Origin of the sequence: Pseudomonas sp. LjRoot71 (genome assembly GCF_964253255.1) — a bacterium.
Lineage (GTDB): Bacteria > Pseudomonadota > Gammaproteobacteria > Pseudomonadales > Pseudomonadaceae > Aquipseudomonas.
Genome location: NZ_CAXURA020000001.1, coordinates 4,362,218 through 4,416,357 on the forward strand (window position 1 = coordinate 4,362,218; position 54,140 = coordinate 4,416,357).

Consider the following 54,140-nt stretch of genomic DNA (forward strand, 5'->3'; position numbering starts at 1 on the left):
TGAACAATTCCACGGTCTTTCTCTCGGCTAACAGCACGCTTGGCAAGGTGCGGATATTACCAGTTCAAGGGCTGTTAACCGAGTAGTACAGCGGATTGGATACAATTTATGGCTGATTGCGTTCCAGTCGATAGATGCTGACCGTCTCGTAGACCGCTTTTCTCAGGCGATTAATCCCGCCGATCGGCCGGTGTTCGGGCAGCGCATGCCAGGGGTTGAAAGACAGGTTGTCGCAGAACAGGTTCTGTTCACGGCTGTCGAAATCCTGGGCTGGCACCTTGATGGTGGCGACTGTCTCGAAGGGTGAAATGGCTTCGCTCCACTCCACGCTAGGGTCTTCGATGGGCATGTAGTAATCGGCGTTCTGCCGTTGTACCTGCAGGGCAAAGCAGGCAGGCACACGGTCCAGCGACAACTGCTGATACAGCGCATTGCGCAGGAAGTTCGGCAGGTCCTGGTTCTGTTCAGGCAACTGATATTGCGGGCAGGCTTCTGGTTGCGGAATGACCCGGTACTTGATGTTGTGTTCGCCTAACTTGAACGGTGCGATGGAGTTGTAGGTGGTCGCCACCGGAGTTTCCGGAGCTGGAGACAGCGTCTTCAGCGCAATGATCAGGTGGCGGATTTCCCAGGTGCTGGGGTTCCAGCTGGGGAAAAACGCCAAGACCTTCTTGCCGTCAGCCTGGGCAGCGAAATTGCTCTTGTACTCGGCCACATCACGCACGAAAAAGGCCGGGTGGTTGAACATCACGAAGTCCTGCTCAAGGGCATGCTGCGGACTGTGCGTGAGTTTTTCACCGGGCACATCCAGCAGTTTGATCGCCATGCCGCGCGCGTCACGGGCTCGGTCGAACTGCGGGTAGGCATTGCCGTTGGACAGGCGTATCCAGGCTTGCCAGGTCTTGCCCGGCTCGCTGAGCACGCCACGTTGCAGGCTGCTGTCCAGACCGGCGCTGACGGTGACTTCGGCTTTCATGCAGCCATGCGCCTTGGCGTGCGCATCACGCAGTACCCGGGTGTTGTCGCGGTGTTGTTCAACCACGCGGATGGCGTCTTCGATGATGCTTTGAGTCAGTGCGGCTTCATCAGCGGGAATCTGTTCCTCACTGGCTACCGGGCCGGAGAACTTCCAGCCGTAGTAAGCCGAACCGATAGCCCAGCCGCCCAGGCCGATGGCCAGCAAGAGCAACAGCAGTTTGCCAAGTACGCGGCCAAGCCAGAGCCAGAGTCGTTTGAGCATGGGTCAATTCCTTTGAGTGGTTCTTGTTGGGCACGTATTTCAGTTCTGGCACGCAGGACCTGGCGTCCAGGGCTTGGCCTCGACGGGTTGCAGTTGCTCTTCCAGAGCGGGGTTGCCGAGCACCTTGAGGTATTCGATCAACGCCCAGCGTTCTTCCGGCTGCAAGGCACGACCGATTACACCGTCCTCGCGGCAGCCGGCGCGGAATTCGTGGCCACGGTTGCTGTTGCCGGTGACCTGGGTGTCAAACAGAAAGCCGCCGGTGAATTTTTCGCTCTGGTAGCCGATCTGCTTGGGGTTGTACTCGAAGTTGCCCACCCAGAACTGGGACTGGCGCTCCGCTACCGGTGACAGCAACTGGAACAGGGTGGGTACTGAACCGTTGTGCAAGAAGGGCGGGGTAGCCCAAATTCCGTCCAGCGGGCGTGCCTTGTAGCCACGTTTTTCCTGTACACCGATGGGTAGGTTGAAACCATCCATGGTGCCGCGCTCGGGTTGTGTGATGCCGGCATCCTGATACGCGCGGTTCTCCACGTAGGCGGTGACGTAGGCCAGTGCCTTGGCGCTGGAGATGCTGCGCATGTCGATGTCATCCAGCTTGGCGCCAAACAGACGTACATCGAGTTTACTCAGCTCGGCTTTGGTCCAGCCCAGTTTGCTGATATCGAAACGGTGGTCGGCAATATTGTCTGCGGTGGTGGGGTCAGTGCCGACGATCGAGGTGGGCACCACACGCATCCGCCATTCCGGATCGCGTGCAGGGGCATAGCTGTCCTGGGGCGTTTTCGGGTCAGGCGCATGGCAGTAGGCGCAGTTCTCGGCGAACAGCGCACGGCCGCGGCTGGCCAGCGGCAGGTCGACCTTGCCAAACACGGCTTCTGGCCAGGTGGGCGGCTGCAGTTTCTTCAGCGTTTCTTCCAGGGTGAACAGATCACGCAGGCGCACGCTGGAGGCATAGCGCTCGGCTTCCGCCACTGGATGGCCATCAGCCTTGAGCAGGCGCAGGGTCGCACCCACGCCCAGTGCTTCACCCACATTGCGAGCCATGGGCTGCATGGCTGAACCGTTCCACTGCACCCAGTCGAATTTCCAGATATCCCAGACCTGCGGATAGCTCACCGGGGCATTGGCAACGCGGTAGTTGCTCGGGTCGATGGCATCACCAAAGACGCTGTTGGCGATGCGGCCGAAGGCATCGGTGCGGCCGAAGCCTTCTTCGGTGGGGTAGAGACCGCGATGCCAGTCATTGAATGCTGTGCCGAGCAGGCGATCGAGCACCACCTTGAAATCACGACGCAGCTGCGCCTTGTGGCTGGTGTATTCATCGCCCAGTATCTGTTGAGCGAAGCGGCGGAATTTCAGTGGGTTGTAGTAGGTGAAAGCCATACTCATGCCGAGCGCCTGGCCAAAGCTGCCGCCACGTACTGTGGGCACGGTGGAAGCCAGCGAGTGCAGGGCAGCGCCCCCATCGATGCGTACCGCCTGACCTTGATAGCGCAGCTCGCCGGTGTGGCAGGCCGCGCAGCTGATATCCAGGTAGTGCTCGCCGCTCTCGGCATCGGCGTGGCGGGCAAAACCGACGGGCAGGTTGGCAGGGTTCAGCGCTGTCGGTTGCTGTTGTGGCTCAACCAGGAAACCGAACCGCGCCAGGTATTCCGGCGTAGCGAATTTGTTGCTGCTGAACGGTAGTTCCAGGGCGCTGAACCATTCATAGCGCAGGCCTTTCACCTGGGTGCCCTGGGGGGTGTAGTAATAGGTCTGGCGATCTTCGGCCGACCATTGATCAAGGTAATGCAGTTTGTCGGGCTGCTTATAGAGCGGAAGGTTGGGGTTGGCGATGAAGTACAGGGCAATCAGCAGCCCTAAGGCCAGCAACAACAGAAGCCCATACAGGGCCCGACGGAGAATGCGCATCGATACTTCCTTGTGGCGTTTATTATTTGTTCGATTTATGCCAACTGCCGTTGATTATGGCAAGCAGCCATTACTGAACAGTTGCGTGAATTTCCCTTTTACTGCGCCGTAAAGTGCGGTTTATTCAGGCACACCCACTCAGGAGTGAGCGTATGCATCCCTTTGACGCCTCGCAGCCACCCAGGCTGGCCTTACTGCTTGGTTATGCCGGGCTCGTGCCTTTTGTCAGCGCCGCGCTGGCTATCTGGGTGGTGCCGGAGGGCTGGCGACCATTGGTGCTGGCAGCGCTGCTGGATTACGCCGCGGTGATTCTGGCTTTTATGGGGGCGATCCACTGGGGCCTGGCCATGCGTGCTCAGGATGCGGGGCAGCCTGCGCAGTTGCAGCTGGGATTTTCGGTTGTGCCGCCATTGCTGGGCTGGCTGGCGATCAGCGGAGGTATGCCCAGCAGTCTGGCCTTAGCGTTATGTTTAATCGCGTTTGCTGGCCTGTATGGCGCAGATTTGCGTGCAGTCAAACTTGGGCTGGCGCCGCAGTGGTATCCACGCTTGCGGCGTCCACTGACGATTGTGGTGTGCCTGAGCTTATTGCTGGCCTGGGCCAGCGTGCTGATGGGGTGAACCTAACCACTGGGCGACTGTCGTGAGTGTCTGTTCGCGGCGTTCGCGCCAGTCGCCCTTGATGCACTGCAATGGCTGTTGGTGTTGGCGCAACCAGCCTGCGCACTGTTCATAGAAGGCCACACGCTGAGCCAGCTCCGGCTGGCAACGCTGGCCATCATCGACCCAGGGCACGCCGCGAGGATCAAGCAGCAGGTGCAGGTGATAGTCACGTGCCAAGAGCGCCTGTTCGATCCATGCCGGGCAATCCCCAAACAGCGTCTGACTCCAGAGCATGTTGCTGAGCAGGTGGGTATCGAGTATCAGCAGCTCAGGGGCGGCTGCTCGGGCTTGATCTTCCCAGTCCAGTTGCCCCCGGGCGATGCGGCTGATATCGGCATAGCAGGTGTCGCGCTGTTGCTGATCGATAAAGTGGCGCACGTACTCGCCCACCAGTACGCCGCCAAAAGTGCTTTGAATGGCGTCGGCTAGCCAGCTTTTACCGCTGGATTCCGGCCCAGTCAGCACCAGTACTTTCATGCGCTGACCAGCGCGCGGTCGCGCCGCCAGGTCAACCAGCCGTGAAACGCCAGCAGGGTAAACACCCCATACAGCGCTGCTGTGGGGTACAGGCCCTGCTGCAGAAATAGCGCAACAAAGAGTAGATCCAGCGCTACCCACAGCGGCCAGCATTCAAGCCGCTTCTGCGCCATCCACACCTGGGCGACCAGGCTGAAGGCACTCAGGGCTGCATCCTGCCAGGGGGCGGCTGCATCGGTGAAGGTAGCCATCAGGTAACCCAGCGCGATGGCGCCCAGACTGCCCGCCGCGAGGCTGAGCAACAGGCCCTGCGCGCTCAGTCGATTGACCTGCACGCCACTGTGGTTGCTGCCGCCTCGCGTCCACTGCCACCAGCCATAGCCTTGCAGCACGGCGTACACGCCTTGTAGCAGCATGTTCGAATACAGCCTGCCGTCATAGAAAATCCAGGCATACATCAGCACCATCAGCAGACCGAGCGGCCAGCACCAGCGATTCTGTCGTACGGTCAGCCAGACGGCCCATACACCAAGGGCTGAGGCTAGGATTTCCAGGGGTGACATAGAACACCAACAGACGATGGAGGCGGAGGGGCGACGATTGTAACCATTCACCCAACGTTCGTCTTGGCAGGGCAGATGGCCATTCGCTATGGCATTGCCGATATACTCGGCACCCCATCAGGAGAGCAACGTGTGTTGAAGTCGGTTTTGCATTGGGTCAGCGCAGCCTGTTTGCTGACGCTGAGCGTATTAGCCATGGCAGCCCCGGCCGGGCCAACTGCTGCGCGCTCACCGGCTTCAGTGGTGTTTCTCAATCCGGGTTATACCGACGAGCCTTTCTGGGTGGGCTACACCGAATTCATGCAGGCTGCAGCGACTGATCTGGGTATGCAACTCACCGTGATCAATGGTGAGCGCGACCACCGTTTGCTGTTGCAGCGTGCCCGTGAGTTGCTGGAAAAGGGCCCGTTGCCGGACTACCTGCTGTTCGTCAACGAGATGTACACCGCGCCGGAATTGCTAAGGATGTTCGCCAATAGCCCGGTCAAGCTGTTCTCCCTGCACAGCACCCTGACGCCCGAGCAGCAGCAGATTGTCGGTCGTTCGCGCGAGCATTATCGCAACTGGATTGGCAGCTTGATCCCCAACGATGAGCAAGCCGGTTACTGGATGGCGCAGGGGCTTATCGCACGTCTGAAGGGTAAGCCGGGCACGTTGCTGGCGTTTGCGGGCCTGCGCAATACGCCATCATCTTCGCTGCGTGAAGAAGGCTTGCGCCGTGCTCTGGCTGAACACCCGCAAGTTAGGCTGCAAAGCCTGGTGTACGGAGAGTGGAAGCGTAAGCGCGCCTATGAGCAGGCACAGCTGCTGTTACCGCGCTATCCCGAGACTCAACTGATCTGGTCGGCCAATGATGAAATGGCCTTTGGCGTAATGCAGGCGGCGCAGGAAATGGGCCGGCAGCCAAACAAGGACATCTTCCTGTCGGCCCTGAACAACTCCGATGAGGTGTTGCAGGCTCGGATCGACAACCAGTTGTGGGTGCTGGTCGGCGGACATTTCACTTTGGGCGGCTGGGCCATGGTGATGTTGCATGACTACCATGCCGGACTGGACTTTGCCGAGCGCGGCGGTAAGGACCGCGTCGATAAGCTGTTCACCCCGTTGGATGCCAGACAGGCCGCCTACCTGAAAAAACGCCTCAAGGTTGAGGGCTTCGGCCTGGATTTCCGCCAGTTCAGCGCCGTCTATCATCCAGAGATACGCGACTATGGTTTCTCAGTAGCGCCTCTGCTGCAGTGAGTCAGACACCGGCCAGGTGCAGCACCAGTTTGACCACGCCAAAGATCGTCAACACAAACACCGCCGTAAACAGCACGCCCAGAATGATGAAGTGACTGGGCTTGCCTCGCGAAAAATCACGTGCCCGATTTTTCCCACTCTGCACACCCAGTGCCGCGCTCAGCACGCTTTGCAGCATTTCCCAGAGCGTCAGCGGTTTGTTTTCTTCATCGTTCATCGAGCTCTCCTGTTATGGCGTCCACAGCCAGCCTGTCTGCTTAGTAAAGCTCAAGCAGCAGGCAGTTGTTTGCCTTGGAAACGACTCCTGCTGAAACCGCGCGAGCGCCACACCCGAGGCTGGGGCTTCATCTACTTAACGGGGCATTTGTGTTTACCGCGATATTCACTGAACCCAAGACCCTCTGCAGCGCTTCTATTTCGCTTCGGTAACGATGCGTCGTGGTCGTTGCAGCAATTCTCCGCTGCAGTTCGGGCAACGCCCGTGCAATGTGTTGTCGACGCAGTCGCGGCAAAAGGTGCACTCGTATGAGCAGATAAATGCGTCTTGGCTGTCGGCCGGCAGGCCTCGATTACAGCATTCGCACTGGGGACGTAATTCCAGCATGTCTTGGCTCCTTGGTTGGGCGGATTAAGCAAAACGCTCGACATATTCCTGAGGGCTGACGCCCAAGTGTTTGTGAAAGCTGCGGCGCAGGTTCTCCGGGTGGTTAAAGCCGCTTAAACGCGCCACCGTGCTGATTGAGGCCTGCGCGTTCTGCAGCAGGCTGCGCGCCGCTTCCAGGCGTACGATTTCCACATAGCGACCCGGGCCCATACCCAGCTCCTGATTAAAGGTTCTCGATAACGTGCGCGGCGTCATGTTGGCTTGCGCCGCCAGCACCGCCAGCGACAGGTCTTCATGCAGGTGCAGTGGTATCCATTCCAGCAGGTTGGCCAGGCGCGGCACTCGACTCGGCTCCGGGGTCAGCAGGGCACTGAACTGCGCTTGCCCGCCAGGGCGACGCAGAAACAGCACCAGGCGTTTGGCCACGGCCAAGGCAAGCGGGCGACCGAGGTCGGCCTCAACCAATGCCAGTGCCAGATCAATCCCGGCTGTAACCCCTGCCGAGGTGAAGATATGGCCATTACCGCCTGGGTCTTGCGCGTCGTAGGTGTGCAGGCAATCAGCGCTGATTTCTACCTGCGGATATTCCAGGCGCAGACAGTCGAGGTCCGCCCAGTGAGTGGTGGCGCGCCGCCCATCGAGCAGGCCGGCGGCCGCGAGAATCAGCGCGCCTGAACAGATTGAGCCCACGCGCCTGATCTGCGGCGCTGCGCTGCGTAACCAGGCCAGCAATTCAAGGTTGTGGCACTGCACCTTGTCACCTTGGCCGCCAGGGATCAGCAACGTATCGATATGCGCAGTATCTACGTCGCTCCAGGCCTGTTCGGCAACCAGCTGAAAACCGGCGGAGGTGGGCATTGCCACCGCCTGTTGGCCGAGCACCAGCAGACGATAAGCGGCGGGCAGGCCCTGGCGCTGGCGTTCGTCATTGGCAGAGGCGAACACCTGCAATGGACCGGTCAGGTCCAAACTCATGACATGCGGATAAAGCAGGCAGGCGATGGTTCGTGGAGCATCCATGGCGGCGTCTCGATAAACGATGGATGCAGTCTGCGCTTAACGAGTAATTGGCAACAAGGACAATAAACCCACAGATATTGCCAGTGTGGCGGCGGGGCGGGAAAGCAGGGCTCTGACAAGAGGGGCCAATCGGCAGCTCAGAGCCCTTGTTGCAGCAGCCGATTACTCCGGCATGCTCCATGGTTCCAGGGTGAAACCTTGCTGACTGAGTTGTTCACGGGACTGTTTGAGCAGGTCGGCAAATTGCACCGGATCGCTGTAGATGGTGCTGGACAGTTGTGTGCGACCGAGCAGGCGAGTGCTGGTGCGGTCGATCACACTGAGGCTAAGGTTGCCAGTGCCATCTTGCGGGGCCCAGGCGACGCATTGAAAAGGTTGAAAGGCGCGGTCAGCAATCAGCAGGGCTTCGTTAAAACGCAGCGGTGCGTTCATGGGGTCGGTTTCTCCGAGGTGATCCCAAATACACAAGGGCAAACGGTTAACTCACGCTTGCCAGTCATAGCTGTTGATGAGCGAAGCTGACCGTTAAGTCACATGAAGGCCGAAAAATGTAAAAAAATGTCCGTTAAATCACTGTTTTATTGATGCAAACAGAGAAACAGGGCGAGGTGAGGGCGTTTAGCTGCGTTCACGCCCTTTGCAGACGCTCAGCAATTGCTGCAAGTAAGCGGCGACATAGCGCTGGAAGCCGCGATCATCCCAGTAACCCAGATGGCTCAATGGTGTATGTCGCTTGTACCAGGGGCCAACGGGCATGGCGCGATCCTCAGCCACAACAGCGGCGTAATTGGGCAGTGGCCGTAGTGGGTAACCGAGTGGATCAGCAGGAGCATAGAGGTTGAGCCAACGCGCCTGCTCGGTGACGGCCAGGGGCAGGCACTGGCCGGGAAAACGGATGGGCACCACAGGGTCATAGGCGAAGGTGAAGAGCGGGATGTTGCAGCCAAAGGTAATCAGCCCACTGAGGGTTTCCAAGGCCAGAAAGGGGTCGAGTGGGCAGCTTTCGACTTGATTGATGCGCTGTTGATCCCAGACGAAGTTGGAAAAGATATGCCCGCCCAGCGAATGGGCTAGCACCACCAGCGGCGTGTCGGCATCGACCTTGGCACGCAGGGCGTTGAGGCCGCTGCGCAGGGATTGATGCACTTCTTCGTAAGTGGTGTCGTAAGCCTGACTGACTTTGCGGTAGCCGCTGGCATCCCCAAGAAACAGCGTGACGATGCGCCGTAACCAGCGCCAGCGCACGGGCTGATCGCGCAACTTCTCCAGGAAGGCCAGTTGGCGCTTGTCCAGCACGCTGGCCCAGTACAGTGACTGAAAGGCAACCTGGTCGGCATCTGCCCCAAGGCGTTGGCGTAAACCCGCGATCAGGCTCTGGGCAAAACTGTGTTGCCCTTCGGCGTCGCGGCTGTCCGGTTGTGTACCGATGCCGTGGATGATGGCGACTGCAAGTTTCATTCTGCCGATCCCTGGTTATTGCGCTGTGGCCACTACCTTCTGGCCCGTCCTGTTCAAAGTGCTTGCATGTGCTCGTGCAGGCGGCCGCTGTCCACCAGTTCGAGAAACTCGTCGCCCAGACGCTGGCTTTCGCTCATAGCAGTGCGCCAGTAGCGCTCACGGCCGGCATCATCGCCCAGGTAACGGCTGAAGTCCTTGCGATCCGGCAGTTTGCCATGGGGCAGACGCGCCAGGTACTCACGCGAGGGTGCCAGCAGTAGAACATCCTGCAACCGACCGCTGTCGCCACGCCGCCAGGGCATACCCTTGTCGAACCAGCCGGGGATGACCTTATCGGTAAAGTGTGGGTAGAGCACGATATCGCTACCGCTGTACGGCAGGTCGAGGTGGTAGTCGAGCAGGCCGCCATCGCGGTAGGTGCCGGGGCCCGCACCAGGGATATCGCGCACACCTTGCATGATCATCGGAATCGAGCCCGAGGCCAGCAAGGCATGACGCAGATTGCCGCTGTCGAGTTGCAGGTAGCGCGAGGGAAAATCGCTGAGCGTTCCCAAGGGCGGTGCCAGGCGGGCATCATGCAGAATCACCCGTTCGAAGTGCTTGGCTAAACGCAGGCGGCCCAGCAGGTTGCTGCCGATCACTGAAGACAGGCCCAAACCGAGTGCGCCGCGATGGTCGTGCTGCAGCAGACCATGGCTTTTCACCACGACGATATTCAAGCGGTAATGCGGGTTACTGAGGATATTGGCGTCGTCGTTGCCCAGCAGCTGTTCCAGCATCAGGCTGCAGCTACTCGACACCTGCGCCATGCTTACGCCTTTGGCAAAGCGCTGCGAGGTATACAGCTCGCCGAGCCGGCGAATGCCGGCCGCTGCATCCGGTAAACAGGCGCTGGCAAACCGCCAGGAACCGATCGACGCACCGATCAGCGAACGCTCGCGAGGCGCACGTTGTAGCCAGTCGCCGAACAGGGCCAGATCCAACCCTTGAATCCCCAGCGCCTTCGGCCCACCCGCAGCGCCTGGCAGGATGCCGACATCGGCTGGCTGCAGGCCTTGCTCGCGAATCCTCGCGAAGGCGCGTCTACCGGCTTTTATTGTCAGAGCAGGGGACTTGATTAATATCGCACTCATGCTGGCCTCCATCGCGCAAGCCAGCGATTATAGAGCCCTGAATGGGCAGGCCAAGTGACTTCAGCGTGTGAATGATGGGGGGCATGGATCGGGATAAATCAGCTTTTGTGCAATGCCTTAAGCAAATTCAGCTTGAGTTAAGTCGTGTGCAGTAATTTGGGCTCCGTCGAAAGCCAACTCCATAAGGAAATTGAACATGAAAACACTGACTGCTGTATTTGCCGCTGCTGCCCTGACCCTGACTGCCGGTCTGGCCCAAGCCCGTGACCTGGGCCCGGATGAGGCGCTCAAACTGCGTGACGCCGGCACCATCCAGTCCTTCGAAAAACTCAACGCAGCTGCTCTGGCGCTGCACCCGGGTGGCAAGACTGAAGACACCGAGCTGGAAGAAGAGTACGGCCGCTACATCTATCAGGTTGAAATCCGTGACGCCCAGGGCGTGCAGTGGGATGTCGAACTGGATGCCACTAACGCACAAGTCCTGAAGAACCAACGAGACGATTGATGAACAACACGGCCCGGGCCATACGTCCACTCCTGATCGGCCTGCTGCTGACCCTCGCGTTCAGCAGCAGCGCCCGCGACCTGGATCAGGATGAAGCATTACGCTTGCGGCGCGAGGGGCTGATTCTGCCCCTCGAACAGCTGATGCAGGTGGCGTTGCAGCGTCATCCCGGTGCCGTGCTGCTGGAAGTCGAACTTGAGGAAGAAGACGGTGTGCTGGTCTACGAAGTTGAACTGGTGACTGCGCAAGGCATTGTGCGCGAGCTGGAGTTGCACGCCAGCACCGGTGAAGTGCTCAAGGACGAGGTGGAAGACTGATGCGCCTGCTGCTGGTGGAAGACCATGTGCCCCTGGCCGATGAGCTGCTGGCCGGTTTGACCCGTCAAGGCTATGCCGTTGACTGGTTGGCCGACGGTCGTGACGCAGCCTACCAGGGCGCGACCGAACCCTATGACCTGATCATTCTCGACCTCGGCTTGCCTGGCAAACCGGGGCTGGAGGTGTTGCAGGAATGGCGTGCAGGCGGCCTCAGTACAACGGTATTGATTCTTACGGCGCGGGGCTCCTGGGCCGAGCGCATTGAAGGCCTCAAGGCCGGTGCGGATGACTACCTGAGCAAGCCGTTTCACCCGGAAGAACTGCAACTGCGCATCCAGTCACTGCTGCGCCGCGCCCGTGGGCTGGCCAACCAGCCACTATTGGAAGCGGCGGGCCTGCAGTTGGACGAAAGTCGACAAACCGTCAGCCGTAACGACCAGGAAGTGCAACTGACCGCCGCGGAGTTTCGCCTGCTGCGTTATTTCATGCTGCATGCCGGGCAACTGCTGTCGAAGAGTCATTTGGCCGAGCACCTGTATGACGGTGAAAGCGAGCGCGATTCGAACGTCATCGAAGTGCACGTCAATCACCTGCGCCGAAAGCTGGGGCGCGAAATCATCGAGACCCGCCGTGGCCAAGGCTACCGCTTCAGCGGGGATGCTGTTTGAAATCGATCCAGCGGCGCCTGAGCCTGGGCCTGGTCAGCGCACTGCTGGTCATCGGCCTGTTACTGGCACAGAGCAGCCTTTGGCTGTTTGATCGCAGCCTGCGCAGCTATATCCAAACCACTCTGCAGGATGAAGCACAGACCCTGTTGGGCGCTTTTGTGCGCGGGCCCAAGGGCTTGCAGCTGGATGATCGGCGCCTGAGCGCAGCGTACAAGCGGCCATATTCAGGGCTGTATTTTCGCATCGACTTTGCCGAGCAGACCTGGCGCTCACGATCATTGTGGGATCGCGACCTGCAACGTGTTGAACAACCGGGTTTGCAGGCTGATTTAGGTGACGGGCCGCAGGGCCAGCTGTGGTTGATCTACCGCGCCGACTATCAGCGGTTTGGCCAGCAGATCGTGATTCAGGTGGCGCGCGATTACACCCCGATCCTCAACAGTTTCAACCAGGTGCAGAAGGTCATTCTCGGCCTGGGCATCAGCGCGCTGATTCTGATTCTGCTGCTGCAACGCCTGATTGTCGGCCGCGCCCTGCGCCCGCTGGAGCGAACGCGGCAACAGATCATGCAGTTGCAGCAAGGTCAGCGCAGCCAGCTGGATCAGCAGGTACCGCTGGAGCTGGAGCCGCTGGTGGCACAGATCAACCACCTGCTGAGCCATACCGAAGACACCCTGAAACGCTCACGCAATGCGTTGGGTAACCTGGGGCATGCACTGAAAACCCCATTGGCGGTGCTGGTCAGTCTTGCCGGTCGGGAAGAACTCAAGCAGTTGCCCGAGTTGCGCGAGAGCCTTAACGGCCAGCTGCAACAGATTGAGCAACGCATCGCCCGTGAACTGGGCCGCGCACGTCTGGCCGGTGAAGCGCTGCCGGGCGCGCATTTCGATTGTGCCAGCGAGCTGCCGGAGCTGTTTTCCACATTGGCGATGATTCACGGCAACCACCTGCAACTGGACTGGCAGGCCGCTCCGGGTCTGCGTTTGCCCTGGGACCGTGAGGACTTGCTTGAGCTGCTGGGCAATCTGCTGGATAACGCCTGCAAATGGGCTGACAGCCAAGTGCAACTGCACGTCAGCCGCGCGGGCGAGGTGTATCAGCTGAGCATTAAGGATGACGGGCCGGGCATTGAGGCGGCGCAGCGCGAGGAGGTTCTCAGTCGTGGCAGTCGTCTGGATGAGCAGGTGGCCGGACATGGCTTGGGCCTGGGCATCGTGCGCGATATCGTCGATGCCTGGGGTGGTCAGCTGCAGCTGGGGGACAGTGAGTTAGGTGGCTTGCGCGTTAGCGTGACGCTGCCGGCCAAGCGTGCCTGAAAGGCTCAGGCACGTCGTGTGGCGCACTTACATGCCGTTGGCAAAAGCCGGATTGCTCATGTCGATGCTGGCCCGCACCGGGCGCAGTGCCTCGGCGTACTTGACCAGAATATCCAGCTCATAATCGATGCGTGCATGCAGACGCTGGTCGTCTTCGCTGCTGGGCTCTGGCGTGTTCAGCACTTTCTCGACCCCCCGTACTAGCAGGTGCTCGGGCAGGTAGCACAGGCGGCAGTTCTTGTAGCTGGACGCGCGCAGCTCGCTGATCGGATAAGCCCCACCCACGCCCGAGGAGACGCCAACCAGCAGGCCCGGTTTGTGCGCCAGCTCAGCTTTGCTGGCGTAGATAAAGAAGTTTTTGATGGCTGGGCAAGCCATGCCATTCCACTCCGGGGAAATGATCACCACGGCGTCAGCGGCGGCCAGTTGCTTGCTGTAAAGCCCCCAGGGGCCGGTGTCATCAGCAGGCCACAAGGGCAGGGGAGCCAGGCCCAGATCGATCACGTTGCTCTGGGCGTCATCGATATGGCCCAACTGAATCAGGCGCTGACGCAAGAAGCGGGCAACCTTGCCCGATTGACTGTTGCTGCGGCTGGAGCCCGCGATCAGAGCGATATTGAGCATCGTGCACCTCATGCAAAGAAAAAACGCAGACTAGCGATCGCTGGTCTGCGCTACAAGGAAACAGCCGCCAGCCTGGCAGGCAAATCGTGCCAGGCGGCAATTTAGACGCGGAACTGATCCATCAGCCCTTGCTGATGATTGGCCAGTTTGTTCAGCCCCTGGCTGATCTTTGCCGACTCATCGGCCTGGCCGGAGATCGCTTCGGTGACATCACGGATCGAGGCCACGTTGCGGTTGATCTCCTCGGCCACCGAGCTCTGTTCTTCTGCGGCACTGGCGATCTGCAGGTTCATGTCGGTAATCACGCTGACGGCCTGGCTGATGCGTTGCAAGGCGGCAACGGCTTGTTCCACCTGCTCGACACTGCCCTGGGCCTGGCGATGGCTACTGTGCATGGTGCTGACCACTTCCTTGGTACCGTTTTGCAGGCCTTCGATTACCTGGCGGATTTCCTCCACCGAGTCCTGGGTGCGTTTGGCCAGGTTGCGCACTTCATCGGCTACCACGGCAAAGCCGCGGCCGGCGTCGCCTGCGCGCGCCGCTTCAATGGCGGCGTTGAGCGCCAGCAGGTTGGTCTGTTCGGCAATCGAGCGGATCACTTCAAGCACTGAGCCGATCTTCTCGCTGCTATTGGCCAGGCCTTCGACTTCCTGCATGGCCACATTCATTTCGTTGGCCAACAACTCGATAGTCGAGGTAGTCCGGCCAATCACGCTCATGCCTTCACGGCTGGCCTGGTCGGCTGTGCGTGCAGCTTCGGCGGCCTGCGCGGCGTTGTGCGCAACATCTTGCGCCGTGGCGCTCATTTCCTGGAAGGCGGTGGCTACCTGATCGACTTCGCGGTACTGCTGCTGCATGCCATCGCTGGTCTGGCTGGCAATCAGTGCCGATTGATCGGCGGTGCTACGGGCATCCTGCACGCTGCGTTTCACATCGGCGATGATCGGTTGCAGCTTATCGAGAAAGCGATTGAACCAACTGGCCAGTTCGCCCAGTTCATCCTGCTTGGCGTACTCCAGGCGGCGGGTCAGGTCACCTTCACCGCTGGCGATGTTCTTCAGCATGGCGGCTACGCCGAGAATCGGCCGGGTTACACCCAGAGCGGTCAGCCAGATCAACAGGATGCCCACAACGCCGGCGGCCAGGCCCAGGCCGAGGGAGATCGCGGTGTTGCGCGTGCCCACTTCATCCATCTGTGCTTCCAGGCGGGTGGCCGGCTCAAGCAGTACCTTCTCCGGGACTTCCAGCAAAACGCCCCAAGGCTTGGCATCCGGGATCGGCAGCAGCGGTTGCAGCACTTGCAATGCGCCGTCGTGGTGCATGACTTCGGGGCGGTTACCGGCCAGCAGGCGGATCATTTCGCTGTGCTGGTCACTGAAGGCGGCGTCCAGTTTGCCGCCCAGCAGGCTGCTGTCACGGCTGTGTCCGGCGAGCAGACCGGCAGGGCTGATGATGCTGATATGCCCGGCACCGTCAAACAGGCTCTTGTGTGCGCTGGTGCTGAGTTCTTGCAAGCTGGCCAGGCTGATGTCCACACCCAGCACGCCGATCACCTTGTCGTTCTGAATCAGCGGGAAGGCAATGCTGGTCATGAGGATTTTTACGCCAGCGGTATCGTCGATATAGGGGTCGAGCAGGCACGCCCGTTTGCTTTCACGTGGGCAGGTGTACCAGGCGTTGTAAGGGGTTCCGCTGATGCCAGGGGTTGAGTCATTGAGGCTTTCTTCCTTCATGGCCTCTGCGCTTAACTCACCTTTGTCATCCTGGGACCAGTAGATCGAGAAGCGCCCCGTGTCATTGCTGCCGAGGCTTTCCTGATCAATAAAAAGTTCATCCTTGCCGTCCAGCGCGTTGGGTTCGAACACCGCGTAAACACCCAGCAGGCTGCGGTTGGCTTCCAGTGAGCTGCGGATTTGGCGGCTGAGGTCTTCGCGTAGGTCGAAGGCGTCAAGAAAACGCTTTTCCGCCTGTTCGCGGATAAACAGCACCTGGCTGGCGGCGCCACGTCCGTACTGATAAGCGTCCATAAAGTAGCGCTGCATCTGCAGGGCCTGAGCTTCGCCGCGCGCCTCCATGCGCAGCTGTGCCGATTCCTCCAGCATTTTTGAACTGGCCTGCTTGACCAGGCTGGCACTGCGCGACGCCTGGATCATCGAGGCCGATACCAGCACTGCGACAATGGCCAGCAGGCACAAACCTGCCAACAGGGTGATTTTCAGTTGGATGGAGAGTCGGCTGAACAGCATTTTCAGGACCTTCTTTATTGCAGAGGCTTAGAGCGCCTATCGGCGGTTATGTGCATTTCTTGAAGCATTAGGTGCAGTGATAACCAGCAAATTACAGGCCATTACGGGCCAATATTTCGCAGCCTATACGAAATTATTAACGCTTTGTAGAAAATAATTTACGGCTTTTTGACAGGTCAGTCAGCATTGTGCAGAGTACGCGCCCTTCGCCGAACCGGCGCAGCATCCAGAGAAGGTCGAAACCTTCGCGGACCTCTTTATTAGCGGGAGTAAATCGATGAACGCAGTCGTTGCGGCAGTGGGGATCATGTTGATCCTCAGCTTGTGCCGTGTACATGTGGTGGTGGCCTTGATTGTCGGCGCGCTGGCCGGCGGCCTGCTCGGCGGCCTGGGTATTGAAGGTTCGCTGGCGGCCTTCAATAAAGGCCTGGGCGGTGGTGCTACTGTGGCGCTGTCCTACGCCTTGCTGGGCGCCTTTGCCGTGGCGATTGCCAAGTCCGGGCTGGCCCACGCGCTGGCGGACAAGGCCCTGGCCATGGTGGGTAAACAGGACGCCAAAGGTGCTGGCCTGCTCAAGTGGCTGCTGATTGGTCTGTTGCTGGTTGTGGCGATTTCTTCGCAGAACATCCTGCCGATCCACATTGCCTTTATTCCGCTGCTGGTGCCGCCGCTGCTGTATGTGCTGAGCAAGCTGCAACTGGACCGTCGCCTGATAGCCTGTGTGCTGACCTTCGGCCTGATTACCCCGTATATGTTCCTGCCGGTGGGTTTTGGCGGGATATTTCTGAATGACATTCTGTTGGCCAACGTCGCCAGTGCCGGTGTGGATACCGCAGGCCTGGATGTGACCAAGGCCATGACCATTCCTGCACTGGGCATGCTGTTCGGTTTAGTGGTGGCGCTGTTCAGCTACCGCAAAAAGCGTACATATGACCTGAGCAAGATCGAGCAGGTGGAGCGCGTCGACGTTGCCTACAACCCGTTGAGCCTGTTGGTGGCCGGTGTGGCGATTGTCGCGGCGTTTGTCGTGCAGCTGTGGCTGGACTCGATGATTATCGGTGCCCTGGTTGGCTTCATCATCTTCTCGGTGTCCGGTGTGGTGCGCTGGAAAGAGGCTGACGGCCTGTTCACCGAAGGCATGAAGATGATGGCCATGATCGGCTTTATCATGCTGGCCGCCGCCGGTTTTGCCGAAGTGATGAAGGCCACCGGTGAGGTTAAAAGCCTGGTCGACAGCTCTGCGGCCCTGATCGGCAATAACAAGGCGCTTGGCGCACTGCTGATGCTGCTGGTTGGTCTGCTGGTGACCATGGGCATTGGCTCGTCGTTCTCGACCGTACCGATCATCGCTGCGATCTTCGTACCGCTGGGCATGCAACTGGGTTTCAGCCCGTTGGCCATTCTGTCGATCGTCGGCACTGCCGGTGCCCTCGGCGATGCGGGCTCACCTGCCTCCGATTCGACTCTGGGGCCTACTGCTGGCCTCAACGTCGATGGTCAGCACAACCATATCTGGGACAGCGTGGTGCCGACCTTCCTGCACTACAACCTGCCACTGCTGGTATTCGGTTGGGCAGCAGCTATGGTGATCTGACCGCCGCAGTGGGTGCCTGACGACAGATTCGTACAGGTGCTCAACCTTTTAGCGGGGCTGCCGATCAACGGTTAGCCCCGTTTTTATTCCGCACTATCGCTGAGCAAGGATTGGCATGATGCGTCTTACATTAAAAGCAAAAGTCGTGTTGTTGGCACTGATTCCCGTGGTGTTGTTTGCGGTGGTCCTCAGTGGCGCCGCCGCCAGGGTGCTGCAGAACCTGGCAGCCCAGGAAGTCGAGGAAACCCGCGAGCGGCTGCTGCAGGAAAGCCGTAACGAGCTGCAGCATTACGTGCAGATCGCCCTAGGTTCGGTGCAGTCCTTGTATGACGCTGCCGGGCAAGGCGATATGGCCAGCCGTGAGCAGGCCATCGCCATTCTGTCGAAAATCAAATTCGGCAAGGACGGTTACTTCTTTGGCCACGATTCAAATGTGGTGCGGCTGTTCCGCGGCGACAGCCCGGTGGATGTGGGCAAGAGCCTGGCCGATCGTCGTGACCCGAACGGTGTGTACATCAACCGTGAACTGGTGAATGTCGCCAAGAACAACAGCTACTACCTGAACTACAGCTCGCCATTGCCCACGGATGATTCGGTGTTGGTGCCGAAAATGGCTTACAGCTATTACCTGCCGAAATGGGACATGGCGCTGGGCACGGCCATCAATCTGGATGGCATCGAAGCGCAGATCGTCCAGGTACAGAGTGAGATCGACAAACGCATCAGCACCATCATCACCAGCATCATGGTGGTGGCAGTCGTACTGCTGGTAATTTTCGGCGTCGCTGGGGTTGTGCTGAGCAACACCTTCCTGCGCCCGTTGCAGCAGATCAAGGACAACCTGGACGATATTGCTGCGGGTGAAGGCGACCTGACCCGCCGTCTGCCGATCAATGGCGATGACGAACTGGGCCAGTTGGCCGGCTCGTTCAACCGCTTTGTCGAGAAGATTCACGGCCTGGTGCGGCAGATCGTTGATATGACCGGCCAACTGACCGAACTGGTCAATCAGGTGTCCGCCCAGGCGCAGCGCTCGGAGCAGGCCATGGAGCGTCAGCGCCACGAGACGGATCAGGTCGCAACCGCTATCAACGAGATGTCGGCTGCCGCCCATGAAGTGGCGCAAAGCGCCCAGGGCGCAGCAGAGGCCGCGCAGAAGACCGACACCGAAGGGCAGGCGGCGAAGCAGGTGGTCGATGGCAGCATTGCGCGCATTCACACCCTGGTGCAGGACATTCGCGACAGCGGTCTGTCCCTCGATACCCTGCAAAAGGACGTGTCGTCGATTGTCAGTGTGCTGGATGTAATCCGCTCAATTGCCGAGCAGACCAACCTGCTGGCCCTCAACGCGGCTATCGAAGCGGCGCGTGCCGGTGAGGCCGGACGCGGTTTTGCCGTGGTCGCTGATGAGGTTCGTGCCCTGGCCAGCCGCACGCAACAAAGTACCCAGGAAATTCAGGGGATGATCGACCGTCTGCAAAAAGGCACTCAGGATGCGGTGACCTCGATGCGCCGTTCCAGTGATGCCGGTGATGTCACCAGTGAACAGGCCAACCGTGCTGGTACGTCGTTGGATGCGATTGCCCAGCTGATCGGCACCATCAACGCGATGAACGCGCAGATCGCCAGCGCGGCCGAAGAGCAGACCGCAGTAGCCGAAGAGATCAACCGCAGCGTGCACAAGATTGCCGTAGTGGTGGACAGCGTGGCGGATGAAACCCAGCAAGGGGCTCAGACCGCGCGCAACCTGGCTGGGCTGGGGGAACGTCTGGGGGCTCTGGTGCGTCAGTTCCGCATCTAGCACTTGCCGCTGCAACATCGAAAGGGAAGCCTGGCTTCCCTTTTTTATTGCCCAAACATCGCTCGTGCGGCGCATGACAAGCGTTGTGCAGGTATGCCCGCAGCTGTGCGTTGACGCTGTGCTGCAGATAACGGCAACAACTTAAAACCTACTGCGCTATATCCAATAAGTATTTAGTGCTGTGGTTGCTGGGAGTTTCTTGTACTAGCGTGCATGAATCGCCAGGCCAGCCTGTTGCTGCTGCCAGGGCGACAGCTTTGGGTACGCGCAGTTACTGCTGCTACGGCGGTGTGTATGAGCAGTCTCCAGTGGGTGGTGGAAGGTTTCTGGGTACAACTGGAGGTGATTCGTACAGCGGCTCGGGTATGCGGCCCCATCGATAACAACAAGATGAGGGACTCAACATGTCTGTAGCGATCGCATTTCGGCGCTGTGTTGCGCCGCTGCTGGTTTCAGCCTTGGTCATGTCTGTGCAGGCCGAGGAGGGTGATTACAATTTTTGGCAAACCCTGAGCAATCTGGTGTCGGCACCTGCGGCTGACAACAAGGTGACGCCGGCACAACGGGTTGGCCCGTACCCACTGCTGGCCAACCCGTCAGGGTTCAACAGCGGCTTCAAACCGGCCAACTACTACGCCTGGCAAACGGTGCGGATGGCTCCGCAGACCGGAGCCGTGTGCGGCAACGGCTCTCCTTACAAGTTCTTCATCAACCGGGTTCCCAACACCCGCAACACCATCATTTACCTGGAGGGTGGCGGCGCCTGCTGGGATTACGCCAGTTGCACCGGGCAGAGCGGCATTCGTGGCGCACGTAACCCGGCCGGGATTCCCAACGATTACATGAGCCTGCTCAATCCCGGTGCCAGTCTGGTCAGCCCGTTTGTAGTGCGTCTGCACCCCTGGACGCGGGTGAAAACCCAGAGCTGGAACATGGTTTACGTCCCGTACTGCACGGGTGATATCTATTCCGGCGACAAGGTGGCGGTCTATCAGGATCCGCAGAACCAGCAGCAGCCGCTGATCTGGCATCACAATGGCCTGCGCAACATGCGTGCGGTGGTTGGCTGGCTCAAGGACAACCTGCCGCGGCCTACGCAGATGCTGACCACTGGATGCAGCGCTGGCGGTGCCGGCAGCCTGACCAACTATGCCCCGACGCGTCAGGACATCGCGCCGACGCGCAGCTTCCTGATCAATGACTCGGGCCCGGTCTTCTCGGCCATCAGTGGCGCGGGCAATGAGACCTATCCGTCCTTGCCGTTGCAGAGCTTTATCCGCAATGCCTGGGGCCTGGATGCCGGGCCATTGCCGTACCTGCAAGCGCGGCTGCCAGGGCTCAATCTGAATAACCTCGGGACTCTCTACCCGGCGCTGTCGAGCAACCTGGTGGGCGACCGCATGGGCCACACGCACTTCTGGAAGGACCTCAACTATTCGTCCTATTCCTACGAGCGCTTCTATCCGGAGATCATCAATGCACCGAACCAGGCCGCCAAGGAGGCGCTGATTCAGGCCAAGTGGGCGGTGGATACCGGGCGGCTGCGCAATGAGTTGGCCAATCTGCCAAATGTGGGCGGTTACTTTCCGCAGTACCGCGCGGTCAATGAAAGCCATTGCACCAGCATTATCGAGTTTGCCAATGCAGATATTCAGGAGCAGAACCTGCAGCTGGATGACTTCGTTAACAACGTGATGAATGGCAGTGGCCCGGTGCTCGATGCGTCCGAGCTGAGCGACACCGCCGACCGCAACAAACCCTTCAACCTGCTGTACTACGCGCTCGACCAACTGCTGTAATGCCGAGCCCGACCTGAGCAGCTAGCTCAGGTCGGGCTATTGATAGTGCTGCTCACGTGCCTGTTGCAGGCGTTGGCGCAGGTATTCGTCACGGCTCAGGCCATCGGGGATGCTGTCCATGCTCAGGACCTCCTCGACGATGCGTTTTTCATCGACTTTATAACGCTGAAATTCGGCGCTGGGTGTCGCGGACTTGGCTTCGCGCTCGGCGCTTATTGCCTTGTAGCGGGCGACCAGGGCCGTGGCCTGATCTTTCTGCGCCTGTTCATCGTCGGTGGTCAGCTGAATCAGCCCCAGCTGTAGCAACAGCGATTCGCTCATGGCCAGTTCACTGCGTTGTTCGTAAGTCTCGATCTGCTCACGCAAGGCCTGCGCCTGGCTTTCACGCTGTGCGGGCGATAACTCGGCGGCGCCGCTCACAAAGCTGCGGTAGGCCTGATGAAATGCCAGGCGTTGCTCCTGATTTTTTACCGCAGGGTTTTGCAATAGCGCTTGCAACTGCGCCTCAGTGGGGATCGACGTGACGGGGCTATCACCCGCAACCACGTCTGCTGGGCTATCGGCCTGACTGGTTGGCGCAATCATTTGCGGCTCGTTCTGTAGACGCCAGTAGAGCGTGCCAAACACTGCAATCAGCACGAGCCCGCCGCCAATTAAAAGAGGTTTTCCCTGCACCGGCTTCTCCTGAATGACGCCGCAGCGTGCGGCGTTTTCAGCTTAGTCCAGACTGCACTTAGCGCTTTTTGCTGACCCAGGCCCAGAGCATTTCGCACTGGATCGGCTGAATGCCGACTTCGTCAGTCACCGTCACTGCGACCAACACTTCGCCTTTGTCCTGGGTATGAATCGCGTTTATCTGCTCGGGCGTCAGACTGGCTTCGGCACGCAGGCTGCCGGTGGCGCGCTTCAAGTAGTCGACCTTGAGGCTTTTGATCAGCGGCAGTTTGTCGTCCGGCACGTTCATCCCGACCAGAAAGCCCGTAGCAGACTCGGCCAGCAATGCCATGGCGGCGGCATGCACGCCTTTGATGTGGTTCTGCACCTTGCGCTTGTTGGCGATGCTCATCACCGCGCGCTGCTCGGTCAGCGTATGCACGCGCACCTTGGCGGTGCCGGCGAACTTCACCTGGGAACCAAACAACAGCGACATGGCTGGGCTGTGCAAGGCGTTGGGCAGTGTGTGGATCTTGCTGACGATGCGGCTTAAGCGGTTACTGGGCATGGCGATCTCCGGTAGGCAGAGCAGGGCGGTTGATTAGAGACTAAGACCGTTATAAAGGGGAGGCATAAAAAAACCCCAGCATTTCTGCTGGGGTTTTCTCAACACCCTCGACCTTGATCGTGGCCTCGGTCGAGTGAGCCGGTTCTTAGTGGAACTGGTTCATGGTGTTGTCTTTACCGCCGGCTTTCAGGGCTGCTTCACCAGCGAAGTACTCTTTGTGAGCGTCGCCGATGTCGGAACCGGACATGTTCTGGTGCTTAACGCAGGCGATACCTTGACGGATTTCCTGACGCTGAACGCCTTTCACGTAAGCCAGCATGCCTTGGTCTGCGAAGTAACCTTTGGCCAGGTTGTCGGTGGACAGCGCGGCGGTGTGGTAAGTCGGCAGAGTGATCAGGTGGTGGAAGATACCTGCCTGAGCAGAACCGTCACGTTGGAAGGTGCGGATACGCTCGTCAGCAACCTGAGCCAGTTCGGTTTCGTCGTACTCGACGCTCATCAGTTGGGCGCGGTCGTAGGCGGAAACGTCCTTGCCTTCGGCTACGAATGCATCGTAAGCCTGCTGACGGAAGTTCAGGGTCCAGTTGAACGATGGGCTGTTGTTGTAAACCAGCTTGGCGTTCGGGATGACCTTACGGATTTCATCAACCATGCCTTTGATCTGGCCGACGTGTGGCTTCTCGGTTTCGATCCACAGCATGTCAGCGCCGTTCTGCAGCGAAGTGATGCTGTCCAGTACGCAGCGTGCTTCACCGGTGCCAGCGCGGAACTGGAACAGGTTGGACGGCAGACGCTTAGGACGCAGCAGCTTGCCTTCACGCTTGATTACTACATCGCCGTTGCCCAGTTCGGCTTCGGAGATTTCTTCACAATCCAGGAAGGAGTTGTACAGATCGCCCAGGTCGCCCGGCTCTTTGGTCACGGCGATTTGCTTGGTCAGGCCAGCACCCAGGGAGTCGGTACGCGCAACGATTACGCCGTTGTCGATACCCAGCTCGAGGAATGCGTAGCGAACAGCGTTGATCTTGGCCAGGAAGTCGGCGTGAGGAACGGTCACTTTACCGTCCTGGTGGCCGCACTGCTTCTCGTCGGAAACCTGGTTTTCGATCTGGATGCAGCAAGCACCCGCTTCGATCATCTTCTTGGCCAGCAGGTAGGTGGCTTCCGGGTTACCGAAACCAGCGTCGATGTCGGCGATGATTGGTACGACGTGAGTTTCGTAGCCGTCGATCTGAGCCTGGATTTCGTCTGCTTTGACTTTGTCGCCAGCAGCGCGGGCAGCGTCCAGAGCGGTGAACAGCAGGTCCAGCTCACGGGCGTCAGCCTGGCGCAGGAAGGTGTACAGCTCTTCGATCAGACCGGAAACCGAGGTTTTCTCGTGCATGGACTGATCCGGCAGCGGACCGAAATCCGAACGCAGAGCAGCAACCATCCAGCCCGACAGGTAGAGGTAGCGCTTGTTGGTGGTCTTCAGGTGCTTCTTGATCGAAATCAGCTTCTGCTGACCGATGAAACCATGCCAGCAGCCCAGAGACTGGGTGTAGACGGAGGAGTCAGCATCGTACTCGGCCATGTCTTTGCGCATGATGTCGGCAGTGTACTGAGCGATTTCCAGACCGGTTTTGAAGCGGTTCTGGGCGCGCATGCGGGCCACGGACTCAGGGTCAATAGCGCTCCAGCTGCTGCCAGCGGCGGCTTTAAGGGCGGCTACGGCTTTGATGTCGTTTTGATAAGCTGACATGGTCAATCCTTCAAAGTATGTGTTTGGTTGAGCACCGACTTCCCCACTGAACACCTGTGTTGCCGGAGGTTGTTGTAGCTCACTGCAGAACGTCGAGAAGTCGACTTGAGACGGAGTTGATCCGGGAGGAGGGTGACGAGCTCAACAGGTCGCGGCTGCAGGGGTTGCAAATGATCGGGTCATTTGGCGTTTACCGGCTCAAAAGTGCCGTTGGACGACTCAACCTGCTGTGGCGTGATGCGCACTGTTGCTAAACGCTTCCCCGTCCCTCAGGACAACTTCGTTCCAGTCGCAATCTCATCGAACGGCCTTGTGGGCTTTACAACGCAAATCGGCTCTGACGGTAAGTTGGAGCGCGATTCGGAGGGCTTTTCAGACCTCTGATTAGCGGGAGCGGGGCCATGATGCCTTCGCCAAAAGTGTTCGTCAATTATTTTGTAGTGCTTTTTGAATGACTACTACATAAGTTGTAAAGCGACCAATGAGTCAGGCTGCGTGGCTCTATCCGGCGGATTGCGGCGGCGCTGGCGGTTTCTCTGTTGCGGTTTAGGCACTACCTGGCAGGTACAAGGCGATGAGCGGTTACCTGGCGCTGCCTGCAAAACCCCTACGGCAGCGCCAGGTGCTGGAAGTGGCTTACTGCACCACGTCGACCTTGACCCGCATGCTCATGTCTTCACGGCCTTGGGTCGAGCGGTGCTGGAGGAAGTCGCCTTGCTCGCCCTGGCTCTGTTCGCTGACCCCGCCGATGCTGATCCATTCACCGACCCGGCCGCTGACTCGGGTATCGGTACTCTGCACGTCAATGGCGCCAGGCTGGGTCTGGCTGAGGCGGTCGCGGTTGCTGCTGATGTTGATGTGCACCATCTCCCCGCTGAGGCTGGCGGTCACATAGAACCCACGCGTGACGTTGCGGTATTGGGTGTTGCTGTAGGGCTGGCCGTAGACATCCCGGCCACGTGTCGTCAGGGGTACGCTCTGGCCCACCTGAATCAGTGCTGGATAGCCTTCGGTGGCCTGCACCTGTTGGGTGCCGCCGCTGCGACTATCGGTGCTGCGACGGATGATGCGCACCTGATCGCGTCCATTGATTTCGCCTTGGCCGATCTGGATTTCGCCATTGCCGGCACTGATGCTGCCATCGGCGCGATAGCCCCGGTCGGTCTGATAACCCGACTCGTTGGTGTCGACGCTGATCAGCAGGCGGCGCGGCATGGTGTCCAGTTGTTGCAGCAGGGTGCGCACTTCCTGGATCTTGGCCGGGTCAGCATTGACGATCAATTGATTGCCATAGGCATTCACGCGGCCTTCGTGGCCCAGTACGGATTGCACCACTGACAGCACTTCATCCGCTGTGCGGTAGTTGAGGGGAATCACCTCGGTGGCTGCGCCAGCTGACAGGCTGAAACTGAACAGGGCGGCGGCGAGCAGGGCGCGAACCTTCATAGCAAAAAACTCCGTAAGTCAGCGTCGGTGATGCTGGTGTCCCAGGCCTGGTCGAACTGTACGCGGCGCTGACGGTTGCGACCGGGGTCTTGGTACAGGGCATAACCACTGGCTTGGCCAAGCTCGGGCAACAGCAGCAAACCACGGTCATCGGCCAGCAGAAACGCCAGTTCTTCATTAGGGTAGTCCGGGTGCAGCTTGCGAATCTGCATATTGCTCGACAGGCGGCGCGACAGGCCGAGCAGGCGGTGACCTTCCTTGACCGCACGGGCGGGGTCGCGCAGCAGGATACGCAGCTGGTTACGGGGGTTGGCCAACAGAAAACGGGTGCAGGCGTCCTGCACGCTGCTGTGGTGATAGAGCCAGGGCTCCAGGTCATGGCTGTAGATGCACAGGCTGCGCTGGGCCTGTTGCAGCAGCGCCAGTGCATGAGCGCGGGCCTGTTCCGGTTGGCTGAAGCGCTCCAGTGCGGCATGAGCACCCAGAACATACGGTGCCGGTTCGGCCTGCGGACTGTCCGGTGTCAGGCTTTGCGGGTTGTGCACAGCAAAACGCCCCGGTGACTCGAACTCGATGGCAGGAAGCTCAATGGGCTTCTGTTGCTCGGGCAGGTCATTCGGGGCGTTTTCGTCGTTCATCCTGGCCTCTAGGCGCTATGTCGCACCATGTCTACGTGAGGGATGCCGGCGTCGAGGTATTCACCACTAACGATGGCAAACCCGAGCTTTTCATAGAAGGCCGTGGCGTGCACCTGGGCACTGAGCATTTGTTGCGTCAGGCCGCGTTTTTCCGCTTCCGCAATCACCGCCTGGATCAACGCGACGCCCACATTCAGGCCGCGCCAGTCCTTGAGCACGGAAACCCGGCCAATATGCCCATCCGGCAGCAGGCGAGCCGTACCAATCGGGTAATCACCTTCCAGGGCGAGAAAATGCACAGCATCGGCATCTTCGGCATCCCACTCCAGTTCCGGCGGTACGGCCTGTTCAGCGATAAACACGGTTTCGCGAATACGCCGCAGGTCAGCATTGTCCTTCTGCCAGTCGGCCAGGCGAACCTGTATCTCACTCATCAGCAAACTCCAGGCTGCCTTGTTTGACCAGTTCAACCAGCAGGTTACGCCCTTCGTCATCGGCAAGCCATGCGCCGAGGTTTTCGATGTGCAGGGCGTCGGCGGAGCAGACCAGTTTCAGCAGTTCACGCAGGCTGGCCGAAAGCAGGCGGCTTTGCCCACTGGCGAACAGCACCAGGTCTTCACCAACTTCCGACCAGGCCATGCGCGCGCTGGGGTTGCGGATCAAAATGGCGCCATCTTCGAGGCCGGCGAGGAAGGTTTCTTCGTCGATCTCGATGCCGGCAATCAGCTCCGGGTATTTCGGCTCGGTCATAAACTGGCCGAACCATGTCATCAACAGGCGTTCATCGCTCATGTGCTCGTTGAGCAGCGCCTTGAGGCGATCCAGGGCGTCGCGCTGAATCTGCGTCGGGTCATCGGTCGGTTGCGCGTCAGCGTCGCTGTAGCGCTCTTCGTCAGGCAGGAACTGGCCGAGAAAGTCGGTGAAATGGGTCAGGACTTCAGCGGCGCTTGGCGCACGGAAGCCTACGGAATACGTCATACAGTCATCCTCAGCGGTACCACAGTGGGCCAGGAGCGGCGGCAGATACAGCATGTCGCCGGGTTCCAGAACCCATTCTTCAGTTTTAACGAATTCGGCGAGGATCTTCAGATCCGCGTGTTGCAGCATCGGGCTATCGGTAGTGCACTGCTGGCCGATCTGCCAGCGGCGTTTGCCGTAACCCTGCAGGAGAAAAACATCGTAGTTGTCGTAATGCGGGCCCACACCGCCGCCCGGCACGGCGAAGCTGATCATTACGTCATCGATACGCCACTTGGGCAGGAACTTGAACTCTTCCAGCAGTTCGGCGACTTCTGGGACGAACTGATCGACCGCCTGCACCAGCAGGGTCCAGTCGCGCTCGGGCAGTTCGGCGAACGCGTCTTCGGCGAATGGGCCGCGGCGCAGTTCCCAAGGGTGTGCACCATGTTCGAGAACCAGGCGCGATTCGACTTCTTCTTCAAGCGCCAGACCCGCCAGCTCGTCGGGGGAAATCGGGCTTTCAAAACCAGGAATCGCCTGGCGCACCAGCAGTGGTTTCTTCTGCCAGTAGTCACGCATGAACTCACGGGCTGTCAGGCCACCCAATAGTTGCAGCGGAGTATCAGGATTCATCGCTAAGCCCTTGAAGTCAGTAAATACCCATAAATAAAAACGCCCGGCGCAGCCGGGCGTCTGGGAGGCTGTTGCCGGTTAGATGCGCTTGGCCTGGGCGACCGCGTTGCCGATGTAGCTGGCGGGAGTCAGGAGTTTGAGCTCGGCCTTGGCGGCGGCTGGCATGTCCAGGCCATCGATAAAGCTCAGTAGCGCTTCCGGGCTGATGCCCTTGCCGCGAGTCAGCTCCTTGAGCTTCTCGTAGGGGTTTTCGATAGCGTAACGGCGCATCACGGTCTGGATCGGCTCGGCGAGCACTTCCCAGCAGGCGTCCAGGTCTTCAGCAATACGTTGAGCATTGAGCTCCAACTTGCTGATTCCCTTGAGACTGGCTTCGTAGGCAATAACGCTGTGGGCAAAGCCGACACCGAGGTTGCGCAGCACGGTGGAGTCGGTCAGGTCGCGCTGCCAGCGTGAGATTGGCAGCTTGCTGGCCAAATGCTGGAACAGCGCGTTGGCGATCCCCAGGTTGCCTTCGGAGTTTTCGAAGTCGATCGGGTTGACCTTGTGCGGCATGGTCGAGGAGCCGATTTCACCCGCGATGGTGCGCTGCTTGAAATAGCCCAGGGAGATGTAGCCCCAGATATCACGATCGAAGTCGATCAGGATGGTGTTGAAGCGGGCAATGGCGTCGAACAACTCGGCGATGTAGTCGTGCGGCTCGATCTGCGTGGTGTAGGGGTTGAACTGCAGCCCCAGGTCACCTTCGATAAATTGCTTGGCGTTGGCTTCCCAATCGATCTGCGGGTAGGCCGACAGGTGGGCGTTATAGTTGCCCACTGCGCCATTGATCTTGCCCAGCAGCGGCACCGCAGCAACCTGAGCGATCTGGCGCTCCAGGCGATAAACCACGTTGGCCAGTTCCTTGCCCAGGGTGGTCGGCGATGCCGGCTGACCGTGGGTGCGCGAGAGCATGGGCACGTCGGCGAACTTGATTGCCAGTTCGCGGATCGCTTCGGCGGTTTGGCGCATCAGCGGCAGCAGCACGTCGTCACGGCCGGCGCGCAGCATCAGGGCGTGGGACAGGTTGTTGATGTCTTCACTGGTGCAGGCGAAGTGGATGAACTCGCTGACCTTGTCCAGCTCAGGCAGCTTGGCAGCTTGTTCCTTGAGCAGGTATTCCACGGCTTTGACGTCGTGGTTGGTGGTGCGCTCGATTTCTTTGACGCGCTCGGCGTGCTCGACGGCGAAGTTGTCAGCCAGCTCATTGAGCACGGCATTGGCTTCGGCGGAGAAGGGTGCTACTTCGGCTACGCCTTCATGGGCGGCCAGGCGCTGCAGCCAGCGGACTTCAACCAGAACGCGGAAACGGATCAGGCCGTATTCGCTGAAAATGGGGCGCAGAGCGCTGGTTTTGCCGGCGTAGCGGCCATCAACGGGGGAAACCGCGGTGAGCGAAGAAAGCTGCATGGGAGGCGTTCTCGGACAATCGGGCATTGAAAAGGGCGCGTATCATACATGAAATCGACGCCCGGCCGCGATTGCTTCAGCTGCCTTTGCGACGACTGATCGACAGCAGGCTGGCACTGAAAATCAGTGCGGCGCCCAGTAACGAGGTTAGATCCGGGGTTTCACCCCAGCGCAGCCAGGCAATCAGTCCGGCGAACACAATCGCCAGGTAGGCAAAGGGGCCGATCAGCCCGGGCGGTGCCAGACCGTAAGCCTTGGACATGATGATCTGGCTGGCGGTGGCCAGCAGGCCGATCACCAGCAGCAGGCCCAGCTCATGCTGAGTCATTGGCTGCCAGGCCCAGGTCAGCGGGATGGCCGAGATCAGGGCACTGAACAGGGAAAAGTAGAAGACGATGCGGAATGCCGGTTCGGTGTCGCTCATTTCGCGGATCGAGACAAAGGCGAACGCAGCCAGCACACTGGCTGCGAGGCCGATCAGGGCTTGACTGTCGAGCAATGCAGCCGAGGGTTTGGCCACCAGCAGTACACCAATCAGACCGATGCCGGTGGTCAGCAACATGCGCTTACTGAGCGGCTCCTTGAGCCACCACCAGGCAATCAGAGGGGTGAACACTGGTGCCGAGTAGGTGAACAGCATGGCGTCGGCCAGTGGCAGGTGGGCAATGGCGTAGAAGAAGCAATACATCGCCGCCAGGCCGTAGGTGGTGCGCCACAGGTGGGACTTCAAGCGGGTGGTCTTGAGCGGGCCAACCCCTTTGAGCAAGACCAGTGGCATAAAGAACAGCACACCGACCAGGTTGCGAAAGAACACCACCGACTCGTTGTTGACGCTGACCGACACCTCGCGGATGCCAACACCCATCAGGGAAAACAGCAGGGCAGACAATGCCAGCAGGGCTGCGCCTTGCAGTGGTTTGACCGCGCGGGTGGTCATCTGCTCAGGACCGCAGCAGTGGGTAGAGTTCCTTGAGCAGCTTGCCGCGACTGAACACCATCTGCCAGCGATGACCGCCCAGTTGGCGCCACAGGCGTGCGGAACGGATACCGGCGAGCAGTAGCGCACGGATTTTGGCGGCATTGTTGCTTTGTTGCAGATGGCGCATATCGCCTTGCACCTGGATGCGCTGACGGAAGGTGCTGATGGTGTCCTGGTACAGTCCGCCACAGTTGGCGATTACATTCTCATGGGTGGGGCCAAAGTGCTCGACCTGCTGCTGCACCTGGTCAAGGCGGCTGCCCATCACTTGCAGCATGTCGCCGCGCTTGTCCAGCTGCCGCTCCAGGGCCAGCAGTGCCAGAGCGTAGCGCAGCGGATCACGCTGCAGACTGGCGGGGTCACGCTCCAGTGCGCCAACCAGGGCACGATAGCCATCACGCAGGTTGAGATCATCGCCGCCGTAAACGTCCAGGGTATCTTTAGGATCGCGCACCAGTAGGCTGTTGATCATGCAGGCTACAGCCGCTTCGCTGACCTGACCGGTGCGTGCCAGTTTGTCGACCAGCACGGCCGATTCGAATACGGCGCCAAGGGCGATCAATTGTTCGCGGATTGGATTCACGCCTGCTGCTCCCGGGCAGTCCAGGGCTCGGCGCTTTCAATCACGCCGCCACCCAGGCAGATGTCACCGTCGTAGAACACCACCGACTGGCCTGGCGTTACGGCACGCTGGGGTTCGGCAAAAACGGCGCGATAGCCGCTGGCGGTTTTTTCCAGTGTGCAGGCTTGATCAGTCTGGCGATAACGCACCTTGGCGGTCAAAGCGCGTGGCGTACTCAGATCAATCGGGTTGACCCAGTAGATCTCGGAGGCCAGCAGGGCACGACTGAACAGCCAGGGATGTTCATTACCCTGACCCACCACCAGCACGTTGCGGGTCAGGTCTTTGTGCAGGACGTACCAGGGCTCGTCACTGGCGTCTTTCAAACCGCCGATGCCCAACCCCTGGCGTTGACCAATGGTGTGGTACATCAGGCCGTGATGGCGGCCAATGATTTCACCTTCGGTGGTTTCGATATTGCCGGGCTGTGCGGGCAGGTACTGTTTGAGGAAGTCGCTGAAGCGCCGTTCGCCGATAAAACAGATGCCGGTGGAGTCCTTCTTCTTGGCTGTGGCCAGCTGGTACTTCTCGGCAATTGCGCGTACCGCCGGCTTTTCCAGCTCACCGACCGGGAAAAGGGTCTTGGCAATCTGCTCACCGCCAACCGCATGCAGGAAGTAGCTCTGATCCTTGTTTGGATCGAGGCCCTTTAGCAGCTCGGTGCGCCCGTCGACATCACGCCGACGTACATAATGGCCGGTGGCAATCAGGTCGGCGCCGAGCATCAGGGCGTAGTCGAGAAAGGCTTTGAATTTGATTTCGCGGTTACACAGGATATCTGGATTCGGCGTGCGCCCAGCCTTGTATTCGGCCAGGAAGTGCTCGAACACATTGTCCCAGTATTCGGCGGCAAAATTGGCCGTGTGCAGCTTGATGCCGATCTTGTCGCACACGGCCTGTGCATCGGCCAGATCATCCATGGCGGTGCAGTATTCGGTGCCGTCGTCCTCGTCCCAGTTCTTCATGAACAGGCCTTCGACCTGATAGCCCTGCTCAAGCAACAGAAGGGCGGAAACGGACGAATCTACACCGCCGGACATGCCGACAATAACGCGCTGGGTAGTTGGATCTGACATGGGAATACTGGGCACGGCTTGAAGAAAGGTGGCGATTCTATCAGGCCGTGCGGCCTGGACGTTAATCGCGAATCAGGCTCAGGGCAAAGTGTTGGCCGCTCAGGTAATCATCGATGCAGCGCAATACCAGCTCGCTGCGCCAGCGCTCCGGTTCTGCCGCCAGCTCGTCGCGGGTAAGCCAGCGTGGGCCGATGATGCCCTCATCCAGCGGGTGATCAGGGTGGTGCTGCAGTGCTTTACCGGCGAAACACACGCGCTGGTAGGTGATGCCATTGCTGGGGGCGGTGTACAGGTAGATACCGACTACGCCCGTAAGCTCGATATCCCAGCCGGTTTCTTCGAGGGTTTCGCGCAGTGCAGCCTGTATCAGACTTTCGTCGGCTTCCAAGTGGCCAGCAGGCTGATTAAATACGGCGCGGTTATCGGCCATTTCCTCAACCAGCAGAAACCGTCCCTGGTCCTCGACCACGGTGGCGACTGTAACGTGCGGGGTAAAGCGCATTAGGGAACTCCTTGAGCAGGCGCGTGATCATAGCCGCAGCCGCTGGTTGTGGTGATAGCCGGAGCAATTGGGCAATGAGCTGCTAGGATGAAATCGTCTTGCCGCAAACGTCGTGTAGCGTACTTGTAGTTTGACTACAAAGCCGTTTTGCTGATTAGCCTGGCGCCCGCAAGAACGCGCATGTGCAATGTTTTCAATGGATAAAGTGCGTGACTTTCTGTAGAAAAACTACAAAAATAACTCGCCTTTCCGAGACCCAAAAAGATCTATTCAGCACGTCATCTGCGTGACTGAATGCCAGACCACGAAAACAACGGAGTCCAGCATGGGATACCAAAAGATCCAGGTGCCTGCCACCGGTGACAAAATCACCGTCAATGCCGATACATCCCTGAACGTACCGAACAATCCAATCATCCCCTTTATCGAAGGTGATGGTATCGGTGTCGATATCAGCCCGGTCATGATCAAAGTCGTTGATGCTGCCGTACAGAAAGCCTACGGCGGCGAGCGCAAGATCTCCTGGATGGAAGTTTACGCTGGCGAGAAAGCCACTCAGGTTTACGATCAGGATACCTGGCTGCCTCAGGAAACCCTGGATGCGGTCAAAGACTACGTCGTTTCCATCAAGGGCCCGCTGACCACTCCAGTCGGTGGCGGTATTCGCTCCCTTAACGTAGCTCTGCGTCAGCAGCTTGATCTGTACGTTTGCCTGCGCCCAGTGCGTTGGTTCGAAGGCGTGCCAAGCCCGGTGAAGAAGCCAGGCGATGTCGACATGACTATCTTCCGCGAGAACTCGGAAGACATCTACGCCGGTATCGAGTGGAAAGCCGGCTCGCCAGAAGCGACCAAGGTCATCAAGTTCCTCAAAGAAGAAATGGGTGTTACCAAGATTCGCTTCGACCAGGACTGCGGTATCGGCGTCAAGCCGGTTTCCAAAGAAGGCACCAAGCGCCTGGCACGCAAGGCTCTGCAGTACGTTGTCGATAACGACCGCGACTCGCTGACCATCGTGCACAAAGGCAACATCATGAAGTTCACCGAAGGTGCCTTCAAAGAGTGGGCCTACGAAATTGCCGCTGAAGAGTTCGGCGCGACCCTACTCGATGGCGGTCCTTGGATGCAGTTCAAGAACCCGAAAACCGGCAAGAACGTCATCGTCAAGGACGCCATCGCCGACGCCATGCTGCAGCAGATTCTGCTGCGTCCGGCCGAGTACGACGTGATTGCCACCCTGAACCTCAATGGCGACTACCTGTCCGACGCCCTGGCGGCTGAAGTAGGCGGCATTGGCATCGCACCGGGCGCCAACCTGTCTGACACCGTTGCCATGTTTGAAGCCACCCACGGTACTGCACCGAAGTACGCTGGTAAGGATCAGGTGAACCCAGGTTCGCTGATTCTCTCCGCTGAAATGATGCTGCGCCACATGGGCTGGACCGAGGCGGCCGATCTGATCATCAAGGGCACCAACGGCGCCATCGGTGCCAAGACCGTGACCTATGACTTCGAGCGCCTGATGGACGGTGCCAAGCTGCTGTCCTGCTCGGCATTCGGTGATGCACTGATTTCGCACATGTAAGCCAATCAGCTGCGCATAAAGAAAGGCCGGTCAAATGACCGGCCTTTTTTGTGGGCGATTAACTGCCCAGGCGACTTTAATCAGACTTCAACCGTTACGCCCTGGCTGTGCTTGACTGCGGCAGGCGCTTCACTGGCGGCAGTAGCCGCACTGATGTTTACGGCGTGGAGTCCTTTTGGACCTTGAATAATATCGAAGCTTACCGGCTGGCCAGCCTTCAGCGTTTTATAGCCGTCCATCTGGATAGCCGAGTAGTGGGCGAACAGGTCCTCATCTCGACCATCGGCCAGGATGAACCCATAGCCTTTGGCGTTGTTGAACCACTTGACCTTACCGCTAACCATGCTGATATCCCTCTGCAAAGGACTCCATCACTGGAGTATCATCCACTTCAATTCCACACTCAGTTCGCCAAGGCGGCCTGCGTGTGAAACCCCTTAATACCCACGCTGGGTATTCATTGTTTGTAACACCGTTTTGCCGATAGTCAAGGCAATGCTGTAACTGGCTGAGAAGCCGTTCAAACTCTGTCTAGCACAGACTATTCGCCCATTAAACGAAGCTCTTCAGCATGCATGCACGTAGCCAGATTCGACTAACATTCAATCAGGATCGCCCTGCAGAGCATGAGGACGATTCCTTCGGCCTGGCCGTTCAGGAATCCAAGCCCGCTCTACAGGCTCCCCCCATGTATAAAGTGGTGTTGTTTAACGATGACTACACCCCCATGGATTTCGTGGTCGAGGTGCTCGAGGTGTTCTTTAACCTGAATCGAGAACTGGCGACCAAGATCATGCTGACCGTCCATACAGAGGGGCGGGCAGTGTGTGGCGTGTTTACCCGCGATATTGCTGAAACCAAAGCGACACAGGTGAATCAATATGCGAGAGAGAGCAAGCATCCGCTACTCTGTGAAATAGAGAAAGACGGTTAACGCCGGACACTTGGGCATGAGGTGAAGCTATGTTAAATCGAGAGCTCGAAGTCACCCTCAATCTGGCTTTCAAGGAGGCTCGCACCAAGCGTCATGAATTTATGACGGTTGAGCACTTGCTGCTGGCCCTCCTGGATAACGAGGCTGCCGCCAGCGTACTACGTGCGTGCGGGGCCAACCTGGACAAGCTACGGCATGATCTGCAGGAGTTTATCGACTCCACCACGCCGCTTATTCCACAGCACGACGAAGAACGCGAAACTCAGCCTACGCTGGGATTCCAGCGCGTTTTGCAACGCGCGGTGTTCCATGTACAGAGTTCTGGCAAGCGTGAAGTGACCGGTGCCAACGTGCTGGTGGCGATTTTCAGTGAGCAGGAAAGTCAGGCGGTGTTCCTGCTCAAACAGCAGAGCGTTGCGCGCATTGATGTGGTCAACTTCATTGCCCACGGCATCTCCAAGGTGCCAGGCCATGGTGGTCACCCAGAAACCGAACAGGAAATGCAGGATGAGGAGGGCGGTGAGTCTTCCAGTTCCAGCAATCCGCTGGACGCCTATGCCAGCAACCTGAATGAGCTGGCACGTCAGGGGCGTATCGATCCGCTGGTTGGTCGCGAGCTGGAAGTTGAGCGCGTTGCACAGATTCTGGCGCGTCGCCGCAAGAACAATCCCTTGCTGGTGGGTGAAGCTGGTGTGGGTAAAACCGCAATCGCCGAAGGGCTGGCCAAGCGTATTGTCGATGCTCAGGTGCCAGATTTGCTGGCCGACAGCGTGGTCTACTCACTGGATCTCGGTGCGCTGCTGGCAGGCACCAAATACCGGGGTGATTTCGAGAAGCGCTTGAAAGCGTTGCTCAACGAGCTGCGTAAACGTCCCCATGCAATTCTGTTTATCGATGAAATCCACACCATTATCGGGGCAGGCGCCGCTTCTGGTGGGGTGATGGATGCGTCCAACCTGCTCAAGCCGATGCTGTCTTCAGGGGAAATCCGCTGCATTGGTTCAACCACGTTTCAGGAGTTCCGCGGCATTTTCGAGAAAGACCGTGCTCTGGCGCGGCGCTTCCAGAAAGTCGATGTGGTGGAGCCTTCGGTGGAAGACACCATTGGCATTCTGCGCGGCCTGAAAGGCCGCTTTGAGCAGCACCACAGCATCGAATACAGCGATGAGGCTCTGCGCGCAGCGGCTGAACTGGCGTCGCGCTACATCAATGACCGGCATATGCCGGACAAGGCCATTGATGTCATCGATGAGGCTGGCGCGTACCAGCGCTTGCAGCCGGCAGACAAGCGCTTGACTCGTATCGATGTGGCGCAGGTCGAGGATATCGTGGCGAAGATTGCGCGGATTCCGCCAAAACATGTCAGCAGCTCTGACAAGGAATTGCTGCGTAACCTTGAGCGCGACCTCAAACTCACGGTGTTTGGCCAGGATGCGGCGATTGACTCGCTGTCTACCGCGATCAAACTGTCACGAGCTGGCCTCAAGGCGCCGGACAAGCCAGTAGGTTCATTCCTGTTTGCCGGGCCAACCGGTGTCGGTAAAACCGAAGCGGCGCGGCAGCTGGCCAAGGCGCTGGGCGTTGAGCTGATTCGCTTCGATATGTCCGAGTATATGGAGCGGCATACCGTGTCGCGCCTGATTGGTGCTCCACCTGGCTATGTCGGTTTTGATCAGGGTGGGTTGCTCACTGAGGCTATTACCAAAACGCCACATTGCGTACTGCTGCTCGATGAAATCGAAAAGGCGCATCCGGAAGTCTTCAACCTGCTGCTGCAGGTCATGGACCATGGCACGCTGACCGATAATAACGGGCGCAAGGCAGACTTCCGCAATGTGATCGTGATCATGACCACCAACGCTGGTGCCGAAACGGCTTCCCGGGCATCGATTGGTTTCACCTATCAGGATCACTCATCCGATGCCATGGAAGTGATCAAGAAGAGCTTTACTCCGGAGTTCCGCAACCGCCTGGATACCATTATCCAGTTTGGCCGTCTGAGCCATGAGGTGATCAAAAGCATTGTCGACAAGTTCCTCACCGAGCTGCAGGCGCAGCTGGAGGACAAGCGCGTCATGCTTGAAGTCAGCGATGCCGCACGTAACTGGCTGGCGGAACGTGGTTATGACGTGCAGATGGGCGCTCGGCCAATGGCGCGTTTGATTCAGGACAAGATCAAGCGACCGCTGGCGGAGGAGATTCTGTTTGGCGAGCTGGCTGAGCACGGAGGGGTTGTGCATGTCGATATCGCCGATGGTGAGCTGACCTTCGACTTTGAAACCACTGCTGAGATGGCCTAACGGCCATCGACAGTTTCTCGCGCGCACAAAAACGCCCGGCAATGCCGGGCGTTTTTACTGGAGCGTGGTGTAACAGATACCGGAAAACGGAGTTTTCAGCAGCCTGTTAACGGGCGCGATAGGTAATGCGGCCCTTGCTCAAGTCATAAGGCGTAAGTTCAACGCGAACTTTGTCGCCAGTCAAAATGCGGATGTAATTTTTGCGCATCTTTCCGGAGATGTGCGCAGTAACGACGTGCCCGTTTTCCAACTCCACGCGGAACATGGTGTTGGGCAGGGTGTCGACGACAGTGCCTTCCATTTCGAAGCTGTCTTCTTTCGACATGCAGTAAAGCCCTCGGTATCCAATGAATGGCCCGGTGCAACTGGCGCCAGGCAAAAGCGGCGTGCATTGTGCCCGAAAATTGGGGTTTGCGCCAAGGGCTTCAGTTAAGGCTGACCCAGCGTTGATTGACGAACAGCTCAATCGGGCGGTATTGGGTCTTGTAACTCATCTTGCGGCAGTTCTTGATCCAGTACCCGAGGTACACAGCCTGCAGTCCCAGGCGTGCGGCTTCGGCAATCTGCCAGAGGATGGCAAAGCGCCCAAGGCTGCGCCGCTCCTCGTTCGGCTCATAAAAGGTATATACCGCAGACAGGCCGTTAGGTAGCACATCGGTTACCGCCACGGCCAGCAGGCGATTGTCCTGGCGAAATTCATAGAAGCGAGAAAACGCTAGGTCGCGCACCAGAAAAGTCGAAAATTGCTCGCGATTAGGCGGGAACATATCGCCATCAGCATGCCGCTGTTCTATGTAGCGCACGTACAGTGCGTAATATTCTTCGGTAAATGCCGGGCGTACCTGGCGCACCTGGACATCCTGGTTGCGCTTGAAAATCCGTCGTTGCTGACGGTTGGGGCTGAATTGTGCGGCGGGAATGCGCGCTGGAACACAGGCGGTACAGCGCTGGCAGTGCGGGCGATAGAGGTGGTCGCCACTGCGGCGGAAACCCATTTCCGAGAGCTCGGCATACACCTGCGCATCCATGGGCTGGCTGGGGTCGAGGAACAGCGTAGTGGCTTGTTCGTCGGGCAGATAGCTGCAGGGATGTGGTTGAGTGGCGTAAAACTTTAAGCGGGCCAGCTCGGTCATGATCGACTCTCAGGATCAGTCTTCAACCAAGTGTAAGCCAGGCTGACAAACTCGCCTAGGCGACCCATTCAGCTCGGTTGGGTTGGTCAAGATGGCGGCTGAGGTAGCGGGCAAATTCATCGCGGCTAATTGTTCGAGCACCCAGGCTAAGCAGATGCTCAGTGGGCATCTGGCAATCAATCAGAACAAACCCCCAGGCTTTTAATCGTTCAACCAGTGTGGCAAAACCTACTTTGGATGCATTGTCAGCGCGGCTGAACATCGACTCACCAAAGAACAGCTGCCCCATGGCCAGGCCGTAAAGTCCGCCCACCAGCTCACCGTCACGCCAGACTTCCACCGAGTGAGCAATGCCGCTTCTGTGCAGTTCCAGATAAGCGTCCTGCATTGGGCTGGTTATCCAGGTTTCTGCCGCATAGCTACGTGGTGCTGCGCAAGCGCGAATGACATCGGCGAACGCCTGATCAAAACTCACCTGATAGCGACCCTGGCGCAATACCTTGGCCAAGCTGCGAGAGACATGCAGCTCATCTGGTAGCAGAACCGTGCGTGGGTCGGGTGACCACCAGAGAATCGGCTGACCATCCTGAAACCAGGGGAAACAGCCATGGCGATAGGCCTGGATCAGGCGTTCGGTGCGTAAGTCGCCACCTGCAGCGAGCAAGCCGTTGGGCTCGCGCAGGGCTTTATTAAGTGGGGGGAAATCCAGTGAGTCGCGTTGCAGCCACGTCAGCATGGGCAGGGCCGGAATTGGACAGGGGGAGGGCAGGGCGGGCCAGGTAGCCCGCCCTGCGATCGATCAATTGTCGTCAAGAAATTTTTCGACATCCAGCGCGGCCATACAGCCAGCACCTGCCGAAGTAATGGCCTGGCGATAGACGTGGTCGGCAACATCACCGGCAGCGAATACTCCTTCGATGCTGGTGGCAGTGGCGTTACCCTCGTTGCCACCCTTGATCAGCAGATAGCCGTCACGCATGTCCAGTTGGCCCTGGAACAGGTCGGTGTTGGGTTTATGGCCAATAGCAATAAACACACCGGCCAGCGGCAGGTCAGTGGTTGCACCTGTCTGGGTGTTCTTCAGGCGTGCGCCGGTGACGCCCGTGTTGTCACCCAGCACTTCTTCAAGTGCGTGATTCCAATGCAGCACCACGTTGCCATTGGCAGCCTTGTCGAACAGTTTGTCCTGAAGGATTTTCTCTGAGCGCAGTTTGTCGCGGCGGTGCACCAGGTGCACTTCCTTGGCGATGTTCGACAGGTACAGGGCCTCTTCAACGGCGGTATTACCGCCGCCGATTACTGCAACCACCTGATTACGATAAAAGAAACCGTCGCAGGTGGCGCAGGCTGATACACCCTTGCCGGAAAACGCTTCTTCCGACGGCAGGCCCAGGTATTGCGCGGAGGCACCGGTGGCGATGATCAGTGCATCGCAGGTGTAGGTGCCGCTATCACCCTTAAGAGTAAAGGGGCGTGATTGCAACTCGGCAGTGTGGATATGGTCGTAGACGATCTCGGTTTCAAAGCGTTCAGCGTGTTTTTGCATCCGTTCCATCAGTGCGGGTCCCGTCAGCCCCTCAACATCACCTGGCCAGTTGTCCACTTCAGTGGTGGTGGTCAGCTGACCGCCGGGCTGGATGCCGGTAATGATTACAGGTTTGAGGTTGGCGCGGGCAGCGTACACGGCAGCGCTATAACCGGCAGGGCCGGAGCCCAGGATGATCAAGCGTGAATGCTTGACTTCGCTCATAAAAACACCTCATAAGCCTTTGTCACAAAAGAGAATGCATGCTCCAATTGAGCCGCACGGAAGATGTTGGCGGATATGCTACACCGAAGCAGGCAATGAGCGGGAGTCAACCAACTGGACTGTTTATGCATACAGCTCGGTCTGGTATCGTCTGGCTAAACCCGTACAATCGCTGCATATTTTGCCGTTAACCAATTATTCGGCGCCTCTGGCGCAGGAACAGATGCGTTTTGAAGAAATCTAGCCCAACCGTACAAGCTCCCCTCTGGCGTCAGCAGCTGCCCTATCGATTGAAAGAAGGCGCCCTGATAGGCCTTGGCGCGCTTTGCCTGTACCTGTGGATGGCACTGCTGACCTACGATGCGGCGGATCCGGGCTGGACTCACACCAGCAACGTAGAACAGGTGCAAAACGCTGCCGGCCGTGCCGGTGCCTGGTTTGCCGACATTCTGTTTATGGCCCTGGGCTATTTCGCCTATCTATTTCCACTGCTGCTCGCGGTTAAAACCCTACAAGTGTTTCGTGCACGTCATCAGCCCTGGCAGTGGAGCGGTTGGCTATTTTCCTGGAGGCTGATCGGTCTGGTGTTTCTGGTGCTGTCCGGCGCAGCGCTGGCTTATATCCACTTTCAGGCCAGTTCCAGCATGCCCGCGTCGGCGGGTGGCGCTCTTGGGGAAAGCCTCGGCCAGTTGGCGATTAATGCCTTGAATGTACAGGGCAGTACGCTGCTGTTTATTGCCCTGTTTCTCTTCGGGCTGACCGTATTTACTGATCTGTCCTGGTTCAAGGTTATGGACCTGACCGGCAAGATCACCCTGGATCTAATCGAGCTGATTCAGAGCCTGGCTAACCGCTGGTGGAATGCGCGCCTGGAGCGCAAGCAACTGGTGGCACAACTGCGTGAAGTGGATGAGCGGGTCAGCGAAGTGTCAGCTCCAATCGTGCTGGATCGCCGCGAGCAGGCCAAGGTCAAGGAACGGCTGATAGAGCGCGAAGATGCGCTGAACAAACATATGAGCGAGCGGGTTAACCGTCCTGCGCCTGTGATTACTCCACCGGCTGCGCCGAAAGCTCCCGAGCCCAGCAAGCGTGTGCTGAAGGAAAAACAGGTGCCGCTGTTCGTCGACAGCGCCATCGAGGGCACGCTGCCGCCGATCTCCATCCTTGATCCGGCCGAAATCAAGAAAGTCGCGTATTCACCTGAGTCACTGGCCGGGGTTGGGCATCTCCTTGAACTCAAGTTGAAGGAGTTCGGCGTAGAGGTGGCAGTTGACTCGATCCACCCTGGCCCGGTGATTACCCGCTACGAGATTCAGCCGGCCGCCGGGGTTAAAGTCAGCCGCATCGCCAACCTGGCCAAAGACCTGGCGCGCTCGCTTGCTGTAACCAGCGTGCGCGTGGTTGAGGTTATTCCAGGCAAAACCACCGTCGGCATCGAGATTCCCAACGAAGACCGGCAGATCGTGCGTTTCTCCGAAGTGCTGTCCTCTCCCGAGTATGACGACGCCAAATCGCCGGTAACCCTGGCGCTGGGCCACGACATTGCTGGCAAACCCATCATCACCGATCTGGCGCGCATGCCGCACTTGCTGGTGGCGGGCACCACAGGTTCGGGTAAGTCGGTGGGGGTCAACGCAATGATCCTGTCGATCCTGTTCAAGTCGAGCCCGGAAGACGCGCGCTTGATCATGATCGACCCGAAAATGCTCGAGTTGTCGATCTACGAAGGCATTCCGCATCTGCTCTGCCCGGTGGTGACCGACATGAAGGAAGCCGCCAACGCCCTGCGCTGGTCGGTGGCGGAGATGGAACGGCGCTACAAACTGATGTCGAAGATGGGCGTGCGCAACCTGGCGGGCTTCAACCGCAAGGTCAAGGACGCCGAAGAAGCAGGCGAGCCACTCGCCGATCCGCTGTACAAGCGCGAAAGCATGCATGACGAAGCGCCGCTGCTGAAAACCCTGCCAACCATAGTGGTCGTAGTCGACGAATTCGCCGACATGATGATGATTGTCGGCAAAAAGGTCGAAGAGCTGATCGCACGTATTGCGCAGAAAGCCCGTGCGGCGGGAATTCACCTGATTCTCGCGACCCAGCGCCCCTCGGTGGACGTGATTACCGGCCTGATCAAAGCCAACATCCCGACCCGTATGGCCTTCCAGGTATCGAGCAAGATCGACTCGCGCACCATCATCGATCAGGGCGGCGCCGAACAGCTGCTCGGTCACGGTGACATGCTCTATATGCCGCCCGGCACCAGCTTGCCGATTCGCGTACACGGGGCCTTCGTATCCGATGAGGAAGTGCACCGGGTAGTCGAGGCCTGGAAACAGCGCGGCACGCCTGACTATATCGATGACATTCTCAATGGCGTCGAGGAGTCAGGGAGTGGCTTTGAAGGCGGCAGCGGTGAGGGCGGTGGTGAAGGCAGCGAAGCCGACCCGCTGTATGACGAAGCCGTCAATTTCGTCCTGGAAAGCCGCCGCGCGTCGATTTCCGCCGTGCAGCGCAAGCTGAAAATTGGCTACAACCGTGCGGCGCGGATGATCGAGGCCATGGAAATGGCCGGCGTGGTCACCTCAATGAACACCAATGGCTCGCGTGAGGTCATAGCACCAGGCCCCATGCGCGACTGATGCCCCGCCCAGCATTGCTGGCCCCCGAATACCCGAATAAATGAGGAACCCCATGCGCCTGATTCGCATGTTAGTGCTGACCCTGCTGAGTTTTACCAGCATCGCCGCTGTAGCCGATGATGAGGTGGCCATTCAACGCCTGACCGAGTTACTTAACCAGGCGCAGACTATTACTGCGCGTTTTTCCCAGCTGACTCTGGATGGCAGCGGTACCCAGCTACAGGAAACCGCCGGTCAGTTGGCGCTGAAACGCCCAGGCCTGTTCCGCTGGCACACCGATGCACCGATGGAGCAGTTGCTGGTGTCCAATGGCGAGAAGGTCTGGCTGTACGACCCAGACCTCCAACAAGTGACCATTCAAACCCTTGATCAACGCCTGACCCACACCCCAGCGTTGCTGCTGTCCGGTGACGTGTCGAAGATCCGTGAGAACTTCGAGATCAGCCACAATGAAGGCGGCAATGTGGTCGACTTTATCCTCAAGCCCAAATCCAAGGACACCCTGTTCGACAGCCTGCGTCTGTCGTTCCGTAACAAGTTGCTCAACGATATGCAACTGATCGACAGCATCGGTCAGCGCACCAATATTCTGTTTCTCAACGTGAAGATGAACGAGCCGCAGGATGATGCGCAGTTCACCTTCGAGATCCCGGCCGGTGCCGACGTGATCCAAGAGTAAGCACTCCGCACACGAGGCGTTAAACCGCAGTCATGGATCTGTTTCGCAAGGCCCCCGTTGCTCAACCTCTGGCTGCCCGGTTGCGTGCTGCCAGCCTGGATGAGTATGTCGGCCAGGAGCATTTGCTGGCCCGTGGCAAACCCCTGCGTGAAGCCCTGGAGCAGGGCGCACTGCATTCGATGATCTTCTGGGGCCCGCCAGGTGTTGGTAAAACCACCCTGGCGCGCTTGTTGGCGCAGGTTTCCGATGCGCACTTCGAGACGATTTCTGCCGTGCTCTCCGGGGTCAAGGAAATCCGCCAGGCCGTGGAAGTGGCGCAGCAACATGCCGCGCAATATGGCCGTCAGACCATCCTGTTTGTCGACGAAGTGCACCGTTTCAACAAGTCGCAGCAGGACGCCTTTCTGCCCTATGTGGAAGACGGCACGCTGATCTTTATCGGTGCGACCACGGAAAACCCCTCATTCGAGCTGAACAACGCCTTGCTCTCACGGGCCCGCGTGTATGTGCTGAAAAGCCTCGATGAAAGCGCATTGCGCAAGCTGGTCGAGCGCGCCTTGAGCGACCCGAAGGGGTTGGGTGAGCGTCAGCTAAGCCTGCCGGAAGAAAGTTTCACGATTCTCCAGGCCGCTGCCGACGGAGATGGCCGGCGCTTGCTCAACTTTCTGGAGAACGCTGCGGACCTGGCCGAAGATGGTGGCGAGATCAGCAGCGACTTGCTGCTCAATCTGCTTGGCGATACTCGCCGGCGTTTCGACAAGGGCGGTGAGGCCTTTTACGATCAGATTTCCGCATTGCACAAGTCCGTGCGCGGCTCCAGCCCGGACGGTGCACTGTACTGGTTTGCACGCATGCTCGATGGCGGCTGCGATCCGCTGTATATCGCCCGGCGCGTGGTGCGCATGGCCAGTGAGGACATCGGCAACGCCGACCCCCGCGCACTGACCCTGTGCTTGAATGCCTGGGATGTGCAGGAACGCCTGGGTAGCCCTGAGGGCGAGTTGGCTGTGGCGCAGGCGATTGTCTACCTGGCCTGCGCACCGAAAAGCAACGCGGTCTACAACGCCTTCAACGCCGCCAAACGTGACGCTGCCGAGCATGGTTCGCAAGAGGTGCCGCTGCACCTGCGCAATGCGCCGACCAAACTGATGAAAGAGTTGGGCTATGGCGATGAATACCGCTATGCCCATGATGAGCCGGATGCCTATGCAGCAGGCGAGGACTACTTCCCTGAAACCTTCGCCCCACGTGAGTATTACCAGCCGGTGCCGCGCGGCCTGGAGCTGAAGATTCGCGACAAGCTGCAGCACCTGAAAAACCAGAACCGCAACAGCCCTCGGCAGCGGAGAAAACCATGATTCGTGTGGTACTGGCGGTGGCTTTGGGCGGTGCCGTGGGTTCTGTGCTGCGTTTTCTGACTGGCAGCTGGGTGGTGTCGCAGTGGCCACGGCATTTCTACCTGGGCACGTTTACCGTCAATATCCTCGGTTGCCTGCTGATCGGCCTGCTTTCTGGTCTGTTCTTGCTTCGCAGTGATCTACCCATCGAGCTGCGCAGTGGCCTGATCATTGGTGTGCTTGGCGGTTTTACCACCTTTTCCTCCTTCAGCCTGGAAGTGCTCAAGCTGTTTGAAAGCGGCCGCCTCAATGAAGCCTTTGCCTATCTGCTGTGCAGCATTTTGGGCGGCGTGCTGGCCGTGTGGGGCGGTTTTGCCCTGGCGCGCCTGTCCCAGTAAGCCGTGCCAGCTAACGGTGGCAGCACAACCGGTTAAAGCCTTAAACTGCGCGGCATTGCGCGCCATGGCCACGGCCATGCAAACCCTAGTGATGTGTTGAGACCAGAACATGCTCGATTCCAAACTCGTTCGTACCCAGCTCCAAGAAGTGGCCGAGCGCCTGGCCACCCGTGGTTTTGCCCTTGATGTTGCCCGTTTCGAAGCCCTGGAAGCCCAGCGCAAGACCGTGCAGACCCGCACCGAGCAGCTGCAGGCTGAGCGCAACAGCCGCTCCAAGTCCATTGGCCAGGCCAAGCAGCGTGGTGAAGACATTGCCCCGTTGCTGGCCGAAGTGGACAAGATGGGCAGCGACCTGGAAGAGGGCAAGCGCGAGCTGGATGCGATTCAGACCGAGCTGGACAACCTGTTGCTGAACATTCCCAACCTGCCGCACGAGTCGGTACCGGTCGGTGAAGACGAAGAGGGCAACGTCGAGGTGTCGCGCTGGGGCACGCCGCGCAGCTTCGATTTTCCGATTCAGGATCACGTCGCCTTGGGCGAGCAGCATGGCTGGTTGGATTTTGAAACTGCCGCCAAGTTGTCCGGCGCGCGCTTTGCCGTGCTGCGTGGGCCGATTGCCCGCATGCACCGTGCGCTGGCGCAGTTCATGATCAACCTGCACACCAGCGAGCACGGTTACGAAGAGGCGTATACGCCTTACCTGGTACAGGCGCCGGCTCTGCAAGGCACCGGCCAACTGCCGAAATTCGAGGAAGATCTGTTCAAGATCGCCCGCGAAGGCGAAGCCGATTTGTACCTGATCCCGACCGCTGAAGTGTCGCTGACCAATATCGTTGCCGGCGAGATTCTTGATGCCAAGCAGCTGCCGCTGAAACTGGTGGCGCATACGCCGTGCTTCCGCAGTGAAGCCGGCGCATCCGGTCGCGACACTCGCGGCATGATTCGTCAGCACCAGTTCGACAAGGTCGAGATGGTGCAGATCGTCGAACCGAGCAAATCTTTTGAAGCCCTGGAAAGCCTGACCGCCAACGCCGAGCGCGTGTTGCAGTTGCTTGAGCTGCCGTACCGCAAACTGGCGCTGTGCACCGGCGACATGGGGTTTGGCGCGGTTAAGACCTATGACCTTGAAGTCTGGGTACCAAGCCAGGACAAGTACCGTGAAATTTCCTCGTGCTCCAACTGCGGCGACTTCCAGGCCCGCCGTATGCAGGCGCGCTACCGCAACCCGGAAACTGGCAAGCCTGAGCTGCTGCACACCCTCAACGGTTCCGGCTTGGCAGTGGGGCGTACCCTGGTGGCCGTGCTGGAGAACTACCAGCAGGCCGACGGCAGCATCCGTGTACCGGATGTGCTCAAACCTTATATGGGCGGTATCGAAATCATCGGCTAAGACTGATTTCAATGACCTGCGACGGGGCGGCCAGTGCCGCCCCGTTTTGTTTATCTGAACGAGAGCGGCGCCATGGATTTCCTTCCCCTGTTCCACAAACTGCAAGATCGCCGGGTGCTGGTGGTAGGCGGGGGGGAAGTTGCCTTGCGCAAGTCCCGCCTGCTCAGCGATGCCGGCGCCAGATTGCGGGTTGTGGCACCGGAGATCCGTGACGAATTGCGCAGCATGGCCACGACCAGCAAGGGCGAGGTGCTGCTACGCGCTTACCAGCCGGCCGATCTGCAAGCGGTGGTGTTGGTCATTGCGGCCACTGATGATGAGCCGCTGAATGCTGAGATTTCCCAGCAGGCCCAGGCACTGGGTATTCCGGTCAATGTGGTGGATGCGCCGAAGCTGTGCAGCGTGATCTTCCCGGCGATTGTCGATCGATCACCGCTTATCGTTGCAGTGACCAGCGGTGGTGATGCGCCCGTGTTGGCGCGCCTGATTCGCGCCAAGATCGAAACCTGGATTCCGGCTACCTATGGCCAACTCGCCGGTCTGGCCAAACGTTTCCGTGCCCAGGTCAAAGGCCTTTTCCCTGATGTGCAGCAGCGCCGAGTATTCTGGGAGGAGGTGTTTCAGGGGCAGGTGGCCGAGAGTGTTTTCGCTGGCAAGCTGCAGGAGGGGCAGCGCCTGCTGGAGGAGAAGATTGCCGGTATCGCGCCTCGTGCCCTGGGTGAGGTGTACCTGGTCGGTGCCGGGCCGGGTGACCCAGACCTGCTGACCTTTCGCGCACTGCGCCTGATGCAACAGGCCGATGTGGTTCTCTACGACCGCCTGGTGGCGCCAGCCATTATCGAGCTATGCCGGCGTGATGCCGAGCGTATCTATGTCGGCAAACAACGCGCCGAGCATGCACTGCCGCAGGAGCAGATCAATCAGCGTCTGGTCAGTCTGGCTAAAGAGGGTAAGCGTGTACTGCGCCTCAAAGGCGGTGACCCATTTATCTTCGGCCGTGGCGGTGAAGAAATAGAAGAGCTGGCCGCCCATGGTATTCCCTTCCAAGTGGTGCCTGGTATCACTGCGGCATCCGGTTGCGCAGCCTATGCCGGCATCCCGCTGACGCATCGTGATCATGCCCAGTCGGTACGTTTTGTCACCGGGCACCTGAAAGATGGCAGCAGTAACCTGCCGTGGGACGAATTGACGGCTAGCAGCCAGACGCTGGTGTTCTATATGGGCCTGGTGGGCCTGCCAATGATCTGTCAGCAGCTGATTGCCCACGGCCGTGCCGCGACAACGCCAGCGGCATTGATCCAGCAGGGCACCACGCAGAACCAACGGGTGTTTACCGGCACATTGGCCAATCTGGCCGAGCTGGTGGCCGAGCATGAAGTGCATGCGCCGACCTTGGTGATAGTCGGCGAAGTGGTGCAATTAAGAGAGAAACTGGCCTGGTTCGAAGGGGCTCAGGCCAGCCTCTGATTGCGCGCGGCCCATAGCTGGGCCGCACGCTCCAGGGCGTGTTCACGCGGCTCGCCGAGGGCGCGCAAGGCCAGCGCCATGGTGCTGATCACGGCAAGTTGGCCGTAATCATCGGTCACGTCTCCGCGCCAGAAGGCGGCCAGGTGATCCGGTTCCAGCGACTGGGGTTTGACGTGACGCAGCGGCGAAAGCGCCGGCCATTCTTCATCCCAATTCTCGCTATTGGCTGTGCCGTAGAGGTGGCTGGCAGCGTCGGGGTTGATCTCGATTTCGCCGCCTTCGCCCTTGATCACCACGGCCGTATCGCCCAACAACTGGCTGGCCTCACGGTGCACCGCCTGGTAGCCCGGATGGAAGATGCTCTGCAGGCCGCAACGCGCACCCAGCGGATTTAGGATGCGCGCCAGCGAGTGGATCGGTGAGCGCAGGCCGAGGATATTGCGCAGGTCAATCATCCGTTGCAGCTGCGGCATCCAGTCGCCCAGTGGGATAAATGCCAGGTGATGTTGCGCCAGTGCCGGCTCGACGCTGTTCCAGTTGCGGCACAGTGGAATCTGCAGGGTTTCGAGTAGCTGTTCGCTGTACATGCGTCCGGCTGTGTGCGGGCCGCCACCGTGCAGCAGAATGCGAGTACCGCTATTGGCCAACGCCTTGGCCGCCAGCAGAAACCACGGCAGGTGGCGCTTCTTGCCGGCATAGCTGGGCCAGTCCAGATCCACGGCAATGGCCGGTGCCTGTAAACGTGCGCGCACCGCCTCGGCGAAGCCGGCCATCTCTTCAGCGCTCTCTTCCTTATGCCGCAGCAGCATCAGAAAAGCCCCCAGTTGGCTGTCTTCGACCTTGCCGTCGAGCAGCATGCCCATGGCTTCACGAGCTTCTTCGCGGGTCAGGTTGCGCGCGCCGCGCTTACCTTTGCCGAGGATGCGCACAAATTGTGCAAACGGGTGTTCCGGCGGGGTAACCAGGTTCATAGGCAATTGGTCGGTTTGGGCAGGCCCGCCAGCTTGGCGGCAAGTTTGGCAGGAGTGCCATTGAACAGACGGTTGAGGTTGAGACTGTTGCCCTTTTCGGGGCCAAGCTTGCTGGCAACGAATTTGATCAGCGGGCGATTGGCCGGCGAAAGCTGAAATTCATCGTAAAAGCTGCGCACCAGCCAGAGAATTTCCCAGTGCTCGGCATTCAGGTTAATGCCTTCGCGCAGAGCCAGGGCGGCCGCCACGGATTCAGACCAGTCGGCCAGTTCAACCAGATAGCCGTCCTTATCCAGCGGCAAATCACGACCCTCAATACTCAATAAGGTCATAGCCAGGTGTTCACCTTGTCGTAGTGGCAACTGAGTGCCACGAAACCAGGGTAGTCAACCAGGTTCAGGCGCTCAGGTAGTACCAGGCCGCGGGCCTGCACGTCTTCATCCAGGGCATACAGGGCGATGCTCTCGGGCATCAGCTCAAGTGCCTGGCGTTGTGCGCTGCCGGCTTGCAGGGCGTAGACCGCATCACCACAGAGCAGCAGAGCATCCTGGCTGCCGAGCAGGCGCAGGCAGCTGCTCAAACGGCTGTCGGTAAAAGGGGAGTGGGAAAGCACATGCAAGGTAGCCATCAGAGCGTAATTACCTGGTCGTAACGGTCAATCAAGGCGCTGAGCGCGGCATCATCCAGACATTCAGCGGCCAGACGCATGGGCTGCCCCAGCAGGCCGCGCTCGGCCAGACTGCGATGGGCGACATACAACGCCTCGACGCCAAACATTGGTAGCGCTTGCAGATTGGCGCCCAAGTCTTTCTGTTGCAGGCTGGCCGGCTGTTGTGCGCTGCTCAGCTGGAAAACTCCGTCATCGAGAAACAGCATGCCGATTGGCAAGTCGAAGGCACCGCCAGCCAGGGCGATATCCAGAGCTTCGCGGGCAGATGGCCCGGACCAAGGTGCCTGGCGGCTGATGATCAGAAGGGATTTGCTCATGTTACGGGCCTCCGAAACACACCAGGCGATCAGCCAACTGCGCGGCTTCATGCAACTGGCCCAGGCCAGACAACTCCCACGGCGCGTCCAGATTGGCTGCACTGCGCGAATATCGCTGCGCCTCATCGGCGTTTAATACGCCACGGCGCAGGGCGGCCGCGATGCAGACCACACTGTCGAGTTGCTGAGCCTGAACGAATTCACGCCACTCGCGCGGTAAGTCCAGTTCATCCTGAGCGTTGACCACATTGCTTGAGGCACTGTGGACGCCGTCCTGATAGAAGAACAGCCGCACAATATGATGCCCGCCCGCCAATGCGGCCTGAGCAAAACGTAAGGCTCGGCGCGAGGAGGGCGCATGCGGTGGGGAAAAGAGGGCGATGGCAAACTTCATAGCGAACCTGGCAAGCCAATTTGCCGGAATGATAAAGCCTGAGTCACCAAGATGCGCGCGGTAGGCATAAAAAATGAGCGGGAGTCATTTTTAACGTAGGACCCGAAGGGTACAGGCCATGGATGGCGTGCATAAAAAAGCCCGCCGAAGCGGGCTTTGCACAGCAACTTGAATCAGTCGTCGCCGCCCATGATGCCGAAAATCTGCAGCAGGCTGACGAACAGGTTGTAGATCGATACATACAGGCTGATGGTCGCCATGATGTAGTTGCGCTCACCGCCATGAATGATGGCGCTGGTCTGATACAGGATGCAGACCGAGGAGAACAGCACAAAGCCTGCGCTGATCGCCAGCTGCAGCCCGCTGATCTGGAAGAAGAAGCTGGCAACCATCGCACCGATCAGGACGAAGAAGCCTGCCGTGATAAAGCCACTGAGAAAGCTCATGTCCTTACGTGTGGTCAGCACATAGGCCGACAGGCCGCAGAACACCAGAGCTGTCATGGCAAAGGCGGAGCTGACAACTTCAGCACCGTTGGCCATGCCCATATAGCGGTTGAGGATCGGGCCGAGGGTGTAACCCATAAAGCCGGTCAGGGCGAGGGTGGAAACCAGCCCCCAAGCCGAGTTACGCAGCTTGGCAGTCAGGAAGAACAGGCCGTAGAAGCCAATCAGCACCACGAAAATGTTCGGGTAGGGCACATTGGCGCGTTGCGCGATGAACGCCACCAGGCCGCTGAAGGCCAGGGTGATGGCCAGCAGGCCGTAAGTGTTACGCAGGACGCGGCTGACTTCCTGCTGCTCAACCTGCGTATGCTCAAGTGCATAGTTGTGTTCATTCATGGCGACACTCCTGAAAGGGCTGATGGTTCCGTGACCAAGGTCAGGCCCGATCATAGCAGAGGCAGATAACCAGCCAATACAGAGAGTTTGACAGCGTGTTGCGTTCGGGTAAGATTGCCGCCCGCAATCGCCGGAAGCGTGGCAGAGCGGTTGAATGCAACGGTCTTGAAAACCGTCGAAGGGGAAACTCTTCCGTGAGTTCGAATCTCACCGCTTCCGCCATATTCCTCTGGCCGTCACTCAGCGATCATTTATTGACGCTTGCCTTTTGACGGTTATGCGCCAAGCTGGTGACTCAGTACATCAGACTTTCAACCCAGCAACTGCTCCAAGCAGTTGATGTCGACCGGGGTGACGCTTGATCAGAGTTCTCGTTGTTGATGACCACGACCTGGTACGCACCGGCATCACCCGCATGCTGGCCGATATCGATGGTTTGCAGGTGGTTGGCCAAGCCGAGTCCGGCGAAGAGTCCCTGAAAAAAGCCCGTGAGCTGAAACCGGATGTTGTCCTGATGGACATCAAGATGCCGGGCATTGGCGGCCTCGAAGCCACGCGCAAATTGATCCGCAGCCATCCTGATCTCAAGGTCGTTGCTGTCACCGTCTGTGAAGAAGATCCTTTTCCAACGCGCCTATTGCAGGCCGGTGCCGCCGGCTATCTGACCAAGGGCGCGGCCCTGGAAGAAATGGTTCAGGCCATTCGCATGGTGTTCAGCGGACAGCGCTACATCAGCCCGCAAATTGCTCAGCAACTGGCGCTCAAATCCTTCCAGCCACAGAGCAGCAACTCACCATTCGATCTGCTATCCGAGCGGGAAATCCAGATTGCCCTGATGATTGCCGGCTGCCAGAAGGTGCAGACGATTTCCGACAAGCTCTGCTTGTCGCCGAAAACCGTAAACACCTATCGCTATCGCATCTTCGAAAAGCTGTCGATCACCAGCGATGTCGAGCTGGCACTGCTGGCCGTGCGCCACGGCATGATTGATGCCAGCAACTGAAGACAGCCGCGCGACATTCGATTCCAGCGCGTTTCTTTCCACCTGCAGCGGTCGCCCCGGCGTCTACCGCATGTTCGACGCGGACGCCAAGCTGCTGTACGTGGGCAAGGCGAAAAACCTAAAAAAGCGCCTGGCCAGCTATTTTCGGCAAAGCGGCCTGGCGCCGAAAACCGCTGCGCTGGTGGCGCGGATCGCCCAGATCGAAACCACCATCACCGCCAACGAAACCGAAGCACTGCTGCTTGAGCAAACCCTGATCAAGGAATGGCGGCCGCCGTACAACATCCTGCTGCGCGACGATAAGTCCTATCCCTATGTGCTGCTCTCCGACGGCGATTTTCCACGACTGAGCATTCATCGCGGTGCGAAGAAGTTGAAGGGGCGCTATTTCGGCCCCTATCCAAGTGCCGGTGCCATCCGTGAAAGCCTGAATCTGCTGCAGAAAACCTTTCTGGTGCGCCAGTGCGAGGACAGTTTCTACAAGAACCGTACACGCCCCTGCCTGCAGTATCAGATCAAGCGCTGCAAAGGCCCCTGTGTCGGTTTGGTCGAGCCGGCCGAGTACGCCGAAGATGTACGCCACTCGGTAATGTTCCTTGAGGGCCGCAGCAACGCGCTGACCGATGAGCTGTCGAGTGGCATGCAGGCTGCGGCCATGAGCCTGGATTTCGAGCGTGCCGCAGCGCTGCGCGACCAGATTTCGCTGTTGCGCCGGGTACAGGATCAACAGAGCATGGAAGGCGGTACGGGTGATGTGGATGTGGTCGCCGCCATGGTCAACCCCGGTGGCGCGTGCGTGCACTTGATCAGTGTACGCGGCGGGCGGGTACTGGGCAGCAAGAACTTCTTCCCACAAGTGGCGATTGAAGAGGAGGGCAGTGACGTTCTCCTGGCCTTCCTGGCGCAGTACTACCTGAGCAGTCAGGAGCGCGACCTGCCGAGTGAGTTGATCGTCAATGCGCAACACGATGACTTTCCTACGTTGATCGCAGCCATTGATGAGTCACGCGGCCGCGAGCTGAGCATCAGCTATCGCGTACGCGGCACTCGTGCGCGCTGGCAACAGCTGGCAGTGACCAATGCCGAGCAAGCCCTGGCTGCGCGCCTGGCCAATCGTGAACATGTGGCGGCACGTTTCGATGCCCTGGCTCAGGCCTTGGATATGGATGAAGTGCCACAGCGTCTGGAGTGTTTTGACATCAGCCATTCCAGTGGTGAGGCGACTGTGGCCTCCTGCGTTGTATTTGGCCCGGAAGGCCCGCTGAAATCCGATTACCGTCGCTACAACATTGAAGGCGTAACGCCGGGCGACGATTACGCTGCCATGCACCAGGCGCTGATGCGGCGGTTCAGCAAGATCAAAGAGGGCGAGGGTAAGCTGCCCGATATTCTCCTGGTCGACGGCGGTAAAGGCCAATTAGCCATGGCCCGTGAAGTCCTGGAAGAACTGGCGGTACCTGATCTGATTTTGCTCGGCGTGGCCAAGGGCACCACACGCAAGCCTGGCCTGGAAACCCTGTACCTGAATGATGCCGCACATGAATTCACCTTGCCGGGTAACTCGCCAGCCCTGCACCTGATCCAGCAAATCCGTGATGAATCGCACCGATTTGCCATTACCGGGCACCGTGCACGGCGCGGTAAGACCCGGCGCACTTCGACGCTTGAAGAGGTTGCCGGTGTAGGCCCCAAGCGGCGGCGTGAGTTGCTCAATCATTTTGGCGGACTGCAAGAGTTGTCTCGTGCGAGCATCGAAGAAATTGCCAAAGCGCCCGGTATCAGTAAAAAGCTTGCCGAGTCGATTTATGCCGCACTGCACAGCGAGTAGAATGCCGGCTCTCTTTACAGCCAAGTTGTGTCGATGAATATCCCCAACCTGCTTACCG

Annotated in this window: 57 protein-coding genes, 1 tRNA gene and 1 pseudogene (2 of these 59 running past the window's edge); 22 read left to right on the top strand and 37 right to left on the bottom strand. The window is 59.0% G+C overall.

The genetic code is table 11. From position 1 onward, the window contains the following. The 3 genes from queD to ACSQ17_RS20540 form a co-directional block, all read right to left on the bottom strand. Nucleotides 1-13 carry the 5' portion of a 6-carboxytetrahydropterin synthase QueD gene (gene queD / locus ACSQ17_RS20530; protein ID WP_436070350.1) on the bottom strand. 344 nt of this gene lie to the left of the window's left edge, so 13 of the gene's 357 nt are visible here — the first part of the coding sequence; its start codon is at nucleotides 11-13; the stop codon falls past the left edge of the window. A gap of 93 nt (nucleotides 14-106) precedes the next feature. After that, complete coding sequence (locus ACSQ17_RS20535; protein WP_436070351.1) at nucleotides 107-1,240, bottom strand: catalase family protein; 1,134 nt, start codon at nucleotides 1,238-1,240, stop codon at nucleotides 107-109. A gap of 39 nt (nucleotides 1,241-1,279) precedes the next feature. Further along, a complete protein-coding gene (locus ACSQ17_RS20540) occupies nucleotides 1,280-3,154 on the bottom strand; it encodes a di-heme-cytochrome C peroxidase (protein WP_436070352.1) in 1,875 nt (624 codons plus the stop codon). 152 nt (nucleotides 3,155-3,306) lie between these two features. Between ACSQ17_RS20540 and ACSQ17_RS20545 the strand changes: the two genes are divergently transcribed. Continuing rightward, nucleotides 3,307-3,774: a DUF3429 domain-containing protein gene (locus ACSQ17_RS20545; protein WP_436070353.1), complete on the top strand. Its 468-nt coding sequence runs from the start codon at nucleotides 3,307-3,309 to the stop codon at nucleotides 3,772-3,774. Here the strand turns inward: ACSQ17_RS20545 and ACSQ17_RS20550 are convergent. Further along, the gene (locus tag ACSQ17_RS20550; protein WP_436070354.1) at nucleotides 3,739-4,293 is read right to left on the bottom strand and encodes an AAA family ATPase; all 555 of its coding nucleotides are present in this window, start codon (nucleotides 4,291-4,293) and stop codon (nucleotides 3,739-3,741) included. The genes ACSQ17_RS20545 and ACSQ17_RS20550 overlap by 36 nt on opposite strands. Then, nucleotides 4,290-4,856, bottom strand: a complete 567-nt coding sequence (gene pnuC, locus ACSQ17_RS20555) for a nicotinamide riboside transporter PnuC (RefSeq protein WP_436070355.1) — start codon at nucleotides 4,854-4,856, stop codon at nucleotides 4,290-4,292. The genes ACSQ17_RS20550 and pnuC overlap by 4 nt, the downstream gene beginning before the upstream one ends. Before the next feature lie 195 nt (nucleotides 4,857-5,051). On the opposite strand from pnuC, the gene ACSQ17_RS20560 reads away from it, so the two are divergent. After that, nucleotides 5,052-6,098, top strand: a complete 1,047-nt coding sequence (locus tag ACSQ17_RS20560; RefSeq protein ID WP_436070525.1) for an ABC transporter substrate-binding protein — start codon at nucleotides 5,052-5,054, stop codon at nucleotides 6,096-6,098. Between the two features lies 1 nt (nucleotide 6,099). Here the strand turns inward: ACSQ17_RS20560 and ACSQ17_RS20565 are convergent, their stop codons facing one another. The 6 genes from ACSQ17_RS20565 to ACSQ17_RS20590 all read right to left on the bottom strand — a co-directional run bounded on the left by ACSQ17_RS20565 (nucleotide 6,100) and on the right by ACSQ17_RS20590 (nucleotide 10,313). Beyond that, complete coding sequence (locus tag ACSQ17_RS20565; RefSeq protein WP_233684955.1) at nucleotides 6,100-6,315, bottom strand: DUF2970 domain-containing protein; 216 nt, start codon at nucleotides 6,313-6,315, stop codon at nucleotides 6,100-6,102. A 195-nt stretch (nucleotides 6,316-6,510) separates the two neighbouring features. Next, a complete protein-coding gene (locus ACSQ17_RS20570) occupies nucleotides 6,511-6,702 on the bottom strand; it encodes a DUF1272 domain-containing protein (protein WP_436070356.1) in 192 nt (63 codons plus the stop codon). A gap of 24 nt (nucleotides 6,703-6,726) precedes the next feature. Then, nucleotides 6,727-7,722, bottom strand: a complete 996-nt coding sequence (locus ACSQ17_RS20575) for a GlxA family transcriptional regulator (protein ID WP_436070357.1) — start codon at nucleotides 7,720-7,722, stop codon at nucleotides 6,727-6,729. A 162-nt stretch (nucleotides 7,723-7,884) separates the two neighbouring features. Continuing rightward, nucleotides 7,885-8,154 carry a hypothetical protein gene (locus tag ACSQ17_RS20580; RefSeq protein WP_233684952.1) on the bottom strand — a complete coding sequence of 90 codons (270 nt, stop codon included), beginning with the start codon at nucleotides 8,152-8,154 and terminating at the stop codon, nucleotides 7,885-7,887. A 186-nt stretch (nucleotides 8,155-8,340) separates the two neighbouring features. Continuing rightward, nucleotides 8,341-9,180: a hypothetical protein gene (locus ACSQ17_RS20585; RefSeq protein WP_436070358.1), complete on the bottom strand. Its 840-nt coding sequence runs from the start codon at nucleotides 9,178-9,180 to the stop codon at nucleotides 8,341-8,343. 53 nt (nucleotides 9,181-9,233) lie between these two features. Further along, complete coding sequence (locus ACSQ17_RS20590) at nucleotides 9,234-10,313, bottom strand: patatin-like phospholipase family protein (RefSeq protein ID WP_436070359.1); 1,080 nt, start codon at nucleotides 10,311-10,313, stop codon at nucleotides 9,234-9,236. Between the two features lie 196 nt (nucleotides 10,314-10,509). Between ACSQ17_RS20590 and ACSQ17_RS20595 the strand changes: the two genes are divergently transcribed. The 4 genes from ACSQ17_RS20595 to ACSQ17_RS20610 are packed head-to-tail and all read left to right on the top strand — an operon-like array spanning nucleotide 10,510 to nucleotide 13,119. After that, nucleotides 10,510-10,818, top strand: a complete 309-nt coding sequence (locus tag ACSQ17_RS20595) for a PepSY domain-containing protein (protein WP_233684949.1) — start codon at nucleotides 10,510-10,512, stop codon at nucleotides 10,816-10,818. Further along, the gene (locus ACSQ17_RS20600) at nucleotides 10,818-11,135 is read left to right on the top strand and encodes a PepSY domain-containing protein (protein WP_436070360.1); all 318 of its coding nucleotides are present in this window, start codon (nucleotides 10,818-10,820) and stop codon (nucleotides 11,133-11,135) included. Before ACSQ17_RS20595 ends, ACSQ17_RS20600 begins: the two co-directional genes overlap by 1 nt. Continuing rightward, nucleotides 11,135-11,803, top strand: a complete 669-nt coding sequence (locus tag ACSQ17_RS20605) for a response regulator transcription factor (RefSeq protein ID WP_436070361.1) — start codon at nucleotides 11,135-11,137, stop codon at nucleotides 11,801-11,803. The genes ACSQ17_RS20600 and ACSQ17_RS20605 overlap by 1 nt, the downstream gene beginning before the upstream one ends. Further along, complete coding sequence (locus tag ACSQ17_RS20610; RefSeq protein ID WP_436070362.1) at nucleotides 11,800-13,119, top strand: sensor histidine kinase; 1,320 nt, start codon at nucleotides 11,800-11,802, stop codon at nucleotides 13,117-13,119. The genes ACSQ17_RS20605 and ACSQ17_RS20610 overlap by 4 nt, the downstream gene beginning before the upstream one ends. Before the next feature lie 27 nt (nucleotides 13,120-13,146). Here ACSQ17_RS20610 and ACSQ17_RS20615 read toward each other — a convergent pair whose 3' ends face one another. The 3 genes and pseudogenes from ACSQ17_RS20615 to ACSQ17_RS20625 all read right to left on the bottom strand — a co-directional run. After that, on the bottom strand, nucleotides 13,147-13,743 hold the full coding sequence (locus tag ACSQ17_RS20615) for an NADPH-dependent FMN reductase (protein WP_436070363.1): 597 nt from the start codon (nucleotides 13,741-13,743) through the stop codon (nucleotides 13,147-13,149). Between the two features lie 101 nt (nucleotides 13,744-13,844). Then, complete coding sequence (locus tag ACSQ17_RS20620; RefSeq protein WP_436070526.1) at nucleotides 13,845-14,600, bottom strand: methyl-accepting chemotaxis protein; 756 nt, start codon at nucleotides 14,598-14,600, stop codon at nucleotides 13,845-13,847. Between the two features lie 102 nt (nucleotides 14,601-14,702). Next, nucleotides 14,703-15,989 (bottom strand): annotated as a pseudogene (locus ACSQ17_RS20625) (PDC sensor domain-containing protein); the annotation flags it as partial. A gap of 277 nt (nucleotides 15,990-16,266) precedes the next feature. On the opposite strand from ACSQ17_RS20625, the gene ACSQ17_RS20630 reads away from it, so the two are divergent. The 3 genes from ACSQ17_RS20630 to ACSQ17_RS20640 all read left to right on the top strand — a co-directional run bounded on the left by ACSQ17_RS20630 (nucleotide 16,267) and on the right by ACSQ17_RS20640 (nucleotide 21,183). Then, complete coding sequence (locus ACSQ17_RS20630) at nucleotides 16,267-17,583, top strand: Na+/H+ antiporter family protein (protein ID WP_436070364.1); 1,317 nt, start codon at nucleotides 16,267-16,269, stop codon at nucleotides 17,581-17,583. Nucleotides 17,584-17,701: 118 nt separating this feature from the next. Continuing rightward, nucleotides 17,702-19,384 carry a methyl-accepting chemotaxis protein gene (locus ACSQ17_RS20635; protein ID WP_436070365.1) on the top strand — a complete coding sequence of 561 codons (1,683 nt, stop codon included), beginning with the start codon at nucleotides 17,702-17,704 and terminating at the stop codon, nucleotides 19,382-19,384. Nucleotides 19,385-19,788: 404 nt separating this feature from the next. Beyond that, a complete protein-coding gene (locus ACSQ17_RS20640) occupies nucleotides 19,789-21,183 on the top strand; it encodes a pectin acetylesterase-family hydrolase (RefSeq protein ID WP_436070366.1) in 1,395 nt (464 codons plus the stop codon). A 36-nt stretch (nucleotides 21,184-21,219) separates the two neighbouring features. Here the strand turns inward: ACSQ17_RS20640 and ACSQ17_RS20645 are convergent, their stop codons facing one another. The 12 genes from ACSQ17_RS20645 to ACSQ17_RS20700 all read right to left on the bottom strand — a co-directional run bounded on the left by ACSQ17_RS20645 (nucleotide 21,220) and on the right by ACSQ17_RS20700 (nucleotide 32,451). Next, nucleotides 21,220-21,768 carry a hypothetical protein gene (locus ACSQ17_RS20645; RefSeq protein ID WP_436070367.1) on the bottom strand — a complete coding sequence of 183 codons (549 nt, stop codon included), beginning with the start codon at nucleotides 21,766-21,768 and terminating at the stop codon, nucleotides 21,220-21,222. Nucleotides 21,769-21,916: 148 nt separating this feature from the next. Then, complete coding sequence (locus ACSQ17_RS20650; protein ID WP_436070368.1) at nucleotides 21,917-22,405, bottom strand: DUF4442 domain-containing protein; 489 nt, start codon at nucleotides 22,403-22,405, stop codon at nucleotides 21,917-21,919. A gap of 145 nt (nucleotides 22,406-22,550) precedes the next feature. Then, nucleotides 22,551-24,146 (bottom strand): isocitrate lyase, encoded by a 1,596-nt coding sequence (locus tag ACSQ17_RS20655; protein WP_436070369.1) that lies wholly within the window; start codon nucleotides 24,144-24,146, stop codon nucleotides 22,551-22,553. 636 nt (nucleotides 24,147-24,782) lie between these two features. Beyond that, nucleotides 24,783-25,592: a secretin N-terminal domain-containing protein gene (locus ACSQ17_RS20660; protein WP_436070370.1), complete on the bottom strand. Its 810-nt coding sequence runs from the start codon at nucleotides 25,590-25,592 to the stop codon at nucleotides 24,783-24,785. Further along, nucleotides 25,589-26,230 carry a histone acetyltransferase HPA2 gene (locus tag ACSQ17_RS20665; RefSeq protein ID WP_436070371.1) on the bottom strand — a complete coding sequence of 214 codons (642 nt, stop codon included), beginning with the start codon at nucleotides 26,228-26,230 and terminating at the stop codon, nucleotides 25,589-25,591. The genes ACSQ17_RS20660 and ACSQ17_RS20665 overlap by 4 nt, the downstream gene beginning before the upstream one ends. A gap of 8 nt (nucleotides 26,231-26,238) precedes the next feature. Continuing rightward, a complete protein-coding gene (locus ACSQ17_RS20670) occupies nucleotides 26,239-26,664 on the bottom strand; it encodes a GNAT family N-acetyltransferase (protein ID WP_090253657.1) in 426 nt (141 codons plus the stop codon). Continuing rightward, on the bottom strand, nucleotides 26,657-27,823 hold the full coding sequence (locus ACSQ17_RS20675) for a JmjC domain-containing protein (RefSeq protein ID WP_436070372.1): 1,167 nt from the start codon (nucleotides 27,821-27,823) through the stop codon (nucleotides 26,657-26,659). The genes ACSQ17_RS20670 and ACSQ17_RS20675 overlap by 8 nt, the downstream gene beginning before the upstream one ends. A 78-nt stretch (nucleotides 27,824-27,901) precedes the next feature. Next, on the bottom strand, nucleotides 27,902-29,272 hold the full coding sequence (gene purB / locus ACSQ17_RS20680; protein ID WP_436070373.1) for an adenylosuccinate lyase: 1,371 nt from the start codon (nucleotides 29,270-29,272) through the stop codon (nucleotides 27,902-27,904). A gap of 76 nt (nucleotides 29,273-29,348) precedes the next feature. Next, the gene (locus ACSQ17_RS20685) at nucleotides 29,349-30,209 is read right to left on the bottom strand and encodes a DMT family transporter (protein ID WP_436070374.1); all 861 of its coding nucleotides are present in this window, start codon (nucleotides 30,207-30,209) and stop codon (nucleotides 29,349-29,351) included. Between the two features lie 4 nt (nucleotides 30,210-30,213). Continuing rightward, nucleotides 30,214-30,834, bottom strand: coding sequence for a high frequency lysogenization protein HflD (gene hflD, locus ACSQ17_RS20690; RefSeq protein WP_436070375.1), 621 nt, complete (start codon nucleotides 30,832-30,834; stop codon nucleotides 30,214-30,216). After that, nucleotides 30,831-31,949 carry a tRNA 2-thiouridine(34) synthase MnmA gene (gene mnmA / locus ACSQ17_RS20695; protein ID WP_436070376.1) on the bottom strand — a complete coding sequence of 373 codons (1,119 nt, stop codon included), beginning with the start codon at nucleotides 31,947-31,949 and terminating at the stop codon, nucleotides 30,831-30,833. Before mnmA ends, hflD begins: the two co-directional genes overlap by 4 nt. A 61-nt stretch (nucleotides 31,950-32,010) precedes the next feature. After that, the gene (locus tag ACSQ17_RS20700; protein WP_436070377.1) at nucleotides 32,011-32,451 is read right to left on the bottom strand and encodes an NUDIX hydrolase; all 441 of its coding nucleotides are present in this window, start codon (nucleotides 32,449-32,451) and stop codon (nucleotides 32,011-32,013) included. 325 nt (nucleotides 32,452-32,776) lie between these two features. Between ACSQ17_RS20700 and icd the strand changes: the two genes are divergently transcribed. Beyond that, nucleotides 32,777-34,033 (top strand): NADP-dependent isocitrate dehydrogenase, encoded by a 1,257-nt coding sequence (icd, locus tag ACSQ17_RS20705; protein WP_090253672.1) that lies wholly within the window; start codon nucleotides 32,777-32,779, stop codon nucleotides 34,031-34,033. A gap of 80 nt (nucleotides 34,034-34,113) precedes the next feature. Here the strand turns inward: icd and cspD are convergent, their stop codons facing one another. Next, the gene (gene cspD, locus ACSQ17_RS20710; protein ID WP_436070378.1) at nucleotides 34,114-34,377 is read right to left on the bottom strand and encodes a cold shock domain-containing protein CspD; all 264 of its coding nucleotides are present in this window, start codon (nucleotides 34,375-34,377) and stop codon (nucleotides 34,114-34,116) included. A gap of 227 nt (nucleotides 34,378-34,604) precedes the next feature. Between cspD and clpS the strand changes: the two genes are divergently transcribed. Continuing rightward, nucleotides 34,605-34,967, top strand: coding sequence for an ATP-dependent Clp protease adapter ClpS (gene clpS / locus ACSQ17_RS20715; RefSeq protein ID WP_436070379.1), 363 nt, complete (start codon nucleotides 34,605-34,607; stop codon nucleotides 34,965-34,967). Nucleotides 34,968-34,996: 29 nt separating this feature from the next. Continuing rightward, nucleotides 34,997-37,267: an ATP-dependent Clp protease ATP-binding subunit ClpA gene (clpA, locus tag ACSQ17_RS20720; RefSeq protein WP_436070380.1), complete on the top strand. Its 2,271-nt coding sequence runs from the start codon at nucleotides 34,997-34,999 to the stop codon at nucleotides 37,265-37,267. Nucleotides 37,268-37,373: 106 nt separating this feature from the next. Here clpA and infA read toward each other — a convergent pair whose 3' ends face one another. From infA to trxB, 4 genes are all read right to left on the bottom strand, one after another. After that, nucleotides 37,374-37,592 carry a translation initiation factor IF-1 gene (infA, locus tag ACSQ17_RS20725; protein WP_002553999.1) on the bottom strand — a complete coding sequence of 73 codons (219 nt, stop codon included), beginning with the start codon at nucleotides 37,590-37,592 and terminating at the stop codon, nucleotides 37,374-37,376. A gap of 100 nt (nucleotides 37,593-37,692) precedes the next feature. After that, on the bottom strand, nucleotides 37,693-38,400 hold the full coding sequence (locus tag ACSQ17_RS20730; protein ID WP_436070381.1) for an arginyltransferase: 708 nt from the start codon (nucleotides 38,398-38,400) through the stop codon (nucleotides 37,693-37,695). A gap of 55 nt (nucleotides 38,401-38,455) precedes the next feature. Beyond that, nucleotides 38,456-39,136, bottom strand: coding sequence for a leucyl/phenylalanyl-tRNA--protein transferase (gene aat, locus ACSQ17_RS20735; protein WP_436070382.1), 681 nt, complete (start codon nucleotides 39,134-39,136; stop codon nucleotides 38,456-38,458). Nucleotides 39,137-39,199: 63 nt separating this feature from the next. Beyond that, a complete protein-coding gene (gene trxB, locus ACSQ17_RS20740) occupies nucleotides 39,200-40,150 on the bottom strand; it encodes a thioredoxin-disulfide reductase (RefSeq protein WP_436070383.1) in 951 nt (316 codons plus the stop codon). Nucleotides 40,151-40,380: 230 nt separating this feature from the next. On the opposite strand from trxB, the gene ftsK reads away from it, so the two are divergent. From ftsK to cysG, 6 genes are all read left to right on the top strand, one after another. After that, the gene (ftsK, locus tag ACSQ17_RS20745; protein WP_436070384.1) at nucleotides 40,381-42,786 is read left to right on the top strand and encodes a DNA translocase FtsK; all 2,406 of its coding nucleotides are present in this window, start codon (nucleotides 40,381-40,383) and stop codon (nucleotides 42,784-42,786) included. Between the two features lie 52 nt (nucleotides 42,787-42,838). Beyond that, nucleotides 42,839-43,465, top strand: a complete 627-nt coding sequence (gene lolA, locus ACSQ17_RS20750; protein ID WP_436070385.1) for an outer membrane lipoprotein chaperone LolA — start codon at nucleotides 42,839-42,841, stop codon at nucleotides 43,463-43,465. Nucleotides 43,466-43,497: 32 nt separating this feature from the next. Beyond that, entirely contained in the window at nucleotides 43,498-44,823 is a 1,326-nt protein-coding gene (locus ACSQ17_RS20755; protein ID WP_436070386.1) for a replication-associated recombination protein A, read from the top strand. Beyond that, on the top strand, nucleotides 44,820-45,200 hold the full coding sequence (gene crcB / locus ACSQ17_RS20760; RefSeq protein WP_436070387.1) for a fluoride efflux transporter CrcB: 381 nt from the start codon (nucleotides 44,820-44,822) through the stop codon (nucleotides 45,198-45,200). The genes ACSQ17_RS20755 and crcB overlap by 4 nt, the downstream gene beginning before the upstream one ends. 109 nt (nucleotides 45,201-45,309) lie before the next feature. Further along, nucleotides 45,310-46,590: a serine--tRNA ligase gene (gene serS / locus ACSQ17_RS20765; protein WP_436070388.1), complete on the top strand. Its 1,281-nt coding sequence runs from the start codon at nucleotides 45,310-45,312 to the stop codon at nucleotides 46,588-46,590. Between the two features lie 72 nt (nucleotides 46,591-46,662). Next, on the top strand, nucleotides 46,663-48,057 hold the full coding sequence (gene cysG, locus ACSQ17_RS20770; RefSeq protein ID WP_436070389.1) for a siroheme synthase CysG: 1,395 nt from the start codon (nucleotides 46,663-46,665) through the stop codon (nucleotides 48,055-48,057). On the opposite strand, the gene ACSQ17_RS20775 is transcribed toward cysG, so the two are convergent. From ACSQ17_RS20775 to ACSQ17_RS20800, 6 genes are all read right to left on the bottom strand, one after another. Continuing rightward, on the bottom strand, nucleotides 48,042-49,028 hold the full coding sequence (locus tag ACSQ17_RS20775) for a glycosyl transferase family protein (protein ID WP_436070390.1): 987 nt from the start codon (nucleotides 49,026-49,028) through the stop codon (nucleotides 48,042-48,044). The genes cysG and ACSQ17_RS20775 overlap by 16 nt on opposite strands. Next, nucleotides 49,025-49,360: a TusE/DsrC/DsvC family sulfur relay protein gene (locus ACSQ17_RS20780; RefSeq protein WP_233684917.1), complete on the bottom strand. Its 336-nt coding sequence runs from the start codon at nucleotides 49,358-49,360 to the stop codon at nucleotides 49,025-49,027. Before ACSQ17_RS20780 ends, ACSQ17_RS20775 begins: the two co-directional genes overlap by 4 nt. Next, a complete protein-coding gene (gene tusB / locus ACSQ17_RS20785; RefSeq protein WP_233684916.1) occupies nucleotides 49,357-49,656 on the bottom strand; it encodes a sulfurtransferase complex subunit TusB in 300 nt (99 codons plus the stop codon). Before tusB ends, ACSQ17_RS20780 begins: the two co-directional genes overlap by 4 nt. Beyond that, a complete protein-coding gene (gene tusC, locus ACSQ17_RS20790) occupies nucleotides 49,656-50,015 on the bottom strand; it encodes a sulfurtransferase complex subunit TusC (RefSeq protein WP_436070391.1) in 360 nt (119 codons plus the stop codon). The genes tusB and tusC overlap by 1 nt, the downstream gene beginning before the upstream one ends. A gap of 1 nt (nucleotide 50,016) precedes the next feature. Next, nucleotides 50,017-50,409: a sulfurtransferase complex subunit TusD gene (tusD, locus tag ACSQ17_RS20795; RefSeq protein ID WP_233684914.1), complete on the bottom strand. Its 393-nt coding sequence runs from the start codon at nucleotides 50,407-50,409 to the stop codon at nucleotides 50,017-50,019. A 173-nt stretch (nucleotides 50,410-50,582) separates the two neighbouring features. Then, entirely contained in the window at nucleotides 50,583-51,251 is a 669-nt protein-coding gene (locus tag ACSQ17_RS20800) for a Bax inhibitor-1/YccA family protein (RefSeq protein WP_233684913.1), read from the bottom strand. 132 nt (nucleotides 51,252-51,383) lie between these two features. Between ACSQ17_RS20800 and ACSQ17_RS20805 the strand changes: the two genes are divergently transcribed. From ACSQ17_RS20805 to pgsA, 4 genes are all read left to right on the top strand, one after another. Next, a tRNA-Ser gene (locus ACSQ17_RS20805) sits at nucleotides 51,384-51,473 on the top strand. Nucleotides 51,474-51,609: 136 nt separating this feature from the next. Further along, complete coding sequence (gene gacA / locus ACSQ17_RS20810) at nucleotides 51,610-52,254, top strand: response regulator transcription factor GacA (protein ID WP_233684912.1); 645 nt, start codon at nucleotides 51,610-51,612, stop codon at nucleotides 52,252-52,254. Next, nucleotides 52,241-54,082 carry an excinuclease ABC subunit UvrC gene (gene uvrC / locus ACSQ17_RS20815; RefSeq protein WP_436070392.1) on the top strand — a complete coding sequence of 614 codons (1,842 nt, stop codon included), beginning with the start codon at nucleotides 52,241-52,243 and terminating at the stop codon, nucleotides 54,080-54,082. The genes gacA and uvrC overlap by 14 nt, the downstream gene beginning before the upstream one ends. Nucleotides 54,083-54,115: 33 nt before the next feature. After that, nucleotides 54,116-54,140 carry the beginning of a CDP-diacylglycerol--glycerol-3-phosphate 3-phosphatidyltransferase gene (pgsA, locus tag ACSQ17_RS20820; RefSeq protein ID WP_436070393.1) on the top strand. Its footprint extends 536 nt past the window's final position, so only the first 25 of its 561 coding nucleotides appear in the window; its start codon is at nucleotides 54,116-54,118; its stop codon lies beyond the right edge, outside the window.

Excerpts from the sequence above, each read along its gene's own strand:
- ACSQ17_RS20535 (WP_436070351.1), bottom strand. The coding sequence starts at position 1,240 with ATGCTCAAACGACTCTGGCTCTGGCTTGGCCGCGTACTTGGCAAACTG.
- ACSQ17_RS20540 (WP_436070352.1), bottom strand. The coding sequence starts at position 3,154 with ATGCGCATTCTCCGTCGGGCCCTGTATGGGCTTCTGTTGTTGCTGGCC.
- ACSQ17_RS20545 (WP_436070353.1), top strand. The coding sequence starts at position 3,307 with ATGCATCCCTTTGACGCCTCGCAGCCACCCAGGCTGGCCTTACTGCTT.
- ACSQ17_RS20550 (WP_436070354.1), bottom strand. The coding sequence starts at position 4,293 with ATGAAAGTACTGGTGCTGACTGGGCCGGAATCCAGCGGTAAAAGCTGG.
- pnuC (WP_436070355.1), bottom strand. The coding sequence starts at position 4,856 with ATGTCACCCCTGGAAATCCTAGCCTCAGCCCTTGGTGTATGGGCCGTC.
- ACSQ17_RS20560 (WP_436070525.1), top strand. The coding sequence starts at position 5,052 with ATGGCAGCCCCGGCCGGGCCAACTGCTGCGCGCTCACCGGCTTCAGTG.
- ACSQ17_RS20565 (WP_233684955.1), bottom strand. The coding sequence starts at position 6,315 with ATGAACGATGAAGAAAACAAACCGCTGACGCTCTGGGAAATGCTGCAA.
- ACSQ17_RS20570 (WP_436070356.1), bottom strand. The coding sequence starts at position 6,702 with ATGCTGGAATTACGTCCCCAGTGCGAATGCTGTAATCGAGGCCTGCCG.
- ACSQ17_RS20575 (WP_436070357.1), bottom strand. The coding sequence starts at position 7,722 with ATGGATGCTCCACGAACCATCGCCTGCCTGCTTTATCCGCATGTCATG.
- ACSQ17_RS20580 (WP_233684952.1), bottom strand. The coding sequence starts at position 8,154 with ATGAACGCACCGCTGCGTTTTAACGAAGCCCTGCTGATTGCTGACCGC.
- ACSQ17_RS20585 (WP_436070358.1), bottom strand. The coding sequence starts at position 9,180 with ATGAAACTTGCAGTCGCCATCATCCACGGCATCGGTACACAACCGGAC.
- ACSQ17_RS20590 (WP_436070359.1), bottom strand. The coding sequence starts at position 10,313 with ATGAGTGCGATATTAATCAAGTCCCCTGCTCTGACAATAAAAGCCGGT.
- ACSQ17_RS20595 (WP_233684949.1), top strand. The coding sequence starts at position 10,510 with ATGAAAACACTGACTGCTGTATTTGCCGCTGCTGCCCTGACCCTGACT.
- ACSQ17_RS20600 (WP_436070360.1), top strand. The coding sequence starts at position 10,818 with ATGAACAACACGGCCCGGGCCATACGTCCACTCCTGATCGGCCTGCTG.
- ACSQ17_RS20605 (WP_436070361.1), top strand. The coding sequence starts at position 11,135 with ATGCGCCTGCTGCTGGTGGAAGACCATGTGCCCCTGGCCGATGAGCTG.
- ACSQ17_RS20615 (WP_436070363.1), bottom strand. The coding sequence starts at position 13,743 with ATGCTCAATATCGCTCTGATCGCGGGCTCCAGCCGCAGCAACAGTCAA.
- ACSQ17_RS20620 (WP_436070526.1), bottom strand. The coding sequence starts at position 14,600 with ATGCAGCAGCAGTACCGCGAAGTCGATCAGGTAGCCACCGCCTTCCAG.
- ACSQ17_RS20630 (WP_436070364.1), top strand. The coding sequence starts at position 16,267 with ATGAACGCAGTCGTTGCGGCAGTGGGGATCATGTTGATCCTCAGCTTG.
- ACSQ17_RS20635 (WP_436070365.1), top strand. The coding sequence starts at position 17,702 with ATGCGTCTTACATTAAAAGCAAAAGTCGTGTTGTTGGCACTGATTCCC.
- ACSQ17_RS20640 (WP_436070366.1), top strand. The coding sequence starts at position 19,789 with ATGTCTGTAGCGATCGCATTTCGGCGCTGTGTTGCGCCGCTGCTGGTT.
- ACSQ17_RS20645 (WP_436070367.1), bottom strand. The coding sequence starts at position 21,768 with ATGATTGCGCCAACCAGTCAGGCCGATAGCCCAGCAGACGTGGTTGCG.
- ACSQ17_RS20650 (WP_436070368.1), bottom strand. The coding sequence starts at position 22,405 with ATGCCCAGTAACCGCTTAAGCCGCATCGTCAGCAAGATCCACACACTG.
- ACSQ17_RS20655 (WP_436070369.1), bottom strand. The coding sequence starts at position 24,146 with ATGTCAGCTTATCAAAACGACATCAAAGCCGTAGCCGCCCTTAAAGCC.
- ACSQ17_RS20660 (WP_436070370.1), bottom strand. The coding sequence starts at position 25,592 with ATGAAGGTTCGCGCCCTGCTCGCCGCCGCCCTGTTCAGTTTCAGCCTG.
- ACSQ17_RS20665 (WP_436070371.1), bottom strand. The coding sequence starts at position 26,230 with ATGAACGACGAAAACGCCCCGAATGACCTGCCCGAGCAACAGAAGCCC.
- ACSQ17_RS20670 (WP_090253657.1), bottom strand. The coding sequence starts at position 26,664 with ATGAGTGAGATACAGGTTCGCCTGGCCGACTGGCAGAAGGACAATGCT.
- ACSQ17_RS20675 (WP_436070372.1), bottom strand. The coding sequence starts at position 27,823 with ATGAATCCTGATACTCCGCTGCAACTATTGGGTGGCCTGACAGCCCGT.
- purB (WP_436070373.1), bottom strand. The coding sequence starts at position 29,272 with ATGCAGCTTTCTTCGCTCACCGCGGTTTCCCCCGTTGATGGCCGCTAC.
- ACSQ17_RS20685 (WP_436070374.1), bottom strand. The coding sequence starts at position 30,209 with ATGACCACCCGCGCGGTCAAACCACTGCAAGGCGCAGCCCTGCTGGCA.
- mnmA (WP_436070376.1), bottom strand. The coding sequence starts at position 31,949 with ATGTCAGATCCAACTACCCAGCGCGTTATTGTCGGCATGTCCGGCGGT.
- ACSQ17_RS20700 (WP_436070377.1), bottom strand. The coding sequence starts at position 32,451 with ATGCGCTTTACCCCGCACGTTACAGTCGCCACCGTGGTCGAGGACCAG.
- icd (WP_090253672.1), top strand. The coding sequence starts at position 32,777 with ATGGGATACCAAAAGATCCAGGTGCCTGCCACCGGTGACAAAATCACC.
- cspD (WP_436070378.1), bottom strand. The coding sequence starts at position 34,377 with ATGGTTAGCGGTAAGGTCAAGTGGTTCAACAACGCCAAAGGCTATGGG.
- clpS (WP_436070379.1), top strand. The coding sequence starts at position 34,605 with ATGCATGCACGTAGCCAGATTCGACTAACATTCAATCAGGATCGCCCT.
- clpA (WP_436070380.1), top strand. The coding sequence starts at position 34,997 with ATGTTAAATCGAGAGCTCGAAGTCACCCTCAATCTGGCTTTCAAGGAG.
- infA (WP_002553999.1), bottom strand. The coding sequence starts at position 37,592 with ATGTCGAAAGAAGACAGCTTCGAAATGGAAGGCACTGTCGTCGACACC.
- ACSQ17_RS20730 (WP_436070381.1), bottom strand. The coding sequence starts at position 38,400 with ATGACCGAGCTGGCCCGCTTAAAGTTTTACGCCACTCAACCACATCCC.
- aat (WP_436070382.1), bottom strand. The coding sequence starts at position 39,136 with ATGCTGACGTGGCTGCAACGCGACTCACTGGATTTCCCCCCACTTAAT.
- trxB (WP_436070383.1), bottom strand. The coding sequence starts at position 40,150 with ATGAGCGAAGTCAAGCATTCACGCTTGATCATCCTGGGCTCCGGCCCT.
- lolA (WP_436070385.1), top strand. The coding sequence starts at position 42,839 with ATGCGCCTGATTCGCATGTTAGTGCTGACCCTGCTGAGTTTTACCAGC.
- ACSQ17_RS20755 (WP_436070386.1), top strand. The coding sequence starts at position 43,498 with ATGGATCTGTTTCGCAAGGCCCCCGTTGCTCAACCTCTGGCTGCCCGG.
- crcB (WP_436070387.1), top strand. The coding sequence starts at position 44,820 with ATGATTCGTGTGGTACTGGCGGTGGCTTTGGGCGGTGCCGTGGGTTCT.
- serS (WP_436070388.1), top strand. The coding sequence starts at position 45,310 with ATGCTCGATTCCAAACTCGTTCGTACCCAGCTCCAAGAAGTGGCCGAG.
- cysG (WP_436070389.1), top strand. The coding sequence starts at position 46,663 with ATGGATTTCCTTCCCCTGTTCCACAAACTGCAAGATCGCCGGGTGCTG.
- ACSQ17_RS20775 (WP_436070390.1), bottom strand. The coding sequence starts at position 49,028 with ATGAACCTGGTTACCCCGCCGGAACACCCGTTTGCACAATTTGTGCGC.
- ACSQ17_RS20780 (WP_233684917.1), bottom strand. The coding sequence starts at position 49,360 with ATGACCTTATTGAGTATTGAGGGTCGTGATTTGCCGCTGGATAAGGAC.
- tusB (WP_233684916.1), bottom strand. The coding sequence starts at position 49,656 with ATGGCTACCTTGCATGTGCTTTCCCACTCCCCTTTTACCGACAGCCGT.
- tusC (WP_436070391.1), bottom strand. The coding sequence starts at position 50,015 with ATGAGCAAATCCCTTCTGATCATCAGCCGCCAGGCACCTTGGTCCGGG.
- tusD (WP_233684914.1), bottom strand. The coding sequence starts at position 50,409 with ATGAAGTTTGCCATCGCCCTCTTTTCCCCACCGCATGCGCCCTCCTCG.
- ACSQ17_RS20800 (WP_233684913.1), bottom strand. The coding sequence starts at position 51,251 with ATGAATGAACACAACTATGCACTTGAGCATACGCAGGTTGAGCAGCAG.
- uvrC (WP_436070392.1), top strand. The coding sequence starts at position 52,241 with ATGCCAGCAACTGAAGACAGCCGCGCGACATTCGATTCCAGCGCGTTT.